The sequence below is a fragment of the Streptomyces sp. NPDC058469 genome (assembly GCF_042721125.1).
In the GTDB taxonomy this organism is placed as follows: Bacteria; Actinomycetota; Actinomycetes; order Streptomycetales; family Streptomycetaceae; genus Streptomyces.
This window is the reverse complement of sequence record NZ_JBHXME010000030.1, coordinates 1-56,167: the sequence shown is the minus strand read 5'-3', so window position 1 is coordinate 56,167 and position 56,167 is coordinate 1. Positions and strand designations below refer to the sequence as shown.

Genomic DNA, 56,167 nt, shown 5'->3' with positions numbered 1-56,167 from the left:
GATCATTTTTCGTCATAATTGGTCAGCTTTGACGGCCTGAAATGGGTCTAGACCGTAAAGATCCCGTCCAGTATCTCTTGTGTGATCATGGGCGCCGCCTGCGCCCGGACATACCAGAGGAGTCCCGTGAGGACCAGTCGCACAGGCCATTTCCGAATAAGACCCAACGGCGGATCCCTGTCAATCTCACCTCGGCAGGTGGCAATGGCAACGGCACTGACGCTGTTGCTTATCACTGAAGCGGCCGTAACGCTCTCGACCACTGGACAAGCCTTCGCCGTCTCCGCTCACAAGGCGCGCACCACCTCGGTGGCGAAACCCCGCCCCGCCTCCACCGGGCCGCTCTCGGCTCCCGACGCGGCATCGGCATTCGCGACAGCCCGACTGCGTAAACGCAAGGTCGAGATTCTCGACCAACTCACGGACAAGACCACAACTTGGGCAAACCCGAACGGCTCGCTGACCACTCGGTCATATGCGGCGCCGGTCCGCTTCAAGCGAGCCGGGAAATGGGTTGATGTCGATACAACCCTGCATATGAATGCCGATGGCGCTGTGGCGCCCAAGGCCCAGCCGAATGGTTTGGTTCTCGCGCCCGGTGGCAAGAATGCCGTGCTGGCCGGCATGGGATCGGGCAAACATCGGGTAGCGGTCGGCTGGAAGGGCACGCTTCCCAAGCCGTCCCTCAAGGGCACCACCGCCACCTACGCGAACGTCACGCCAGGCGCGGATGTGACCGTACAGGCGACGCGGACCGGCTTCGAGGAGAACGTGATCCTCAAGTCGCGCCCCACGGCCGGTTACACGGTGACCATTCCCGTCTCCGCTAAGGGGCTGACGGCCAAGCAGCGCAAGAACGGCTCGATCACGTTCACCGATGCCCACCACAAGGTCGTCGGCACCATACCGGCGCCGATGATGTGGGACGCGCAGGTCGACGCCAAGTCCCTGGAGCACCCGCACCGCGCCCGGCTGAAGATGACGATGTCCCAGTCCGGTGACACGGTGAATCTCACCCTGGCCCCGGACGCGAAGTTCCTGGCCGACCCCAACACGCAGTACCCGGTCACGGTGGACCCCTCCACGAGTCTTTCTCCCCTGCTGGACACGTGGGTGGAGAACACCGACACGGCCCCGGAGTACACGTCCACCGACCTGAAGCTGGGCACCTACGACAGCGGCACCGACGTAGCCCGCTCGTTCCTGGAGTTCCCGGTCCTCCCGCTCGACAACACGCAGATCCTGTCCTCGTCGCTGAACCTGTACGAGTACTGGGCCGGTGGCTGCGTTCAGTCGCCCTGGGAACTGTGGGAGTCCGGAGAGTCCTCCACGGACACGGTCTGGTCGAACCAGCCGGTCTGGAAGTCGAAATACGCCACAACCTCCCAGACCAAGGGCTACTCGAGCGACTGCACCACCTCCAGCGCGGAGGGCTGGGTCTCCATCGACCCCTCGACCTTCCTCCAGTACGCCGGTGACAACGGCTACGACGTCGCCTACATGGGCTTGAGGGCGTCCGACGAGACGGACAGCAACAGCTGGAAGCGTTTCTACTCCGCCAACGCCTCGGCCAACGTGCCCTACCTGTCGGTGACCTACAACTCGTACCCGATGCCGTCCGCCCCCACAGTGGCGCCCGGTGTCTCCTCGGTCTCCGGCTCCACCACGACTCTCCTCACCAACACGACCACTCCGCAGCTCCAGTCGACCGTCACCGACGCCGACGGCGGCAACGTCATGGCGCAGTGGAACGTCTACGACACCACCAGTGGCGCCAACACCAAGGTCATCTCCAATCTCAACGGCAGCTGGACCGCCTCCGGAGGTATCTCCAGCGCGTCCGTCGCGGCCGGAACACTGGTGAACGGTCACACCTACACCGCGTGGCCCTACGGGTACGACGGCTCCCTGTGGTCGCGTCAGACCGTCCCGAACGGACTGGTCTTCACGATCGACACCACCAAGCCCGGCGCGCCGACGGTCGCCTCCACGGACTACCCCTCCGGCGGCTGGGGCAAGGGCGCCGGACAGAGCGGCGCGTTCACCATCACCCCGCCCTCCGGCGGCACGGACACCTCCGGTGTCGTCTGGCAGCTCGACTCCGGGGCCCAGAACTCCGTGGCGACCACCGGTAGCGCCGTGAGCGTCAGCGTCACCCCGTCCGCGGACGGCCCGCACACCCTGACCGTCTCCACCCGCGACAATGCCGGCAACCTGTCCGCATCGACGGTCTACAGCTTCAACGCGGGTAACGGCGCCGTCACTTCGCCCACCGACGGCACCAGGACCGCGCGGCGCGTCACACTGACCGCCGCCGCGGCGTCATCGACGTGGCAGTCGGTGAAGTTCCAGTACCGGCGATCCGCCACGGACAGCTGGACGACCATCCCGGTCGGCGACGTGACGTCCGGCGGCAACGCCGTGAGCAGTTGGCCGGTGGCCGTCACGAGCGGCGCCAACTCCCCGCTCGTCTGGGACGTTTCCAGCACCTTGGGCGATGACGGCTCGGTCCAGGTCCGTGCCGAGTTCACGGACACTTCTTCGGCGAGCCACGACACCTCCGCCGTCACCGCCACCCTGGACCGCGCGGCCACCCAGACCGCCAGCGCCTCGGTCGGTCCGGGCACGCTCAATCTGTCGACCGGCAACTACACCCTGTCCGGCCCGGAGACCTCCTTCTTCGGAATGTCGGTCGCCCAGACACTCGATTCCCGCAGCCCCCTGGGGACCCCGCCGGCCGGTCAGACCGCGCCCTTCGGGCCCGGCTGGCAACTGGCGGGCGCTTCCGCGACGGCGATGACGGACTACACCGAGATCCGCCCGGTGACCTCCACCGCCGTGCAACTCGTCGGCTCGGCCGGCTCCCAGGTCTCGTTCACCAAGACCAGCAGCGGGTCCTGGACTCCGGAGCCCGGCGCTGAGGCGTACACGCTCAGCTACAGCAGCTCCGCGGACACCTACACGCTGACCGACACCTCGGGAACGACGACGGTCTTCGCCAAGTCCTCCACCACGGCGGGTGTGTGGGCTGTCGCTTCGTCGAGCCCGGCGGGCAGCGGTACCTCGGTGCGCTACCGCTTCGACTCCGTGACCAGCGGCACCACCACCTCGATGCGCCTGGCCCGGATGGCCGCGCCCACGTCCGCGATCTCCGACACCAACGCGTCCTGCCTCACCCCGACGACGCCGGCGGTGGGCTGCCGGGTCCTGCAACTGAGCTATGCCTCCGCGACCACCGCGACGGGCACGACCAGCGGTACGTTCGGCGACTACGCCGGCCAGGTCAGCATGATCGTCATGTGGGCCACCGACCCGGCCACGGGTACGGAGACGTCCAAGGTCGTCGCCCAGTACGCGTACGACTCCACCGGCGCCCTCCGCCAGGAGTGGAGCCCGCAGATCACGCCCAACCTCGTGACCGCGTACACCTACACCGCGGCCGGCCGAGTGGCTACACTCACGCCTCCGAGCCAGCTCCCCTGGACGTTCACCTACGGCACGGCGGGCACCAACGGCGACACCAACGCGGGACGCCTGCTGAGCGTCTCCCGCCCGACCCTCACCCAGGGCTCCGCGTCGTGGACCAACGGCACGGCAACCACCACCGTCGTCTACGACGTGCCGCTCACCACCGCGGCGGGCGGCCCCTACGCGATGAGCGCTTCGGACGTGGCCGCCTTGGCTCAGTCCGATGCGCCGACCGACGCCACGGCCGTCTTCCCCGCCGATCAGGTTCCCACCTCCAACACCGGATCTGGGAACCTCACCTCCAGCTCCTACACTCGCGCCGAGATCCACTACCTCGATGTCAACGGGCGCGAGTCAAACACGGCCTCCCCCGGTGGGCACGTCACCACCACCGACTATGACGCTGTCGGGCACCCCGTTCGCCAGCTCAGCGCCGCCAACCGCGAACTCGCCCTGGCCGCGAGCACCAACACCGAGCTCAACGTGCTCGGACTGGCGGCGATGACCACCACGCAGCGTGCCAACCTGCTGTCCTCGGTGAACGTCCTCGACAGCAGCGGCCAGCTCCTGACCGACACGTACGGCCCGCTGCACCAGGTCACTCTGGAGCACGCGTTGGCCGCCTCAGGTACCAGCGCCGCCCGTGCGGCCGGCTCCGTCGTCGCCGCCCGGACACACACCCACAACACCTATGACGAAGGACGTCCCACCGACGGCTCCGCGAATGCGTCCGCTCTCGTGACCACGGCCGTCACCGGCAGCACCATCGCGGGCTACGCCACGGACGCGGACACGCGCACCACCAAGACCACCTACGACTGGACGCTGGGACAGGCGACCAAGACCACGGTCGACCCGGCAGGCCTGGCGATCAGCACCACAACGGGGTACAACGCCGCCGGCAGGGTGACCTCCAACTCCCAGCCGTCCTCCACCGGCTCCGACGCCGGTGCCACCACGACCACCTACTACACCGCTACCGGAAGCAGTCCCTGCGGGGGCCACCCCGAGTGGGCCGACCTGGTCTGCCAGACCGCTCCGGTCGGCGCCATCACCGGTGGTGGCTCCAACCCGAGCCAGCGGGCCACCACGACGACCACGTACAACCTGTACGGCTCGCCGAGCACGGTGACCCAGACCGCCAACGGCGTCACCCGCATCAACACCGTCACCTACGACGCGGCAGACCGCAAGATCACGCTCGCGGTCTCCGGCGGTGTCGGCCAGGCTGTGCAGACGACGACCACGACATACAACGCGAGCAACGGCCTGCAGGCCAAGGTCTCCACGCCGGACGGCGCCTCGGCCACCATGAGTTACGACCAACTCGGCCGTGCGATGTCCTCGACCGACGCGGACTCGAACACCGCCACCGTCCAGTACGACGCCCTGGACCGACCCACGCAGACCAGCGACTCGGCGCCGTCGACCACGACCTACACCTACGACACCAGTAAAGACCCGCGCGGTGTGCCGACGACGCAGACCGACTCCAAGGCCGGGGTCTTCAGCGCCACTTATGACGCCGATGGCAACGTGAGTACGGAGTCCCTGCCGGGATCGATCACGCTCAAGATCACCACGGACGAGACCGGACAGGCCACCTCCCGGGTCTACACCGACGCGAACGGGAACGTGCTGCTCTCCGACCAGGCGGGGTACTCCGGAACCGGGCTTGAGGTCAGCCGGGCCCAGTCCACCACCGGAGGTCTTGGCGTCAACAACACGTACGCCTACGACGCCGCGGAGCGCCTCTCGGACGTCAGCCAGACCGTCCTCACCACCAGCGCCACCACCGGCGCGACCAGTACCTGCACCACGCGGCACTACGCCTTCGACAAGGACTCCAACCGCACGGGGCTGACCACGGCCGTCGGCGCCGCCAAGGCGGCCTGCCCCACCAGCGGCGGAACCACGGTCAGTCACAGTTACGACAGTGCCGACCGTGTGGTCGACAGCGGCTACACCTACGACGCCCTCGGCCGCACGACCGCTGAGCCGAGTGGGACGACGACCGCGTACTACGCCAACGACCTGGCCTACCAGCAGACCTCCGGCACCAGCCGCGTCACCTGGCAGTTGGACCCCCTGGGCCGCAACCGGTCCTACACGGCGGAAACCAACACATCCGGAAGCTGGACCCAGACCGCGGCCCGCACCAACCACTACGACGGCACCTCGGACTCGCCCTCCTGGACCAGCGAGAGCACGAGCGCGTACACGCGCAACATCAACGACATCGCCGGAGACCTCAGCGCCGTCTACTCCTCGGCGAACGGCGACATCCTGCTGCAACTCACCAATCTGCACGGTGACGTCAACATCGTGCTGCCCATCAACGACAACGCCACCCCGGTCCTGGTGATGGCGGCCGACGAGTACGGCAATCCGCTCACCGGTACCAGCACCTCGCGCTACGGCTGGCTGGGTGGCAAGCAGCGCTCCGGCGAGACGCCCTCGGGCGACATCCTCATGGGCGCCCGCCTGTACAACCCGTCACTCGGCCGCTTCCTCCAGACCGACCCGGTCTTCCAGGGATCTGCCACCGCCTACGACTATGTCAACCAGAATCCCACCACGGGCTTCGACCTGGACGGCACCTCGGGCAACCGCAACGGCATCTACTGTTCCCGGTCCGGCCGTTGGAAGACGTGCGACCTGTACCTCAGCGAGTACCGGACCCGGATGCTCATCGACACCATGTGGGACGGTGTCGGAGCGGCCGGCGTGTGCGCGGCAGCGGGTGCGGCGAGCTTCGTCACCGTCATCGGCGGTTACGCCGGAGCGGTCTGCGCCGTCATCGGCGCAATCCTGGCGATGAGCGCGTACGCACTCAGCCATATCGATGACGCCGGGCACAACCGCGGTATCTACATCGAGATGTGGTTCTACCACTTCCAGTGGTGGTGGTTCGGATGGCACTACAGGTGGGTCCCATCCGGGGGATACGTCTGGCATCAGTGATCGTCCGGTCCTGCGGGGCGGGGGTGTGTCCCCCGCCCCGCAGGGCTCCGTTCCGGCGTTAATGATGAGGAGTGCAGATGGACAGTGCGACGACGCTCGTGCTGTGGATCGCTTTGGCCATGCTGGTCGCCGTGGGGGTGGCCGGCGGGGTCGGTCTGGTACGGGACCGGGGCCGGGAGGCGCCGCCCGCTGCTGCGGGCCTGCGCAATCCCCGTTTGGTGCAGATGGTGGTGGGCCTGTGGGGACTGCTGACGATCCTGCCCAGGCTGCTCGGTGTCGCCTCCGCGGTCGGGCTGCTGCTGACTGTCGTGGGCCTGGTGCCGCTGGTCACCGTGCTCGTGCTGGAGGTCAGGGCGCGGCGGCAGCATCGTTGACGAAGACCCAGGTCGACATCCCCCGCACGGGTTGTCGTGCGGCAGGTTCGTACTGACCCTGCCGCACACCCCGAACACCGCTCGGTCTCTAGGAACGGTTGCAGTCGTAGAGCGTGAAGCTGCCGCCCGTGCGGCGACCGTAGTCGGCGGGTGGGATGCGGGTGCAGTGGGACTTCACCCAGGTGGTGGTGGCGGTGGTGGGGCGCTGGGTGGTGAGCAGTGCGTAGCGCAGCTGGTGGGCGGTGACGAGGCTGCCGAGCTGCTGGGTGGTGGGGAAGGGGGTGTTGCCGGTGAAGCCGCCCATGACGAGGACGGGTTCGGACTTCGCGCGCAGCAGGGGCTCGGCCGCGTAGGCGGTCTGGGTGGCGAGCAGGTACTTCTCGCCGTTGCGGTGCGTGGTGAGGTAGTCGAGCAGGGCGGTGTCGCGGGCGCTGGGCCGGTCGATGCCTATCCGCAGCGGAGCGTGGTGTGCACGGACGCTGTCGTAGTACGCGTTGCCGACCGGACCGGCTATCGGCGCGGTGGCGGCGCCCGCGTACAGCGGGTTGAGGGTGGAGACGGCCCAGCCGGCCGGTACGACCAGGGTGGCCGCGATCCCGGCGGCGAGGGCGCCGTGGACCATCCGCGGGGAGGTGCGCGGCCCGCGGCTCCACAGGCCCACCACCCCGCACAGCGCGAGCATCACAGCGATCGGCAGCAGCCAGGAGACGAAGCGGGTCGGCCAGTCGAGCACCAGCGCCCACACCACCGTCAGCACGATCGCCGCCGGCAGCGCCATGTGCCGCCGGCCGCCCGACTTGTCCTCCGGCCCTTGCTCCGGCCCTTGCTCCGATTCGTACGGCGACGCGTACGGCGACCAGCGCTCCGGCTCGTGTTCCGGCTCGGGTTCCGGCTTTTGCTCCGGTTCGTGTTCCGGCTCGTACGCCGACTGGTACTCCGATCGGAAGAGCGCGAGTCCGCCGCCGGCCAGCGCGGCGAGCGCCGGGGCGATGACGGCCATGTAGTAGGCGTGGTTGCCGTTGGAGGCGCTGAACACCAGGGCGTGCACGGCCAGCCAGCCGCCCCACATCAGAAATCCCGCGCGCGGCATGTCGGTTCGCGGTTGCCCGGTGCGCCAGACGACGCCCAGGACCGCGGCGAGCACGGCGAGAGGCAGGAACCAGGCGACCTGCGGACCGACCGTGTTGTTGATCAGCATGTTCCAGCCGGTGTTGCCGGTGGTGCGGCTGTTGGCAGTGCCGGCGACGGCGCCGAACGCGGTGGCATCGCTGCTGAAGCGGCTCAGGCCGTTGTAGCCGAAGACCAGGGCGAACGGATCGTTGCCGGACGTTCCGTCGAGGTACGGGCGGTCGGCGGCCGGTGTCGCCCAGGCGATCAGCACCCAGAAGCAGGAGACCGCCAGCGCGACCGCACCGCCCAGCAGAAAGCGCAGAGCCCGCTTCAACGGCGCGCCGGGCGCGACGATTTGGTATACGACGGCGAAGACCGGCAGCACCAGCCACGCCTGCAGCATCTTCGCCTGGAAGGCGAGCCCGACCCAGATCCCGCAGGTGATCAGCGGCAGCAGCCGCTCGGTGCGCACCGCCTTCTGCAGCGCTCCGGCGGCCGCCACCAGGAGCAGAGTGAGCGCGGTGTCCGGGATGGTGGCCCGGTTGAGGACCACGGTGACCGGGGTGAGGGTGAGCGTCAGTGCGGCGACCAGCGCGGCGAACGGCCCGGCCCAGGCCCGTACGATCCGGTGCAACAGCCATACCGTCAGCACGCCCTCGACGACCTGTGGAAGGGCGGCCGCCCACGTGTGCGGGCCGAAGAGCCAGACGGAGACGGCGTCGGGCCAGAAGGCGCCGGGGAGCTTGTCGATGCTGATCGAACCGTGGGTGTCGAGCCCGCCGAAGAAGAAGGCACGCCAGCCGCCGGCCATCGAACGTATCGCCGCGCCGTAGAAGGGGTGGAGCGCGGCGTGCCCGATGCCCCAGGAGTACAGCACCGTGGCGACGGCCAGCACCGCGGCGAGCGCCGGGCGCTCCCAGCGCGAGGCGTCTTCCGGCGGGCCGGATCGGCCGTTCGCCGCCCGGCGGCCTCGGTGCGCTCCGGTGGGCCGGGCGGCGGAGATGGCGGTCATAGCAGTGGTCCTCGGATCAGCAGGTCAGGTGGGGCTGCGGCGCACTGGCGGCGGGATCACAGGCGGCGGGCCGACCGGAAGCCGCGGGCGTAGAAGTCGGTGCCGTCCAGCAGCGCGTGGCCCGACAGGTCGCCCATGGTCGGGCCGTTGGCGGCGGAACGGCTGGAGTAGAAGCGGTGGCGCCCCTTGTCGTCGAGGCCCATGTAGATGCCGACGTGGTCGATGAAGTCCGGCCGGTCCTTGATGATGGCGAAGAAGACCAGATCGCCGGGTTGCAGGGTGCCCAGGTCGGTGGCCTGCTTCGTGCCGGTGTGGGGGATCACCACGCGGCCGGGACCGTAGGCGGCGATGGCGAAGGCGCGGCGCGGCAGACCGATGCCCTTGGTGTTGGTGTTGTGCACGGAGAAGCCCATGCGGTAGCCCCACACCAGACGCTGGAAGCCGGAGCAGTCGACGCAGCCGTAGCGGGCCTGCTCCGGCTGCACGCGCGTGCCGTCCGGGAAGTCCCAGGGAACGCCCAGATAGTCGTAGAAGTCGGACTTCTCGTCGTAGTAGGCGAAGTCCAGTGGGTTGGCGACCTTGGCGTTGCGCGGGCCGAAGTGCGCGGTGCCCGCGTAGCGCACGTCGTCGGCGTTGTGCTTGTCGGCCGCCCCGGCGCTGCTGTACTGGAAGGCCACCGCGAAGACGTCCGGGCCGGTGTCGCCGAGCGTCTTGCCGAACCAGCCCGTGAACCAGGCGGACTTCTCCATGCCCTGCTGCCATGTGTGCGGCAGCAGCCGCACCCAGGCGTCCGTGGTCACCTTGGCCTCGGTGGTCCGCCGCTCGCTGAAGGTGCGGGCGGGCCCGGTGAGTACGGCCGTACGGGCTCCGTCGGTGAACGTGGCGAGCGTGCCGCCGTCGGAGCTGCGGACCACAGTGCGGGCGGGGGCGGACAGCCGCTCGAAGGTGTGCTTCCCGGTGCTTGAGCCGGTACCCGTGCCGTCGGCGGCAGCACCGTCGTCGTCGCTGTGCCCCCGGTGGTCCCAGGCGTATCCGCCCGCCACCCCGGCTGCCGCCACGCCCGCGATCGTCCCGAGCAGGGCGCGGCGAGTCGGACGGCTGCGTCTGCCGGCGGGTTGGGAGTGCATTGCCGTTCCTCCTGGAAGTAGGGCGGTGGGTGGGTCAGCCGGTGGGCAGGGCGCCGATCAGGAGACCGGAGACCAGCACCACATACGTGGCCAGCGTCACCGCTGTGGTCGAGATGAGAGTGGCCGCCATCGGCTGACGGACCATCTGGTAGGACACCAGACCGGGGACGATGAAGCCAAGGGTCTGAGATGTGTACAGCAGCGGGAACTCGTGACTGAGGGCGAGCATCACGGTGGTCTGTATCAGCACCGCGCTCAGCACCACGGCGGCGAACAGTCGCTTGCCGTAGAGGATCACCGTGCGCTGCAGCAGTTTCGTCGCGAAGTACGTCAGTGCCGCTACGACGACCATCAGCCCGGCCAGCTGCACGTCGGTGAGGAGCGTGAGGGCGATCCAGCCCGGGGTGATCATCCCACCGGGGGAGAGGTTGGTGGTCAGATAGCAGACGAGCGAGAAGACCAGCCCGAGGGCGATCCCGAGCGCGGCGGTCTGTGCGGTGAGGTTGGCGGGGATCACGGGTTCCTCGGGGACTGGGACTGATCGTAGGAGTAGCGCGGGTCGTCTGTGGCGCTCTGGCTGTCGGGCCGGCTCTGGCGGGCGGCGAACTGGCGGGCGAGTTCGCGCTGATTCGGGATGTGGATGCTCTGGGTCGTCTCCAGCGGTGCCACCCAGCTGTACGGCTCCGGCTCGGGCGGCCGGGCCATCGCGACCTGCGGCCGGACCAGCACGATCTGCATGGTCTCCTGGTCCAGGCCGTCGCCGTGGGGAATGGCGTCGAGCGGCTCCTCGGAGTCATCCAGCGGCAGCCCGGCGAGGCATTCCAGGAACAGCTCGCCCTGGCCGTGGATGTTGCCGATCGCCACCAACGAGGAGGACGGGCCGAGTTCCGCGAGGATCGCCTCGGTCACCCCCTCGGGGTCCCGGCGGTCGCCGCCGAGATCCACCACCCGCCCGGTGAAACCGGCCGGGATCGCGTCGCGGGCGCTCTTGGTCGGGTGGCCGATCAGGAACACCGTCTCGGCGGAGAGGTCGGGCACGATCGCGCCCATCTGGCCATTGCGCTCCACCCGGTCCGGGCGGCAGTTGATGACGACGCTGACCGGCCGTCGGATCGCACCCAGATCCTCCAGCTGCCGGACGTTCATCAGCGTCGACTCGGGGTCGTTGGCCGCGAAGACGTTGGCGAACCGCAGCTGCTTGCCCTCGGGGGTGACATAGCGTTCCACCGACAGCACGCCCGGGTCGGGCGGCGCGTCCCACATGCCCTGCATCGCGGTCTGCCGCTCCACGCCGAGCAGTTCGGCGACGGCGAGCGCGATCGCCACGTTCTCCTTGAAGGTGAACCAGCTGAAGCCGCGCAGCTCGGCGTCGGTCACCGACTCCGGATCGACCGCGATCAGACGGCAGTTCCGCTTGTCGGCCTCCTCCTGGAGGATGTGCAGCCGGTCCTTCTCCGCCGTCACGCACACCCCGTCCACCGGCATCGAGCGGGAGAGCGAGCGGGCGACATCGTCCAGCGTCGGCCCCATCTCCTCCAGGTGGTCCTCGCGGACATTGCACAGCACGCCGATCGTGGAACGGATCAGCTTCTCCTGGTTGATCTCCTGCAGCGCGGGCATCACCGCCATGCACTCGATCACCAGCGCGTCCGGCCGGTAGGTCGCCGCCCGCCGCACGATGCCGATCTGCTCGACGATGTTGGCCAGCCCGAACTTGCGGTACACAGGCTCCTCGGTGGCATCCGGATGGATGAACCTGGCCGCGGTGCCGGTGGTCTTGGCCACCGTGACCAGGCCGCCGCCGCGCAGCGCGCCCGCGCACAGCCGGGTGATCGAGCTCTTGCCGCGGATGCCGTTGACCAGCACCCGCGTCGGTATCTGTTCCAGCGAGGCGAAGTGCCGCCGCTGTTCCACGATTCCAGCGATCCACAGCCCGGCGCAGCACAGCAGGACTATGACGTAGAGGAAGAGCACGTCGATTCCGTCCTTACTACCGCTGGAGGGTGGTCTGACGCAGGGACGGGGAGGGCCCGGCTGCGTGGCTGGATCTGTCCGCCCGGTCGCGTTCCGCCAGGGCCTGGCGCATCAGTTCCAGGCTGCGGGTGACCGAGCCGATCTCGTCGTGGTTGACCGGGTGCAGCACGGTGCGGCGGTCTCCGCCGGCGAGCCGCTCGACGAGTACCGCGACCGAGCGGAGCGGCCGGATCACCACGACGTACAGCCAGCCCATGCAGGCCGAGCCCAGGGTGAGGCTCAGGATCCCCGCGAGCATGGTGCGCTGCTCGGCCTGCACCGCGGGAATCTGGAGCGCGGCTGCGGGTTCCGCGGTCACCACGTGCCAGCCGAGGCGGGCAGTCGGGCCGCTCTGTGCCAGCGGCGCGGCAGCGTCGACCGATGGGCCGGAGGACGTGTGGAGCACCCGTGAGATCGCGGTGCCCGCGGTCCCCGGGGCGCCCTGGGTGGCGCGGGCGAGACGGCTCAGGCCGGAGTCGGGCAGTGACTGGAAGGCGCGGTAGCCCACACTCGCCGCCAGCACCTTGTCGTTGTCGTCCGTCACCCAGACGCTGCCCAGCTTCGGCCTGGTCAGGATGGAGTTGAGTGCCTTCACGTCGATCTCGCCGAACAGGACCACCCCGGCGGCCGGGGCCTTGCCTTTGGCGGTCGGTACCTGGGCGTAGGCGGCGATCGCCGGGATCCGGCCCGAGGTGTTGACGGTGGTGATCCCGCCGCCGTCGGGTACGTGGACGAGGGTGCGCAGCGGTGTGTCGCCCGCGCGCAGCGTGATGCCGCCCGAGCGGTCCAGGAGATACAGCGAGCGGAACTGCTTGTGGTCGGCGAGGGTGTGCCGCAGAACCTTGGCCTGGGCGGCCCGGCTCGTGCCCGGCAGGCTCGCAGTCGCGTTGCTCAGGTCGGTGTACAGCTGGTCGAGGGACTGCCGGACCCGGTTCGACGCGATCTCGGTACGCGTCTGCTGTACGGCAAGGACCGGAGCCGGAACCGCGGTCGCGGTGTCCGCCCGGTTCAGCACGAAGATCATCGGTACTGTCCAGCAGGCCACCACCAGCACACCGACCACGGCCAGCGCGCGGTAGCCCGGTCCGCGCCGGCCCGGGATCTCCTGCGGGCCGCTCTCGCCGAGCAGTTGTCGGCGCAGCGACTCCAATGCCCGCCCGATCCGGGCCAGTTCCCCGAAGCCGTGCACCGGCACCGGCCGGGACAGCTCCTCCCACGCGGTCGGCCCGTCCTCGGTCGCGCCGCGGGCCAGGCGGCCGGCGGACAGGTACAACCGCAGCAGTGGCCGCTGCAGGAAGAAGTGCAGAGCCAGCCCGAGCAGCAGCGCGAGCACGGCCAGTGCCCCCGCGGCCTGGAGCGCGAAGCCCGAATAGTCGACGGCGGTGGTCGTGGCGGGCACCGCGTGGTGAGTGAGCACCACAAGACCGAGGTCGTCGGTGTCGCCCGGACCGGTCGTCGAAGCGACCTGGGCCCAGCCGGCCACCGTGCGCCGACTGCCCGTGGCGGCGCCCAGCAGGCTTCCCGAGGCGTCGGTGTCACGCGCCGACTCCTTCGCCGCGCTCGTCGCCGCCGAGGGCAGACCGCTGTCGGCCGCGGCAGGTGACGCCGTGCCGTGGGACGCGGTGGCGAGCGCGGTGCCGCCCGCGTCGAGCAATTGGGCGGTGCGTCCGTCGCCGTACACCGCGGGGCCGGGGAGCGCCTCGGAGACCACCAGCAGCCACCGCCGTTGGCTCAGGACCTGGTTCTGGTCCTGGTTGGCGTCATCCTGCTGCGCGGGCAGCGTGAGCCTGGCGAAGTACAGCAGTTGCCGTGTGCCGCCCGACGTCACCAGCCGGGGCGGGATCGCCCCGTGCCCGGACGCCGTCTTGACGACGTTCACTCCGGCCAGCTGCACGGTCCTTCCGCCGGCCGCCAGCAGTTTGCCGGTGCGCGCGTCGAGCAGCACACCGCCGAGGATCGCCTTCCTGGCGGAGGCCAGACCTTTGAACGCGGTCACGGGGGTCGATGTGCTCGTCGCCGGGTAGGCGTTGGCCGTACGGCGTACCGTGCGCGCCTCGGCGTCGATCGTGGTGCGCATCGACAGTGCGGTGTCCGCGGCGATCTGCTGCTCCCCGTCCGACACGGCCTGCGGCACCCGCCCGGCATGGATGTCGTTGAGGCTGATCATGGTCAGGGCGGCGACCACCAGCAGAAGCGCGATGAGTGAGGCGATCGGCGGGCGCACCCCGCCCAGTATCGGCATATCGGCGCGGCGGCGGATGCGGTGTCGGCGCGGCGCCCGGGGGGCGGAGGGCAGGGCAGGGATCCTTCCACAACTGGCACCAGGCGCCCGAGTGTTCGACCAATCGAACGCTCTAGCCTTGCGCCGTCACATTACCATCACACAATCGCTCCAGTGTCGTACGTGTGAACGGGCCAATGGTGGCGGCCGGCGGATGCTGGCCACCACACCCGACACGTCGAAGGGCGGACCCTCGAACAGGACCCGCCCTTCGGATGTCCGATCAGTCGTCAGGTCAGGGGACGAACGAGATCTCCGGGTACTTGCTGCTGGACCCGTCGAGCAGGGTGCTGTGCTTCTTGAGCAGCTCTTGGTCGAAGAAGGCCGCGAGATAGACACGTTGGACCGCGATCGCGCGGGTCGGGTCGATCGTGCCGTACTGCTGCTGGAGCTGCGCCTTGGAGAGCCCGAGCAGGTTCGCCTCCTGGGCCACCATCCACTCGTTGTCGCTGAAGGACAGGTGCGCCGCGCCCTTGAGCTTGATGTCGACCTTGTATCCTTTCAGGTGCGACCACATCGTGCGCCACGACGCGTCGTTGTTGCGGTTGTGGCTGCCGGAGCTGAAGAGCATGAAGGGGCGCTTCAGGTCCTTGCTCGGCGCCGTCCCGAAGAATTGGCCGTCCAGGTTGGCACCGGCGTCGATACGGCTGTCGAGCTGCATGGCGGTGGGGACCGCCGCGCCGCCCAGCGACCAGCCGAACATCCCGATGCGGGACATGTCGACCGACTTCGTCAGCCCCTTGGGGAGCGTGGCCTTGCCGGCGTCCGGGTTGCCGCCCGTGCTGAGCGTCTTGAGCTGGTTGATGGCGAACTTGATGTCGGCCGCGCGCACCTTGAGCGTGTCGGAGGAGTGGGTGCCCGCCGGCATCTTGTTGACCTCAAGCCGGTTGCCGGGGAACTGCACCTCGTTGGCGTCGTGGGTGTGGTCGACGGTGACGACGAGGTAGCCGCGGCTGGCGAGATCCTGGACGAGGGCGGTGCCCATCGCGCGGTCCGAGTGCAGCCCGGTCGAGTACAGCAGGACGGGCAGCTTACCGAGCGCGGTGTTCACCGGGGCGAGAACATGACCCGCCGTGGTCGGCAGGGTCACCAGCTGCGGCGACAGCCTGCGGGTGGCGAGGAAGTGGGCGCCGGATATCGACGGCATCCACGGCGCCTGATAGTGCCCGGACGTGGCGGTGGCCGGATACCAGAGCGAGACCATGAGCTCGCGGGACTTGCTGCCGGACACGTACGGGTCCGTACGGGACTTGTCGACGAGGTGCAGGCCGACCATGCCCACGCTGTACTTCCCGCTCGGTGCGGGAATCTTGAGCTGCAGAGCGGACGCGGCCTTGCGGTCGGCCGCGAGCGTCTGAGGGCGTACGACCTTGTTGCGGCCCAGCGGCGCCTCGTCGTTCTCGGGCGCCCACTGCGGGGTCTGGTCGGACGAGGACGCGGTGGCCGCGGGCTTGTCCGGCGTCTTCCCGGTGGCCATCGCCGACGTCAGCCCCAAACCCAGCGCGACGGCCAGCGCACCCGCCGAACCGGCCGATATGGCGATCAGTCTTCGACGGTGGCGCAGGCGGCGGTGATTCATGAAACCCCCTTGTTGGTCAGGCTTGTTGGTCAGCGGTCACAGAACGGGCGATCGACTGCCGCACACCGTACCGTGACAGCGACCGACGGACCCGCGCGCCCCGGCTTGACTTCGTAGTGACCCCGCGCGGCGGACGCTGTGCTCTCGGACCGTACGGCGGCACAACTGGACCGGCCCCCAAGTAGCCACCACGGCCGCCAAGTTGACGGGCAAGGTGCGGCCGACCACCGGGCTGACGCGGACCGAGAGCAGCGCCGTGTCGGGCCTGCACGGCACCCCTTGCCCGGCTTGCGGCGCTCGGTGAGGCCTACAGCGCCGCCGACACCGAGGTCACCGTGAACAAGACCCGGATACGCGGAGGCACGACGACCGTCCAGGTCACCGAGACCACCACCTTGACGTATGACAAGATCCGCGGCGACGAGCCCGCCACGACCGGCTTCAAGGCGCACCACCGGCTGACCTTCACCGTCCAGCCGGACGGCACCTGGAAGCTGACCGCGCTGCGCTCCTCGGACAGGGCCCCCAGGAGATCGACGAGCCCGTCACCACGGCGACTTTGAAGCGCACCTCTACCGCGATCATCGACGCGCCCCGTGCCGACATCAGCTGTCCGGCGCCCGCGAACCCGAAGAAGCCAACGGGCGGGACGAACTGTCTGTGAGGACTACGGCGCCTAGTACTGCGGCACTTCGGGGCAGTCCGACTCATGGGTCGGGGTCAATGAGTGGTCGCGGTTCACGCAGACCGCGTAGCGGATGACCCTGCTGGCGAACGCCTGCCAGACGGACTTCGACAAGGACAGGTCCAAGGATCACTCCACGATGGCCACCTACCGGAGGTCCAGCGGCGTCCCGTACCTCACCTACCACGACACCGAAAGCTGCCGGCGGTCACTGTCGAATCTGATCGCCGTGTATCCCAACTCGGCGCACTACGCCTACCGGACCTGAGGTCCGCGGGTAAGGATGCTCCGTCGGCCGGGGGCGGTCGAGGTGCGCCATGCCCGCTCCACCTCGGTCGGCGGCATGGGCGGCGGGTCCACGGACAGGGTGCCGGAGGCGGCCTCGTCGGCGAGGGGCGGCGGTTGGCGAGGATGCCAGCCGCGCTGACGGAATCCCGGCCGCTGCTTATGAGGGTCAGGTTCGCTGACATCCGTGCGGCGCACCGGGCCGGTGCGCCGGCCCACCGCCGTGGTGCGGGTTCAGGGCGCGTGGGGATCCTTGGCGATCCGGTCGAGCCACTCCCGCAGCAGGCTCAGCTCGCCGTCGGTGAGGACGTCGGTCCGCTGGAGTACGGCGCGCAGGGCGACGGCGGCGGGGACCGGGCCGGGGGAGTCGCTCACCGGGGCGTCGGTGGTGATCGCGGCGATGACGGACTCCCGTGCCAGCGTGGACAGTTCGAGGTCGCGGCGGTCCTCGGGCAGGGCGATGAGACTGATCGCCGTACCGCTGCCGGCCGCGTGCACGAGCTGGGCGGCACGTTCCTCACCGACGCGGAGCCGGCCCGCCTCGGCGATGCGGTGGATGTGCCCGGCGAGGATCTCGGCGCCCGCGACGGCGGCCTTCGGCGGGGTCGCGCCGGGGCGGGGCTCGGCGTACATGAGCAGATACAGCGCCGGGTTCGCGAGACCGAAACCGATGTGCAGGTCCCAGCCGGCGCGCAGGTCCGCGACCGGGTCGGCGGTGGGCGCCAGGTCGGTCTTGCTGTCGAGATAGGCCGCGAAGCCCTCCGTGGCGACCGCGTCGAGCAGGCCCTGCTTGTCGCCGAAGAGCCGGTAGATGGTCGGCGCCTGGACACCGGCCGCACTGCCCACGGCCCGCGTCGACACGGCCTCGCGACCGCCCTCGGTGAGGAGCTTGGCGGTGGCGGCGAGGATGCGGTCTCGGGGGCTGCGGTCGTCGTCGGCGTGCATGGGTGGAACGCTAACAGAATATCGTTAGCGCTCGTTCGGTAGCGATGCTAATGTCGATCTGGTTAGCGATGGAAGCGTTGTGGGTGTTGCGGAGGTCGTCGTGATTGTTGTGACCGGAGCCAATGGGCAACTCGGCAGGGGAGCAGTGGAGCGGCTGCTCGTCCGGGTCCCCGCCGAGCGGATCGCCGTGAGCGTCCGCGACCCGGAGCAGGCCAAGGGGCTGGCGGAGCGGGGCGTCCGGGTCCGCCGGGGCGACTTCGACGACCCCGCGAGCCTGACCGACGCCTTCGAGGGGGCCGAGCAGATCCTCCTGGTGTCCGCCGCGAGCACGGGCGAGACGGCGCTGCGGCAGCACCGCGCGGCGATAGCGGCGGCCCGTGAGTCCGGCGCCCACCGCATCCTCTACACCAGCCACATGGGCGCGAACCCGGCCTCGCCCTTCGCCCCGATGCCCGACCACGCGGAGACGGAGGCCGCGCTGCGCACGTCGGGCGTGCCGTTCACGTCCCTGCGCAACGGCTTCTACGCCGCTACGACCGTGATGCTCCTCGGCGCCGCCCTCAAGACCGGCGAACTGTCCGCCCCGCAGGACGGCCCGGTCTCCTGGACGGCCCACGCCGACCTGGCCGAGGCGGCGGCGCTGGCGCTGGCGGAGGAGGGCCGGTTCGACGGAGTGACCCCGCCGCTCACCGGCACGGAGGCGCTCGACCTCGCGGATGTGGCCGCACTGGCCTCGTCGATCACCGGCCGCACGATCAAGCGCGTGACGGTGACCGACGACGAGTACCGGGCGGACCTGGTCTCCCACGGCGTACCGGAAGAACAGGCGGACATGCTCGTGGGCCTCTTCCAGGCAAGCAGGAAGGGCGAGTTCGCGGAGGTCGGCCCGGCGCTGGGCGAGCTGATCGGGAGGCCGCCGACACCGCTGCGGGACGTGCTGCGGGAGGCCTTGGTGTCGTAGGAGACCGGTGTTCGCAGGAGAGGAGCCTCAGTTGTGTCCGGGGGTCCCGCGCTCCTCGCGGATCTGGCCGACGACCCGCGCCACGGACTGCCGTACGGCCTCCGTCTCCGTCAGGAAGTGCCAGTAGTCGGGGTGACGGCCCTCCAGCGTGGCGATCGCGCGGTCGAGGCGGGCGACGGCGTCGTCGAGCGGACGGGCGTGGCGCGGTTCGGGCGTGCTGCGGCCGGACATCGCCAGCCGCTGGGCGTCGCGGATCGCGAAGCGGGTGCGGTCGATCTCCTGCTGGGGGTCCTTCTGCACGGCGTTCAGCCGGCGCAACCGGTCACCGGCGGCCGACACGGCCTCGTCGGTGGTGTTCAGCAGCGCCCGTACGGTCGACAGCAGTGACGTGGCGTCCGGCCAGCGCTGCGCGTCCCGGGCGGCCTGCGCCTCCTTCAGCTTCAGCTCGGCCTGCCGTACGTTCTCGCCGGCCTGCTGCGGCACCTGCTGGAGGTCCTGCCAGCAGGCGGCGGAGAAGCGCCGCCGCAACTCGCTGAGCACCGGGTCGACCTGACCGGCGCGGGTGGTCAGCGCCTGGGCGCGGGTGCGCAGCGACACGAGCCGGTGGTCGATCTCGGCGGCCCGCTCGGGCAGCCCGTCGGCCTCGGCCCTGATGGCCTCCGCCTCCCGGGCGACCCGCGTCGCCCGCTCCAGCGTCTGCGGTACGCCGTGCTGCCCGGCGCCCTGGTTCAGCTTCGTCAGCTCCGGCCCGAGCGCGGCGAGCCGGGCGGCGAGATCGTCGGCCCGCAGCCCCGACGCCCGTACGGCGTCCAGGGCGTTGGAGGCGGCGAGCAGCGCCTGCCGGGCCCGCTCGACGGCGGGCGCCAGCAGGGCAAGCTGCGTCTCGGCCTTGCCGAGCAGCGGCCCGAGTCCGCTCTCGAACCGGTCCAGCTCCTGCTTGACCTGGCCCAACTGGTCCTTGGCGGCGGTCAGTTCGGTGCGGGCGCGGTTCGCTGCGGCGGCCTCCAGGTCGTCGCGGTCGAGGTCGTGCGCGTCGACGGCGTTGATGTACCCCCCGCTGGCCTCGTCGATGCGGCGGCCCAGCGCTTCGAAATCGGTGACCGCGCGGCGGGCGGCCGGCGAGTCGTCGACCGCGGTGATGGTGTCTATCGAGATCCGCAGATCCCGCTGGGCGGTGTCCAGCTCGTAGAACGCGGCGGCCGCGGCGTCCTTCGCCGCCTGCGCCTCGGCCCGCTGACTCTCCGCCCGCCCGCCGAACCAGCGCCGGGTGCCGCCGCCGGCGAAGGTGGCGGGGAGGGTGAGCGCGAGCGCGGCGAAGAGCGGCAGGCCGATCAGGGTGAGGGTGTCGAGGGCGGCGCGGGTGGCTGTGCTGCGGTGCGGGTCACGTGCGGGGACGCTCTGGTGCCGGTCACGGAGGGTGGCGTCGAGATGTGGGGCACGGTCGGCGGCGGAACCGTGCCGGGGCCCCGGCTGGGGCCGGAGCCGTGTGAGCGGCGAATACGGCTGCGCTGGTGTCGCCGTCACATCCCTCTCCCGTGTCTTCCATCCTGACCGTTGTCATTCTCCCACCGGTAGAGGACGAACACACGGGCCGGTCAGTTCGCGTTCCGCACCGTGACTTTCCCGTCGCCCGTGTGGGCGGTCACCACATGAGAACTCGACGAGTCCCGGGGCGCGGACACATCCACCGATCCGTCCCCGGTCTTGGTGGTCACGCGGTACTTGGCGGCGCCCGTGGGCAACGCGATCGTCACGGACCCGTCGCCGCTGCTGGACTCCACCAGGTCGGGTACGGCGCCGAGTTCGAGGTGCACCGATCCGTCACCGGTGGTCGTCCGCACCTGCCGGGACGACACCTCCGCGTGCAGGGACCCGTCCCCGCTGTGCAGCACCAGCGGCCCGGTGGAGTCGGTCACATGGACGGACCCGTCGTGCGTGCGCACGCTCAGGGCGTCCGCGAACCCCCGTGCCCGCACACTCCCGTCCCCGTCCTCCACCTTCACGGCGACCCCGCGCGGCACCTCGATCCGGTGCTTGGCCGAACAGTCGGCGATCACCCCGGAACACTTCGTCCGCAGCACCAGCCGGTCGCCCTTCATCGCCCAGGTCACCTTGGGATCCGACCCGATGGCCACGCTCCCTTGCCACCACCGGGTGACCTCGATCTTCCCGGCCGGGTTCGAGTCCCCGGCGACGACCTCCAGCGCCGAGTCGTCGGAGTCGATGGTGAGGGTACGGCCGGCCAGCGCGAAGGTGCGGTGATCGGGGTGCTTGTCGTCCCCGGCGGACGCGGTACCGCAGGCGGTGGCGCCGAGGAGGAGCAGGGCGAGGGTGGTGGTGGCGGTGAGGGTACGGGTGGTGCGGGTATGGGTGCGGACAGCGGTGCGGGTCACGGTGATTTCCCCCTGGGACGGACGCGGAGTCCCGGTGACTCCTACGGCTCCCCTCGACCGTAGGGAGCGGCGCTCCGCCGGGGCATCCGGCGCGCTCCCGGACTCGGGGTGGGGTAAACCCCCGGGAGTGCCCTGACCTCCCCCGGAGCTTCTTCCCTCCCGATACGGGTTTGCAGGACACGCCCCCCGGCAATGTAGGCTGTCGACTCGTCCTGGGCGCGTAGCTCAGGGGTAGAGCGTCGCCCTTACAAGGCGAATGTCGGCGGTTCGAAACCGTCCGCGCCCACCAGGATCGAGTAGTAGGTCAGAGGCCTTCCGGGGAGATCTCCGGGAGGCCTCTTTCTGCAGTCGAAGTCCACTCGGAATCCACATCCCCACTGAGGATGCGCCGCACAGCGGGTTGCAGCCCACTGTCTCCAGGACTGACGAGGATGCCGGGGATTCCGAGTGCCTGGGCGCCGGCGACATCGGCCACCGGGTTGTCGCCGACCATCCAGACCCGCTCGGGACGCCCTGCCAGGTCCAACGCCGCCTCGAAGATCCGGGGGTGCGGCTTCTCCCAGCCGACCAGCGAGGAGTTGACGACGGCCGCGAAGTACCCGCCGAGCCCGAGCTCGCGAAGCAGACCATCCAGTTCCGGCACGTGATTGCTCACGATGACGTGGCGCCAGCCGGCGGCGGAGAGTTCTTCCAGCGCGGCGAGGCTGTCGGGGAAGACGGCCCAACGGCTCGCATCGATGTAGTGAGCCCGCACGCCGCTTGCGGCGCGGGCAGCCAGCAGGGCATCGACACCCGCGCCGACATACGCCTTCACGAAGAGCGGCTGAAGGGCGTCCCACCAGGCGTCAGGGGTGCCCAGGCCAGGATGCCCGCTCTCCGGCCGATGCCAGGGAAAGCCGGCACGCAGCCCGGGCGCCACATCGGCACCGACCACACCATGCCCGGGCGCGACCTCACCCAGCGCCTCCACCAGACACCCGCGCCATCTGCCGTCCCTGAACGCCAAGGTCCCATCGAAGTCCCACAGCACGACGCTCCCGGTCATGCACGGCATCCTACGGAGCGCGCCGCACGGTGCGGATGGCTAGCCCTTCTTGCCGTTGAGGAGGTCGGCGTAACTGCGGGCCTGGTCCGCGGCGTTGTGGTGCCAGGCGGACTGGGTGTGGTGTTCGTCCGCCAAGGACGGTTCGGCGGTGGCGAGTTCGTCGTAGAGGGTGGCTATCTCGTCGTGGACCGCGGCGATGGCCAGCCGGTTGGCGCGTACCGCGTCCGCGTGGCCGCGGTGGGTGTCGATCAGGAGTGGGTCGTCTCCGGCGGGTGCGGAGGTCGGGCCGTGGGCGTGCAAGTCGCTGTACTCGTCGTTGAGTCGGGTGGCCCGCGCGTCCAGGTCCGTACGGCGGATGTGGAGGGCGGAGCCGCGGGCGCGCAGGCTGGCCTCGTAGGCGTGGGAGCCGGGGAAGCGGATCGCGTCCAGGCCCGAGGTGACCGCGTGCGGTCGGTCGGGGCGCAGCCTGGCGTAGCGGGCGTCCGCCTCGGCCGCCACCTCCAGCGTCTTCAGTTCCGGCGGCAGGGCGCTGCGCCCGATGGCCGCCCAGCCGTGGACGTCGCTGTACCACTTCTCGTGGGCGGACTGCCGGGTGATGCCGGCGGCGTCACCGATCTGGTTCCACGTGGTGCCGCGTTCGCGCTCCGCGACCACCGCCTCCCGCACCACGTCCTCCGTACGACGCTGAAGCCTCAGGGCGGTACGGAGCAGGTCGCCCGGTGCGGGGTCGGGCTCGACCGGTACGGCGTCCAGGACCGCGTCGGCCATCTGACGGAGCGTCAGGGCCAGGGCCACGCGTGACTCGTCGCGGGGTGACAGCCTGTGGAGCTCGGGTGAGGCCGGTACGGAGGACGCGTCTTCGGCATCGGTCATGGCGTCAGGCTATCCCTGACATTCCCCTTTCGGGGTGGGGAGTTGGCGTCGTCACGGCTGTCGCGGCGGAGTCGGCAGGCCTGCCTGGATCGTGTCCAAGAGGCGGTCCAGTGCTGCCAGTTGTGCGGGTTCCATCGGGCCGAAGACCTTCCGTAGTGCCTCCTCTCCGGCCGCTGTCCCCGCCGTCAGTGCCGTGGTGCCTTTTGGTGTGAGGCGAACCAGCTTCGATCGGCCGTCGTCGGGGTCCGGCGTCCGTTCGATCAGTCCCTCGCGTTCCAGCGCCTCGATGCTCTGGGTGACCGACCGGGGGGCCTGGCCCAAGTCCTGCGCCAGTATCGACTGGCGTACGGCGCCCCGGAGTTCGAGGACCTGGAGGACCTTCGTACGGGCGAGGGAGAGGCCGGCGGCCGTCATGGTGTCGTCGACCGTCTTGCGCAGGTGGTGTCCGAGTGACAGGTAGCGCAGTCCGACCTCGGTGGGGGCGGGGGGCGGGGTGTGGTCGCTCGGTGTCATTGTTCCTCGGTCCTCGTTCCTTCGGGCTTCATTGGTGAGGTACCTCATCGAGTGTTACGTTGTTCGTGGACTTGATGAGGTACCTCAATAATACGACCAGGAGGTGAATCGCATGGTTGACCAGCCGCCCGTGATCGTCATGACCGGTGCGACGAACGGTATGGGTCGGCTCGCCGCGTTCGAGCTGGCTCGGCGCGGTGTCCGCCTCGGTGTCGTCGCCCGCAGTCGGGCGAAGGCGGATGCGTTGCGGGAGGAGATCGAGCGGCTTGCGCCGGGCGCCTCTGTGGATGTCTTTCTGGCAGATCTGTCGTTGCTCGCCGAGGTGCGGCGGGTGGGTGAGGAGATCGTCGCCCGGTATCCGCGGATCGACGTACTGATCAACAACGCGGGCCTGCACGCCTTCTCCCAGCGGGTCACCTCCGAGGGCCACGCCGAGATGACCGCCGTGAACTACCTCGCGCCCTGGGTCCTCACCGACACCCTGCGCGAACGGCTCGCGGCGTCCGCGCCCGCCCGGATCGTCACGGTCGCCTCCCGGGCCTCGCTGCGGGCCGGTACCGTCGATCCGCAGGCCGATCTGACCGATACGGCGGAGTTCACGCGCCGCGGTTCGAGCCTGCTCTACGGCCGCTCCAAGCTGATGGACATCATGTTCACGCAGGAACTCGGGCGTCAGTTGAAGGGCGCGGGTGTCGCTGTCACCTGTTGCTGCCCCGGGTTCAACACCACCGGCCTGGGGCGCGAACTGCCCCTCGCCGGAGCCCTGGAGAAGGTTCTCACCTCGCTGAACATCGGCAATCCCCAGCACGGTGCCGACATCATCGTGAAACTCGCGACCGACCCGGATCCCGCGTTCGCCGAGAGTGCCGGTGGTTACTTCGCCGCCAAGGGCGCGAAGGCTCTGCGGTGCCCTGAGGCGGGGCGCGGCGAAGCCGTTCAGGGGGCGCTGTGGAAGGCCACGGCCGAACTCGTACGGGGTGTCCGTCGTCCGCGCGGCGTCTGAACGGCGGCTTCGTGCGGAGGTGTCGCGGTTTCCGGGGGTGATGGGCAGGATGGGCGCATGAGTGATCCTGGCACGACCGCCTCGGGCTCCGTGTTGTCCCTCTGGTCGAAGGACTCGGTGTTGTCGATCGGCTCGGTGGGGTCGGTGTTGTCCATCGGGTCCGTCGGGTCGAGCCTGTCCGTCGGGTCGATCGGGAGCGCGCTGTCGGTCGGGTCGATCGGCTCGGCCCTGTCGTTGGTCTCGGCCGGGTCGTGGCTGAGTACGGGGTCCGTGCTGTCCGCGCAGTCGCGGTGGTCGGTGCTGTCGTGGCGGTCGACGCGTGGCTTCCGGGCGGTCGGCGCCAGTAGCGGTGCCGGTCCCGGTGCCCGTGCCGGCGGGGTCGCGGTCGTGGGAGCTGCGAGTGCTGTGGGGGTTGTGGCGGCCTTGGTGTTGGCCCAACGGGTCTTGCGGAAGCCGTAGTTGAGGGCCAGGGCGTTCCGGGCGGGGTCAGGACCAGAACGCGTTTGACCTGTCGATGTCCTCGACGCACTCGTCCAGGTCCGTGATCTTGTCGCCGAGGATGCGGAAGACGATGCCTCCGGGCTCGTCGATGTGCTTGCCCGCGTGTTCGGCCGTGACGTGGTGGAGTGCGACCGCGTGGCCTCGGCCGTCTACGAGGATCGTGCGGAGTTGGATGCGCAGGGTGCCGTTCGTCCGCGTGAAGAGCTGGCCGTACATGTCGATGATCGCGTCCTGGCCCTTGAAGTCGCCGGACAACGGGTGGGTGCCGGGGACGTGGTGCGTGGCGTCCGAGGACATCAGGGCGCGCAGGGTGTCCATGTCACCGCGGACGAAGGCGTCGTAGCCCTTGCGGACGAGGAGTGCGTGCGGATGGTCGGCCATGGTTGATCGCCGCCTCTCGGTTGCCTCGCTCGCCGCGGCTGCTTCGGCGATTTGAGGCTTGTCTCAGCCATTGTCCTCCTTGTCGTCCGCCGGTGCCCGTGGCGTCTCGTGGGCGTGCTTCAGCTTCATCCGCGTCTCCACGCGCTCCGTCGCCGCGACCTCCGTCCAGAAACGGTGGCCGCTGACGAAGACCGCGAGTTCGTGCTCCCGCTGTCGGAGCTTCTCCACCTCGGCCTGTTCGTCGGGCGTCCAGCCGGGGGAGGCGGGGCGCTCCACCTTGCGCCAGCCGCCCGTGTCGCTGAACCCGTCCAGGGGCTCGACCGACCAGGGCAGCCGCTTCAGCAGGCCCGACAGCTCGGCCCGGACCTGATGCAGCTCCTCCTGACCGGCGAGGAGGTCACTCGGGAAGTCATAGGTCGTAGCCACGCGGTAATGCTACGCCTGTTCGAATTTGGGTCGCGAGTTTCTTCCGGGACTTCACACGATCGGGTTGGGGATGTCGTTGCTACGGTCGCCGGATGGGGAGCTGGGACGAGGGCGGTGTACGCGCTCGGATACGGGAGCTGGCGGCACGGGACCCGGAGCGGTCGCGCTTCGGGGCGGATACGCACCGGTACGAGCTGTCGCCTGCGCTGCCGGAGGTGGAGGTGGGGGCATTCGAGGAAGCCCATGGCGTCGATCTGCCGACGGAGTACCGGTCCTTCGTCACGGAGGTGGGTGACGGACCCGCCGGCCCCGGTCACGGGCTGATGCCGTTGACCGTCCCCCGCCGCCCGGAGACCGGCGAGGAGTGGGCCGTGGACGACGAGTGGGAAGAAGACCGGCTGCCGGGCCGGCTCGCCGAGCCGTTCCCCCTCGCCGAACCCCTGCCCGGCCGTATCGGCGCATCGGCCGGTGAGCTGACCCGGGGCACGCTCATGCTGGCCGAGGAGGGCTGCGGCAGCTACGTGAGGCTGATCCTGAACGGCCCGCGAAAGGGCGAGGTCTGGCAGATCGACCCGGACTGGGGCGGCTTCGTCCTGGTGAGCCCGGACTTTCGCACCTGGTACACCGAGTGGCTGCGGCGCTCTTCCTGACGAGTTCGGCGCCTTGGGTGCGCAGGCGGGCGATGACGCCCTTGATGTCGTCCCCGGCGAACAGCGTGCGGTGCATGGCTCGGTCGGCATGTACCGCTTGATGGGCGGGAGTTGACGAAGTCGAATGTCAGTGGGGCCGCCTACTGTGCTCGGCATGGACGTGGAACTCGTGAGGCTTCAGCCCTGGGCCGATGGTGACTTCTGGTTGTTGGAGCGGCTCAACAGCCCTGAGATGACCGCGCACTTGGGGGGTCCCGAGGGCGAGGCGCAGCTTGAGGCTCGGCATCGGCGGTATGTCGGGTTGGGGCGGGGGTGCATGTACCGGGTCGAGTCGGCGGGGAGTGGGGAGACCGTCGGCTCGATCGGGTTCTGGGAGCGGGAGTGGCGGGGCGAGACGGTGTGGGAGACCGGGTGGGGGGTGTTGCCCGAGTTCCAGGGGCGTGGGCTGGCTGCCCGGGCGGCCCGCGCCATTGTGGACGTGGCGCGAGCCGCCGGGGGGAACCGGTATCTGCACGCCTTTCCGAGCGTCGACCATCACGCGTCGAACTCGGTGTGCCGCAAAGCCGGGTTCACCCTGCTCGGTGAGGTGGAGTTCGAGTACCCGAAGGGGAGTTGGATCACCTCCAACGACTGGCGGGTCGACCTCCAAGGGTGATCTGCCTGTCGGAGGGTGACCTGCTTGTCAGTTGGCGCTCTGCGCCCCCAACTCCCTTACCAGCCTTGCCGTCACCGGCACCGTGATGCCCTGTCGCTCGGCCGCCCGCAGCAACGCCCCGCCGATCGCGTCCAGTTCGAGCGGGCGGCCCGCCTCCGCGTCACGCTGCATCGACGACTTCGTCTGCGGAGGGAACGTGTCGTAGCGGGCCAGTGCTCCCGCCGCGTCCGACGGGCCGCCGTACGAACGGCTCACCGCCGCCGTTTCCTCCAGCAGGGCCGTCAACTCCTCGCGGTGGCGCGTGCGTACGTCGCCGAGGGGGAGGCCGTAGCGGGTGGTGAGGAGGGCGAGGGGGGCCAGGAACGTCATCTTGGCCCAGAGTGCCGCCGTTTCGTCGGGCAGGACCTGGGTCTTGGGGCCGGCCGCGCCCAGTGCCGCCGCCAGTGCGTCCAGGCGCTCGCGGGGGACAGTGTCGCCCGTCAGATCGATCTCCGCGAACGGGCTGCCGTGCTCAATCACCCCTGGCGCGGTGCGAGTTGACTCCACCCGGATGATCGCGGGGGCGACCCGGGTGGGGGTGTAGCGGGCGCGCAGGTGCGTCGGGTGTTCCACGCCGTTCAGGAAGGGGACGAGGAGGCCGTCTCCCAGCGTCTTCGCCGGGACTCGGGTGAGCGCCGCGTCCAGGGCCGTCGCCTTGACCGTGATCAGGCAGGCGTCGACCGGTTCGCGCAGTTCCGTGTCCGCCTCCACCGTCGACGTGAAGTCGCCGAAGCGGGCGCTGCGGACCCGGATGCCGTTCGTGCGGAGGGTGGCGGCCGTCTCTTCTCCGGCCACGCAGATCACCCGGTGGCCGGCCCGGGACAGCAGCGCCGCCAGCAGGCCGCCCACGCCGCCGGGGCCCAGTACCGCCACGGTGAGTTCGTTGTTCGCCATGGTGTCGCGTCCTCTCGTCGGTCGGCCCCGTGAACGGTGGCCGCCTCGGAAGGGATCATCGCAGGTGTGTTCGGGAGAGGACCGGCGGTATCGCTTCCGAAGCGGGAGACTGGACGTATGTGCCGCAGTATCAAGACGCTTCGACCGCCCGCCCTGCCCGACGAGGCCACGGAGGAGGAGATCCGCGCCGCCGCGTTGCAGTACGTGCGCAAGGTCTCCGGGTTCCGGGCGCCCGCCGCCCACAATCGCGAGGTCTTCGACCACGCGGTGGATGTGATCGCCGACGCCACGGCTGAGTTGCTGGCGGGGCTGCAGGTACGGGGCGCTCCGCGGGAAGGCCGGTGATCAAAGCGCGGGTCGGTGGGGGCTGGTCGCGTAGTTCCCCGCGCTCCTAAAAACGAACGCGCGTCCCTGATCCGTAGCGAAGCCGTGCGTCTGAGAAACGAACGCGTGCCTTCGATCCGTTCCGTGATGAATCTGCGGGCCGGTGGGGGCTGGTCGCGCAGTTCCCCGCGCCCCCAAAAAAACGAACGCGCGCCCCTGATCCAAAGCCAACGCGCGCCCCTGATCCAAAGCGAACGCGCGCCCCTGATCCGAAGCGAACGCGTGCCCCTAAGGAACGAAGCCGCGCCCCCGATCCGTGGCGAACCGCGCTCTAAGGGGCGCTAACCTCCGCCGTCACGCGCGGCTGCCTCCGCATCACATATGCCGCCCCCGCTCCCGCCCCGAACAACGCCACCAGCGACACCCCCGTCGCCAGCCATGTCGCCCCCAGCCACTGCGCGCCGTAGTACCCCAGCGCCACGCTGTACCCCGCCCAGGACAGGCCCGCCAGGGCCGACCAGGGGAGGAAGTCGCGGGCGCGGCGGTGGGCGGCGCCCGCGCCGAGGGAGACGACCGAGCGGCCGGCCGGGGCGAAGCGGGCCAGGATGACCAGGGCTCCGCCGCCGCGGGCCAGGGCCAGGCCGAGACGTTCCTGCGCGGTGGTGAGGCGGCGGGAGCGGGAGATGGCGCGGTCCAGGCGTTCGCCGCCGCGCCAGGCCAGCCGGTACGCGACCAGGTCGCCCAGTACGGACGCGGTCGCGGCGGACGCGATCAGCGCCAGGATGCTGGGGACCTCGTGCGGGACGGGCACGGCGTCGGCCGCCGCGCCGGTGCCCGCTGCCGCCGCCGTAGCGGCCGCGATGACCAGGACACCGCTCGGCAGAACCGGCAGGAACACATCAAGGAGGACGGACAAGGCGACCATGGCGTAGATCCATGGGCTGCCGGTCAGCGACCCCACACTCTCGAACAACGCTTCTCCCCGTGAACTCCCCCGTGGGCCGCGGCAGGGCGGCCAGTGACAGCCATACAGCGTACGCCTGGGTGGCGACAGGAGATTCACGGGGGGCGCGTGTGATCCGCACAGCGTGTTCACCCGGCTGCCCCGCCCCGAGGGGCGGGGCGGGCTCGCATCCCGTAGCAACGTAAAGGGGCTCCAAGTACACCTGAACGTGAGGAACGGTACACATCATGGTGGCAGGCATGTGCGCGGGCGCCGTCGTCGCGGCCCTACTGGCGAGCGGTACGGGCGGTGCGGGAGCCGCCGGCGCCCCGGACGGTTACTGGATGCGGACGGACGCGCGGTTCGCGCCGGTCGGCGCCCTCGTGCCGTCGGCGGCGGTGACGTACGACAACAAGCTGGTCCCGGCCGCCGCGTGGATCCAGGTGAGTCAGCACACGGCGGTCAGTGGCGCCACGACCGTGAAGCTCCGGGTCGACGGGATGGTGCCGGGGCACGCGTACGCCGTCCATGTGCACCAGAAGCCGTGCGGCGCCGACCCGGCCGCCGCGGGCGGGCACTTCCAGCACAAGCCGTCCACGGACCCGGCCGCCACCAACGCCGACAACGAGGTCTGGCTCGACTTCACGGCCGACGAGCACGGCGCTGCCGAGTCGAGCGCCCGGCACGACTGGGACTTCCGGCAGGGCCAGGCGTCCTCCGTCGTGATCCACGACATGCCGGGCAGCAAGGTCCGCGCCGCCTGCTTCACCGTGCCGTTCGGCTGGGCTCCCTGACCTGCGGATACGTCCAGGGGTGGGCGCTGGTTGGCGTCTGCCCGCTGGACGTCGGCTCCGCCGTCACCACGCGGAGGACGGCTCGTGCCACCGCGTCCGCGTCCGACAGCGTGACCGAGTCCACGCCTGGACGGGCGCCGGCCGCGGTCACCCAGTGCACGCCCTCCGTGGGCACCCCGAACGCGAACCGCCGTGCGTGGACGCCTCCTTGACGGTCGATCAGACGGTACGGGCGCGGTGTCACATCCAGCCCGCCCGTCTCGTAACCGTCCACCGTGTGCGGCCGGCACCGGCCCGTCCTCAGCAGTCGGCCGAGCAGTTCGTCGGCGGTGCGGCGCAGGTCCGGTTCGGGCAGTCGGGCCTCGACGAGGGTGGTCACCCGCACCGTCGAGCCCGGTATCTCCGGGGAGCGCGCCACCCAGGCGCCGTCCGCCTCCCGCACCTCAAGGCGCGGCCCGAGCACCTCCACCACGCCCGCCTCCACCAGCGCGGCCAGTTCCTCGATACGGCGGCGGGGCGGGCCGATGGACAGGAACGCGTTGAGCGGGGTGTACCAGCGGTCCAGGTGGTCACGGCGGGAGGTGCCCGCGAGACCGCCGTGGTCGACGACCAGCCGGAGTTCGTTGCGCAGATCGCGCAGCACGTCCAGGGCCGCCTTGAGCGGGCCGTCCACATTGCCGAGCGCCGCGTGTTCGGCGTCCTCGCGCAGATACGACAGCAGCCAGTCCCGCCAGGCCGCCGGGTGCGCGAGATCGCGTTCCGTATACGGGCGGGACAGCCGGTCCCAGCTCCAGCGGTTTGCGACCGGGACTCCGAACTCGTCGAGTATCAGGGCCTCTTGGGGGTCGCGGTGCGGGACGGCGAGGAAGCGTTCGGCGAATTCCGTGACGCCCGTGGATTCCGCGAACTCCGGTTGCCGGGAGGGCCGTAGCAGAGTCGTGTAGTAGACCGTCTCGACCTCTTTGGCCACCAACGGCCATATCTCCGTGAGGAATTCGGGCGGCTCGGCCGAGTCGGCGCGTTTGCGGAAGGCGGATATCGCCTCGGGGGTGAGGACGAGGGGGGTGTGGCGGCCGTAGGGGCCCTTCGCGTTGTCGCCTCGGGCCTGGTATGGGATGCCTCGGCGTGAACCGGCGTACAGGCGGGGCTCGTTGCCGGAGGGGAGGTAGCGCAGGCCGCCGTTCTCCGTGCGGACGAAACGGCCGCCCCTGCCCGTCGTCAACAGGGCTGTGTGGTCGAAGAAGTTGAGGCCAAGGCCGCGCAACAGGACTGGTTCGCCCGGCCGTACGACGGACAGGTCGACGTCGGCCGGGTTGGCGGGCGGGATGTGGCGCAGGCCGTGGTGGCGGGCGTGGGAGGAGAGGCGGCGCTGGGTGCTGTCCGGGGCCGTCGGGAGGTGACCCTGTGCCAGGACCACGGCCGAAAGGGCGGACAGGGTACGGCCGTTGTCCAGGGTGAGGCACTGGTGGCCGTCCGCCGTGTCGTCGAGGCGTACGGCGCGTGCCGTGTGCGGTTCCACGTGGACGGACTCGGGCGCCTCGCGGACGGTGCGGGCGAACACCCACTCCAGATAGCGGCCGTAGTGCGCGCGGGTGGGGTAGTCGTCCGGGCCCAGTTCGGCGGGCGCCCACTCGTGCAGGCTCGGGCCGGGGCGGACCGGGCCCGAGCAGTCGACGCTGGCGTCGGTGAAAAGGGTCACCTGGGAGGCCACGGTGTTCATCAGCAGCTCGGGCGACTGCGCGGAGCGCCAGACGCGGCCGGGGCCCGGGGGCGCCGGGTCGACGACGTGGACGGTGAGCCGGGCGCCGGGCGGGAGGAGTTCCGGCGCGGAGGCGCAGAGGCGTTCCAGCACGCTGGTACCGCGCGGACCGGCGCCGACCACGGCGACCGAGACGGACGCCGGTTCGCCGTCGGACGCGTTCACTGCAGACACAGGGGTGACTCCCGGGCGTGTGGGGGCGCAATGGAGCAGACCGCCCACTGGGAAAGCGGACGGCCCGCCTCATCATGCCCCGAGCGAGGTCACGAGGGTGTCAGTGGGGACTCCTCCACGGTCTTCAGCGTCCCGTCCGCCCGTGCCTGCTCCAGCCGCAGCCGGGCCGAACGGCCGTGCAGCGTCAGGGTCATGAGCTGGTTGCCGAACCAAGGGCCGCCCGTCTTGCGCCACTTGACCGAGGGGCGCGGGCAACGGCCGTGCCGGGCGAGGCGGCGGCCCAGGCCGCGGGCGACGGCGCTCCAGCCGAAGCGGAAGCCGAGGCGTATGTACAGGGGGATGGAGTTGTGGACGGGGGAGCAGGTGAGCTGGAGGACCCGGGAATTCAGGGGACCTGTCGGCTCCGAACTCGCGGGCCTCGCAGGCCACTTGGGCTCCGCCACGTACGCGTGGTGTACATCTCCCGACAGTACGAGCACCGACGCCGGTGCCCCGTCCCCCGAGCCCACCTCGGCGATCAGGTCCGCCAGTTCCTCGAAGGACTCCGGGAACGCCGCCCAGTGTTCCAGGTCGGCCGCGCGGCGCAGCTTCTCGCCGAAGTCGGCCCAGCGGGCGCCCCGTTCGCCGCGGCACAGGGACGCGTCCCAGGACTCGGCGTCGTGGACGAGGTGGGGCAGCAGCCAGGGGAGTGAGGTGCCGATGAGGAGGTGGTCGTAGGAACCGGGGTCCTGCAGTGCCTCGGTGCGCAGCCACTGGGCCTCGCCGGGGTCGAGCATCGCGCGGTGCTGCTCGTCGAGGACGCGGGCCGCCCTGCTGTCCACCATCAGCAGGCGGACGCGGCCGAAGTCACGCCGGTAGCTCCAGCGGACGGTGGCCGGGTCGGTGTCGGCGCGGCAGGCGAAGGCGCGGAGTTCGTCGGTGCCGTCGGGGGTGTCCTGGACCGCCAAGTAGAGGGGGTCGGCGGCGAGTTCGGCGGGGGAGAGGTTCCCCAGGTGCTGGTGGACCCAGTACGACATCAGGCCGCTGAGCACCCGCTCGCGCCACCACGGGGTGGCCCGCATGTCCGCCAGCCAGGCGGCGCTGGTGTTCCAGTCGTCGATGACGTCATGGTCGTCGAAGATCATGCACGACGGCACGGTGGAGAGCAGCCAGCGGATCTCCGGGTCGAGCCATGACTCGTAGTAGAGGCGCGTGTACTCCTCGTAGTCCGCGACCCCGCTGCCGGGCGGTTCGCTCGGATCGCGGCGCGCGGACAGCCAGCGGCGGGTCGCGTCGGAGACCTCGTCGGCGTACACCTGGTCGCCCAACAGGACGAGTACGTCCGGCCGTTCGGCCTTCGGGTCGCGGGCGATGCGCGAGGCCAGCGTGTCCAGGGCGTCCGGGCCCACCGGGTCGTGGGCGTCGGCGGCCGGTGCGGCCCAGCGGCAGGAGCCGAACGCGACGCGGACGGTCCCGTCGGCGTCCGGCGTGTGGATCACCGAGGGCGGGAACGACGAGTCCGGCAGCGGCCACACGCGCGTGCCGTCCAGGAACACGTCGTACGGCGTCGAGGTCCCTGGTGTGAGGCCCTCCACCGGCACCAACGCGTAGTGGTGGCCCGCCACTTGGAAGGTCCGGGTGGTGCCCCGGGCGCCGTCCGCGCAGCGCACCTCGGCGGTGCACGGACGGCTCGCCTCGACCCAGACGGTCGCGGACGAGCCGTCGGCGTAGCGAAGCAGTGGTCCAAGGCACAGTCCGGCCAAGGTTGATCACCTTCCTCCGTCGCCCCGTACGGTACGGAACGACGGAGGTCAGCGACTAGGTTCCGCGGATGACCAGTTGGTTCCGGAGCTCAGCAGCCGCTGAGGACCGAGGTCAGCTTGGCCTTCTCGGCGGTGTCGACCGAGAGGTCGTAGTAGTACTTCACCTGGACCCAGGCACGCACGTAGGTGCAGGCGTACGAGGTGATCGGGGGCATCCACTCGGCCGGGTCCTGGTCGCTCTTGGACTGGTTGACGTTGTCCGTGACGGCGATCAGCTGCGGCCGGGTGACGTCGTTGGCGAAGGCCTGGCGCTGGGCGGTGGTCCAGTTGCGGGCGCCGGAGTCCCATGCCTCGGCGAGCGGGACGAGGTGGTCGATGTCCAGGTCGGAGGCGGCGGTCCAGGTGGCGCCGTCGTAGACCGAGTACCAGCTGCCGCTGGTCGCGACGCAGGCGGCGGTGGTGACGACGTTCGTACCGTCCCGCTTGAGGACGTACTCACGGGTGTTGCAGGTGCCGCTGATCGTGATCCAGGTGGGGAACAGGTCACGGTCGTAGCCCGTCCGGACCTCGGTCGCCACGGTGAGCGAGGCGAGGTAGGTGCGGGCGGTGGCCGCGCTGACCGGGGTGGGAAGCGCGGCGGAGGCGGCCGGGCCGTTGAAGAGCCCGGCGAAGGCTATGAGCCCGGTAAGTGCCGCGAGTATGCTGAGCCGTCGACGCGCGTAGAACTTCGGCATACGAACTCCCTTGTGGTGTGGGGGTGTTGGAGTGCGAGCGAGGAAATGCTCGCGGTGCCGTGTTGCGGGAAGGTGTGCGTCCGGTAAGAAGTTAGTGACGTGCTCATGACACAACAAGGGGTACGGCGAGACTTTCCTCACGGGCGGGGTGGCTAGGTCCTCGCGTACAGTGGATGGCGCAGAAGGGGAGTAGCTCTTCGCCGGACCGTCGACATACTGCTCAGCTCGTCTGAGCCGGCGCCCGGAGGCAGATCCATCGCGTTGACGCGGAGGGATCGGCCAGCGAGACCTTCGGTAAGCAGTGCACTAGTCGTTTTTCGCGTGCGCTGCCGTGCCGAGGTGTCCGCGGACAGCAATCACACTCTCGGTGGGGCAGCCCCGACCGATTGAGGAATCTTGATCAGCATCAGTGTGACGGCGCTCGTCTTCGGCGTCGTCTTTCTCGCCGAACTCCCCGACAAGACCGCGCTCGCCGGCCTCGTTCTCGGCACCCGTTACCGCGCCTCGTACGTCTTCGCCGGCGTGGCCGCCGCGTTCCTTCTCCACGTCGTGCTCGCGGTGGCGGCGGGCAGCGTACTGACCCTGCTTCCGCAGCAGTTGGTGGCCGCGGTGACCGGTGTGCTCTTCCTGGGCGGGGCCGCGGTGCTCCTCTTCAAGAAGGGTGACGACGAGGAGGAGGTCCGCAAGCCGAAGGACCAGTCCTTCTGGCGGGTGTCCGGCGCCGGTTTCATGCTCATCCTGGTCGCCGAGTTCGGTGACCTGACCCAGATCATGACGGCCAACCTCGCGGCTCGCTACGACGACCCGTTCTCCGTCGGTCTTGGCGCGGTGCTCGCGCTGTGGGCGGTGGCCGGGCTGGGCATCGTGGGCGGCAAGGCGCTGATGAAGCGGGTGCCGCTGAAGCTGATCACGCAGATCGCGGCGATGCTGATGCTGGCGCTGGGGGCGTGGAGCCTGTGGGAGGCCGTGAGCGCGTGATCGCGTCACGGACGGTGAGCGGCGCCCTGTCGAGCTGAACGGTGAGTGAACTGTTTCCGGAGACTTCCCGAGACGGTGGCGCGATCCGGCTCTTGTTTTGTACCGTAGAGAAACAAAGTGGCTCCCGTCCGTTTTCCCTGACCGGCGGACGGGGCCACCTTGTCCCTCCGGGGGGCAGCCAGGTACCACCCCTCTCCCGTGCTTTGGAGCTTGCCGATGACGGCCACCACCGTGCTCACCGCCCGCGCCCTCCTGCTGGACATGGACGGCACCCTCGTCGACTCGCACGCCGTCGTCGAGCGGATCTGGCGGCGCTGGTCCGAGCGGCACGGGCTGAACGCGGACGAGGTCATGAAGGTCGTGCACGGCAGGCAGGGGTACGCGTCGATGGCGCTGCTGCTGCCAGGCCGGCCCATGGAGCAGAACCACGCCGAGAACGCCCGCATGCTCGCCGAGGAGACCGCCGACGTCGAGGGCGTCGTCCCGATCCCGGGCGCGCCGGAGTTCCTGGCGTCCCTGCGGGGCCTGCCGCACGCGCTCGTCACGTCGGCGGACGTCGCGCTGTCCACGGCGCGGATGGGCGCGGCCGGTCTCGAACTTCCCGAGGTCCGCATCACCGCCGAGTCCGTCGGCGCGAGCAAGCCCGACCCCGAGGGTTTCCTGAAGGGCGCCGCCGAACTGGGCATCGCCCCCGCGGACTGCGTCGTCTTCGAGGACTCCGGGGCGGGTATCGCCGCGGGGCGCGCGGCGGGGATGCGCGTGGTGGGGGTCGGGCCGCAGGCCGGGTTCCACCGGGCGGACGTGGTGGTGCGGGATCTGCGCGAGGTGCGGGTGGAGGATTTGGGGGGCGGGGGGATTCGGCTGCACGTGGGGTAGGGGGTGCGGGTTGGGGTGGGATCAGTGGGGCGGGGGTGAGTGGCGCGTCGGTTGTGCCTCCTTGGGTTGTCGCGGGTGCCGCGCCGTGGGGGCTGGTCGCGCGGTTCCCCGCGCCTCCTCGGAGTGTTGGCCCCCGTGTGTTGGCCTTCGGCCGTGGGCTGCTGCGGTGGCGGTCGGCCGGCCCGGCTGGTGTCGAGCGGCGTGCCGGACCAGGCGCCCTTCAGCCCCGGCGCCTCTCACAACCCTGCAGTCTTCAGGCGCGGCGCGCTCCGCAACCCTGGCAGTCTTCAGCTCCGCCCACCCATGACCCCGGCGCTCGTCCCAATCTCGGCGCCCTCCGTCAACCCCGGCGCCTCTAGGCTCCCCGGCCGGCGCAGCGTCACGGCTCCGTGGTCTCCGACTCCAGCCGCGCCCGCGTAGCCGCCCCGTACACCCCCAGTGCGTCGGACGTGATGCCGCGCGCCAACTGGTAGGTGCGTACCGAGGTCTGTACCTGCTTGTCGAAGATGCCGTTGTCGGGGCCGGTGTAGAGCCTCAACTGGGCCAGGCGGAGCTGGAGTTCGGTGACCTCGGGGCCTTCGTCGCCGCGTTGCAGGACCGTGGTGGGGGTGCTGCCGCCCTGGCGGTCCGTGGCGGAGGCGGTCGAGGCGGTGGCGGTGGCCGTCGGGGTGGGGCCGGCGTTTGCGGACCTGGACGCCGTGGCGGACGGGGTCGACGACGCCGTCGGTGACGGGGTCTCGCTGAGCGACGGGGTCGGGGACGCCGACGTCGGCTGTGCGGACGTGGAGCCGCTCGTGGACGGTGTTGCCGGTGCCGCGCTCTTTGATCCCGTCGGGACGCTCGCCCGTACGCCCTGGGGGGCCGCCGTGTCCCGTGACGGTGTCTCGTACGAGAACATGCCGCTCGCGAATCCCGCCAGCGCGGCGACCGCCACGACGGCCCCCGCGACGGCGAGGAGGACGGTACGGCGGTGGTGGCGCGGGGAGTCCTCGTCGTCCGTGAGCGGGTCCGGGGTGTCCCCGCGCCCCTCGCCGCCCCCGCCGCCAGCGAACAGGCTCAGGTCCGTCGCGTTCGGGGCGGTGTCCGCCGGTGCCCGCAGGGTGGGGAGGACCGACGTCTCCTCCTGAGGGGTCGGCGGCTGCGTCACCGCGCGCAGCAGCATCGTCTCCTCGACCGCCGGCAGCCGCTGTGTCTCACCCTCGGGTGGCACCGGCGCTGTCGGGGGTGTCTGCTCCTGCGGGTTCCCGTCCAGTTCCACATACGGCCTGATCCGCAGCGGGTCGAAGTCCTCCGCCGCTGCCGCCTCCGCCGTACGCGCGTCGCGCAGCGCGTCGGACGCCCGTTGGGTGCAGGCGCAGGACGGGGAGCCGTCGGCTGCCCGGGGTGCCCCGCACTGCGGGCATATGTGGCCCTTCGCCTCGTTCACGTGTTCGTCCCTCCCCGTCGAACTCCAGAGGTTATGCGGATCTCCTTCACGCCGTCTCCTCCGACCCCCGGAATGCGGGCTTCCACTCGGACTCAACAGGCCGTAACGGGCCATACCGATCACCATGGATGTGTAACGAGAGCCTCGGGAGGTCTTCATGGCCGGCGATGCGCACGGTATGACGGGGAATGTGCACGACGCGCAGCCACCGGAGAGGCCCCCGCAGCGGGGCAGTTCCGCCCAGGAACACGTGTCGGGCAACGTCCTCGTCTCGATCGGGGCGCTGCTCCTCGGGCTGCTGCTCGCCGCCCTCGACCAGACCATCGTGTCGACCGCGCTGCCGACGATCGTCAGCGATCTCGGCGGCCTCGAACACCTCTCGTGGGTGGTCACGGCGTATCTGCTGGCCTCGACCGCCGCGACCCCGCTGTGGGGCAAGCTGGGCGACCAGTACGGCCGGAAAAGGCTGTTCCAGATCGCGATCGTGATCTTTCTGATCGGGTCGGCGCTCTGCGGCGCGGCACAGAACATGCCCCAGCTGATCGGCTTCCGGGCGCTCCAGGGTCTCGGTGGCGGCGGGCTCATCGTGCTGTCGATGGCGATCGTCGGTGACGTCGTCTCACCGCGCGAACGCGGGCGCTACCAGGGGCTGTTCGGCGCCGTATTCGGCGCGACCAGTGTCCTCGGGCCGCTCCTCGGCGGGCTGTTCACCGAGCATCTGAGCTGGCGCTGGGTCTTCTACATCAACCTCCCCGTCGGCGTCGTCGCCCTCGCCGTCATCGCGACCGCCCTGCACATCCCGCGCAAGTCGACCCGGCACGTCATCGACTACCTCGGCACCTTCCTCATCGCCGCGGTCGCGACCTGCCTGGTCCTCGTCGCCTCGCTCGGCGGCACGACCTGGGGCTGGGGTTCGCCGCAGATCATCGGGCTCGCGGTGCTCGGCGTGGTCCTGATCGCGGCGTTCGTCGCCGTCGAGCGCCGGGCCGCCGAACCCGTGCTCCCGCTCAAGCTGTTCCGCGTCCGCACCTTCTCGCTCGCCGCCGTCATCAGCTTCATCGTCGGCTTCGCGATGTTCGGCGCGATGACCTATCTGCCGACCTTCCTCCAGGTCGTGCAGGGCATCTCGCCGACCATGTCCGGCGTCCACATGCTGCCGATGGTGTTCGGCATGCTGCTGTCGTCCACCGCCTCCGGCCAGATCGTCAGCCGCACCGGCCGCTGGAAGGTCTTCCCCATCGCGGGCACCGGCATCACCGCCCTCGGCCTGCTCCTCCTCCACCGCCTCGACGAGAACAGCCCCACCGCCGAGATGAGCGCGTACTTCTTCGTCTTCGGGCTCGGACTCGGCCTCGTCATGCAGGTGTTGGTGCTCATCGTGCAGAACGCCGTCTCCTACCAGGACCTCGGCGTCGCCACCTCCGGCGCGACCTTCTTCCGGTCCATCGGCGCCTCGTTCGGCGTCGCCATCTTCGGCACGATCTTCGCCGGCCGGCTCGGCGACAAGCTCGCGGACGCTCTTCGGGGTACCTCGCTGCCGGCGGGCGTCACACCGGACGGTCTTGAGTCCGATCCGCGTAGCATCTCCCAACTGCCGTCCGGGGTACGGCCGGAGGCCCTGCACGCGTACGCCTCCTCCATCACCGACGTCTTCCTCTACGCCGCTCCCGTCGCCCTCGTCGGCTTCGTCCTGGCGTGGTTCCTCAAGGAGGACAAGCTGCGCGGCTCGGTCACGGCCCCCGACGTCACCGAGACCCTCGCCAGCAACCCCGTCCAACGGTCCTCCTACGACGAGGTCTGCCGCGCGCTGTCCGTGCTCGGCACCCGGGAGGGCCGCCGCGAGATCTATCGGACCATTACGGCAAAGGCGGGCTACGACCTTCAGCCCGCGGCGAGTTGGCTGCTGCTGCGCATCAAGCGGGACGGCTGGGCGGAACCGGGTGTGCTCGCCGAGCGCAGCACTGTGCCGCTGCCGGTGATCCTCGCCGCGGTCCGCCAGGTGGAGGAACGGCGGTTGGCCGTACGCGAGGGCCTCGACCTCCAACTGACCGACCAGGGGCGGGAAGTGGCCGAGAAACTGGCCCAGGCTCGCGAGGAGTCCCTTGCGGAGGCCCTGGGCGACTGGTGGGGGCCGGATCGGCCTACGGATCTTATTCAGCTGGTGAAGGAACTCAACGGCGAGCTGTGCGGGTCGGACAGTGAGCAGCCTCATAACGGGGCGGCTGCGAAGCTCAGTTGAGGTTCTTGCGGAACCAGTGCTCGGCGTACTGGTCCTCGTTGTGACGCTCGGTCTCCTCGTAGCCGAGCCGGGCGTACAGGGCGCGGGCCTCCACCAGGTCGTCGCGGGTGTCGAGGATCATCACCTTGGCGCCCAGCTCGCGGGCGGCGTCCTCGGCGGCCGTCACCAGCCTCGGGGCGCCGCCCCGGCCGCGCATCCCCTCGTGGACGAAGACCCTTGTCAGCTCGGCGGTCGTCGCGTCCAGCAGGCGTACGCCCGCGCTGCCGGCCGGCTCGCCCTCGTACCGGGCGATCAGCAACAGGCCGCTGGGCAGGGCGAGTTCGGCGCCGGTGTGGGCGGCGATCTCGCGTTCCAGTTCGGCGGGGTCCGTGCGGTGGTGCTCGTGCAGCAGGTACCAGCGGTCGCTGACCTCGGTGTAGTACGCCCGCCAGAGCGCGGCGGCGACTGGGGAGTCGTGGGGTTCCGGGGCGATCGTCCAGGTCATGCCGCCATTGTCAGGAGCCGGTGGGGATGCGGCGCAACCGAATATGGGTCACCTCGGGGGAGGAGTCCAGGACCTGGGTCTTCCGCCACTCGATGTGCGTGTCGCCGACGTTGTCGAACAGCCGCCGCCCGCCGCACGCGAGGACCGGTACGACGTGCAGGAGGAGTTCGTCCAACCACCCGGCGCCGATGAACTGTTGGACCAGATCGGCGCCCCCGGCCAGGGAGACGTCCTTGCCGCCGGCCGCCTCGCGGGCCAACTCCAGTGCGCGGCCGGGGCCTTCGGTGACGAAGTGGTAGGTCGTGCCGCCCGCCTTGACCACCGACTCACGTGCGTGGTGGGTGACGACGAACACCGGGGCGTGGAACGGCGGTTCGTCGCCCCACGGAGTCTCCCCGCTGACGAACATGCCGTGCCCCATGACCACCGCGCCCGGCCGCTCGAACCACTCGGCGATCAGCGCGTCGTCCGGGCCCTCCGTGCCGCCCTCCATCCCCTGCATCCGGCGAAAGCTCCGCAGCCCGAACACCCACGCGTGCAACCGCTCCCCGCCGATCCCGAGCGGATGCTCCCGCCCCGACTCCGGGCCCGCGACGTACCCGTCCAGCGACATGGCCAGCCGTGCGATGACCTCACCCATGACAACCTCCTCGATCGGTCCTTACCCGTGCGTCGAACGGGACGGGGCGGAATCGACACACCGGCACCATGAATTCCGCCGAGGTGTGGGCGTCGTTTGAAGGGGGCCTTTACGGCAACCCGGTAGAGGAACCGACCGACTACGAGAGCCGGTTGGCCAAGAACCCGGAAGGCACTCATGTCCACAGGCGTGATCATCGTTTTGATCGTGATCGTGGTCGGCGTGGTCGCTGCCGCGGCCGCCCTGGCGCTGCGTGCCCGAGGCGCGACCGGCGGCTCGGGCCTGAAGCGCCGCTTCGGGCCGGAGTACGACCGGACCGTGGCCCGGCACGACGGCGACGCGAAGGCCGCCGAGCGGGAGCTCGGCGAGCGCGTCCAGGAGCACGGTTCGCTGCACGAGCAGCCGCTGGAGCCCGCGGCCCGTGAGCAGTACCAGGCCCGTTGGTCGGCCGCCCAGGAGCTCTTCGTCGACTCGCCCCGCGAGGCCATGTCCGACGTCGACCAACTGCTCGGCGAGGTCGCCGGCGCCCGGGGCTTCCCCGACGTCCAGGAGTACGAGAAGCAGTTCGACGCGCTGTCCGTGCACCACGCGGACCACGTCCACGGCTACCGGCGCGTGCACCGCGTCGTCACCACGCGCACGAACGGCACACCGGAGAGCCAGGCCGGTACCGAGGAGATGCGTGAGGCCATGCTCGAAGCCCGCGCCCTCTTCGACGACCTGATGAGCGACGACAACCGCAACGGCAGCGGCCACGGACGCAGCGGCCGCCATGCGTTCGGCGCATTCAACAAGCAGGCACTGAAGGGGAGTTGAGCTATATGTCCGATGCGATACGGCCGACCGGCGACAACACGGACGCGGAGCGCGCCGACCGCAAGGAAACCGACATCGGCGCCGGCAAGTCCGCCGACAGGACCGCCGAACAACGGGATGCCGAGAAGGCGTCACGCGAGTCCGGGTCCGGGTCCGGCAACAAGCCGTTCGACAGCAGGACGGCGGACAGCAAGACGGCCGAGAGCAGGACCACCGACGCCAAGTCCACCGACAGCAGGACCACCGACGACAAGTCGGCGCTGCGGGGGTCCGAGAAGGCCACACCGCTCGGGTCCGACAGGACGCCGACGGCATCGACGCGCGAAGCCGACAGGGCCATCCCGAGCCCGCGCACCGGCGACGCGGCGACGACCTCGCCGCGCGAGTCCACGACCGGCACCGAGCGCTCTGAGCGCACCGACCGCACCGAGCAGTCGGCCCGCCCCGTGCACGCCCCCGAGCCCGCCCCCGGCGTCGGCTCCGGCAACGGACGGCGTGCCCCGCAGGACGCCGAGAACGGCAGCCTGCTGCCGCACGAAGAGAGCGACAAGTTCAGCCTGCGGCTGCAGCACGCGGTCACCGGGTTCGTCGACGAGCCCCGGTCCGCCGTGGAGGAGGCCGACCACGTACTGGAAGAGGTCGCCACCCGCTTCACGGAGGCCGTCACCAAGCGCCGCGCCACCCTGCACGGCTCCTGGGAGTCCAAGGGTGCGGACAGCTCGGAAGACACCGAGCAACTCCGCCTGGCGCTGCGGGACTACCGCGAACTGACGGAGCGGCTTCTCCACATGTGATCGCTACCCATGTGATCCGCCGACGCCGTCGGCTCCATCCGTTCCGTCAACCGCCCTGCGCTCCCGCCACTCCCGTGCGACCTCTTCGACGTCGTACGGCTTCATTCCCAGCGGGGGGCCGGGCGGCGGCTTGAACATCATCTCGCGGATCTTCACGTTGACATCGGTGACGATCTTCCGTGCGATCCGCTCCGAAGGGGCCGAGTACGCCGCAGCGAGGGCGTCCTCGGCCTCTTTGCGCAGGGCCAGCGTCGGCGGCAGCACGGAGATGCCCTCGCGGGCCATCTTCTGCTTGATCCACCACAGTTCGTCGTACGTCGTGTCGGAACCGGACGGCAACGGCTTCCCCGCGCCCGGGAGTTGGGCGAACTCTCCGTCCCGCTCGGCGTCCCGGATCTGCTTGTCGACCCAGGACTCGAAGGACACACCCGGTGGCTTTCGCTCGGTCATGACTTCAATTGTGCCGGACGCGGTGGCGCCGGGCGATTTATCATGCGCCCGCTGCTGTAAGGACACTTCAAGGGGAGCGCACGTGCTCGAACTCACCATGGCCTCGGTCTCCGGGACGGACGAGGGCGCTACCGCCGGCATGTTGATGGCCGACGCGCCCAGTGACCCGGGCGCGGTGCTGCGGGTGGGCCGGGACGAGACGGTGTGCCGGCTGGTGACACCGGACGACTGGCTGTTCATCTCGCGGGTCCATCTGGAGTTCCTGTGCGGACCCGAGGGCATCTGGCAGGTGAGCTGGCTGCGCGGCTCCCAGCCCGACCCGTCCTCCGAAGTACGCCTGATCGTCGGCGAGTACGCCCAGACCGTCGGCTACGGCGGCAGCGTGGCGTTGCCGCGCGGCGGGAGCGGCGAGATCGTCATCCAGGACCGCACCGGGCCGCGCAGCGTCAACGTCGGCTTCTATCACGAGAGTTGAGACGCCCGGGAGAGCGGAGGAGTCAGTCGAGCACCCGCGCCAGCGCGAACCCGTCGTAGCCCTTCTTGCCCACCGTCTGGATCGCCGTACCGGACAGGCGCGCGTGCGAGCCGATCAACTCGATCGCGGTGCGCGTGCCTTGGACGTCCGGTGCCGTGTTGTCCGGGTCGGCGACCCGGCCGCCGCGGACCACGTTGTCGACGATGATCAGGCTGCCGGGGCGGGTGAGCTTGAGGACCCACTCCACGTAGTGCGGGTTGTTGTCCTTGTCGGCGTCGATGAAGACCAGGTCGAAGGGGGCCGGGTCCTCGTCGGCGAGTTCGGCCAGTGATTCCAGGGCCGGGCCCACCCGTACCTCGACGACCTTGTCGAGGCCCGCGCGGGCGAGGTTGCGGGTGGCGACCTCGGCGTGCTTCGGGCTGTACTCCAGGGAGATCAGCCGGCCGTCGGCGGGAAGCGCGCGGGCCAGCCAGATCGTGCTGTAGCCGCCGAGCGTGCCGATCTCCAGGATGCGGGAGGCGCCCTGGATCTGGGCCAGGAGGTGCAGCAGCTTGCCCTCGGCGGCGGTCACGGCGATCTGCGGGAGTCCGGCGGCCTCGCTGTCGCTCAGGGCCGCCTCCAACACCCCGTCCTCCGGGGCGAGATGGCTGATGAAGTAGTCGTCGACGTCGTCCCACACCTGCGACTCGCTCATGTGCTCGTGCCTTTCGTGTATCCAGCTGTGCGTGCAGTGACAGGTGCCGACTACCCGTGCCGGCTACCCGAGTCAACTATCCGGCGCGCGCGTCGGGGGCGGCAGAACGAACCCGTTCGTGTGCAACCAGTCACCGAGCGCGGCCGTCGCCCGGTGCGACACCGGCATGATCCACGCGGCCCGCCGCGCGTCCCCGGAGACAGTGAGCCGCGTCACGATCTGCTCCTGGCGCCCGCCCCGGCGCACCACGGACGCCTCACGGCCGTCACACGCGCGCGTGCCCGCCCCCGCGGTTAAACGCGGGTGAACCGATCGTGCCCACAAGCCGGCGGGCCCGATGTGAGCGCGCAGTTATTTGCCGTGCCCGGGCAACCGGGGGCCGACTATCGTCGTCCGGACAAAAGGAGAGCGGCCGTCAGGTGAAGGGGGGGTTGCCTGCGTCTCTCCCGCAGGGGGTGCGAACCTCATAGGGTTCCCAGAGGGAACAACCACGCACGTGACGCGTGGGACGACGGGGCGGGAGGCCTACGAGGCGTGGCGAACGTGGAGCACAGCGGGCGACCGGCGGGAGCCGCGGGAGCATTCGGGTCGAGTGCCGCCCAGACGGCCAGGGCACGGCTGCGCGTGGCGCGCCTGGGCCTGTGGCTGGTCGCCGCGGTCCTCGCCGTACGGCAGGTGGCCGTGGTCCTCAGCACCCCGCAGGGGGAACGGCTGACCGACCTGGAGACCTGGGTCGGACCGCAGGGCGTGCTGCATGTGAAGGGCTCGCTGTACGACTCGACGCAGTTCACCGGCACGCCCTTCGGCGGGCTCGTCCTCAAACCGCTCACCAGGGCGGCCGAACAGGCCCTCGGCTGGGGCTGGACCTTCGGCACGCTGCTGCTCGTCGTCGCGCTCGGCCTGGTCGTCGCGCGCGCCCTGCCGCAGCCCGTCACCCGCCGCAGCTCGCTGCTCGCCGCGCCCGTCGCGATCAGCCTGCTGATGCTGTCGCTGCCGGTGCGCAACACGCTCTGGCTCGGCCAGACCAGCATCATCCCGGTTCTGCTCGTGCTGCTCGGCTGCTTCACGGTGCGCGGCGAGCGGGCCAGTGGCGTGCTGATCGGCCTCGCCGCCGCGCTCCAGCCGACCGTGCTGCTCTTCGCGCCGCTGCTGTGGTTCACCGGCCGGCGCCGGGCCGCCGTCGCCTCCGTGCTCACGTTCGCCGCGAGCGTGGCGATCACGTGGGCGGCGATGCCGCACGACTCGTACACCTACTGGGTGCACCACATGGCCGGTGCCGGTCTCGGCGGCGCGGCGGACGGCCTCGGCAACCAGTCCCTGCACGGCGCACTGCTGCGGCTCGACCTCACCGGCCCGCTGGAGATCGGCGTGTTCCTCGCGCTGGGCGCGGCCGTCACGTACCTGGGCCTGCGCCGGGCCGTGCGGTACGCGCGCGACGGGCAGTTGCTGCTCGCGGTCGCGGTCACCGGCTGCGCGGCGATCGCCGTGTCGCCGACGACCTGGCAGCACCAGCTGCTGTGGGTACTGCTCGCGGTGGTCGGCCGGGTCGGCAAGCGGGCCTCGGACCGGTACGTGTGGCCGGTCGCGGTGGTCCTCGTCGTCACGCTGCCCGCGAAGATGATGCTGCCGAACATGGCGTCCCTCTACCCGCTGCGTGACAACGTCGTCCTGCTCGCGGCCCTCGCCGCCGCGACCGCGGTCCCGTTCCTGTCCCGCACCTCGGAGTACTACCGCCGCCCGATCCCCACGGAGTACGCCGAGCCGGTCCCGACCCGCTGGAAGCACGTCCCGCTGCTCCCGTTCCTGCGCCGCGTCCTGACCCGCCCGAACCTCCTCCTCGAACTCCTCCTGATCCGCGTCACCTACGCCGCCTACCAGAAGGTCCGCCTCGCGGCGACGGGCGGCACCAACGCGGGCGGCCGGGCCACGGCGGAACACCACGGCCACGAGATCCTCTCGATCGAGCGCTTCCTGCACATCGACATCGAGCACGCGGTCAACCACTGGGTGGTGAAGGTCGAGTTCCTGAGGGACTTCTTCAACTTCTACTACGAGTCCTTCCACTTCGTGGTCCCGCTGACCGTCATGGCCGTCCTCTACTGGCGCCGCCCGGTCGACTACCGCTGGGCCCGCTCCGCCCTCGGCTTCGCCACCCTCCTCGCCCTGGTCGGCTTCTGGCTCTACCCCCTGGCCCCGCCCCGCCTGCTCCCCGGCCTCGGCATCATCGACACGGTCCACGGCGTCCAGGACTTCTCCAAGCCGGACTACGGCACCCTCACCGCCCTCACCAACCAGTACGCGGCGATGCCGTCCCTGCACTTCGGCTGGTCCCTGTGGTGCGGCGTCGTCATCTTCGCCCTCGCCCCCAAGTGGTGGATGAAGGCCCTGGGCCTCCTGCACCCCTTCTTCACCGTCTCGGCGATCGTCGCGACCGGCAACCACTGGGTCCTGGACGCGGCCGGCGGCGCGGCGGTCGTCGCCGCGGGCTTCGGCCTGGCGTACGTCTTCCAGGGCCCGCGGGCACGTTCCCTGCGGCCCGAACCCCTTGAGATCAACACCGAGTTGGAGCCGGCGACGAGCGACCGTATTCGGAGCTGATGCGGTACTCGCCCGCCGCGGGCACCGTCAGGCGGGTGAAGTCGTCGGCCTTGGCGAGGCAGGCGCCGTCGGCGCGGAGCCAGGGGGAGTAGGCGACGCGGACGGTGACCGGCCCCGGCCGGGAGACGTGCACGACGAGATCGGCGCTGGTCGTCCGCACGACCCTTCCCGGCGCGGAGACCAGGGGTACGGCGTCGCGGACCCGGTAGACGCGCCAGTGGGCGTCGTGCCACACCGGCTGGAGCCAGTCGGGGCGGCGGTAGCGGACGAGGGCCGCCTCCTGTTTCGCGTAGCCGTCCGGGGTGGCCTCGGGGAGGACGACGAAGCCTACGGCCCAGTGGTCGAGCCAGGCCCGGTAGGTGGACGCCGAGAAGGTGCCGTCGTAGAAGAGGCGGGCGCGTTCCATGTCGAGCTGGCGGTTCCAGCCGCGGGCGAGGTTGATGTGCGGCGCGAGTTCGGAGGCCTCGCGGTGGTCCCGGGCCGGGACGGCCTCGACGCGGGTCCGACCGGAACCGAGACCTTCCAGTTTGTGCACGACGGGCTGCGTGTCGGTGGCCCAGGCCGGGACGACGGTCGAGACCTGCAGATCGTCGACGGTCTTCTTGCCGACCCAGGAGATGGAGAACACGAGGGCGAGGATGAGCAGATTGCGCCCAAGGCGGGACTGGTGAACCCCGTTCAGGAGGCGCGCCCGATAGGGGCGCGGGGCTGTATCAATATGCGGCTCCGCCGCGGGGCGCGACCAGCCCCCACGCGCCCGCAGCGAAGAAACCACCTCTCCAGTGGTACGCATACGAGGCGCACCCAAAAGCACCGCCAGCAAAACCGCCGGCGCGAACAACTCCGCGAACCGCTCCACATTCGTACCCACCGGCGACGGAACGAGATACGTCACCACAGTCCCGGCCGCATACACCGCCCCGCTCCACCGAGCGACCCGCCAAGCCCGCGGAGCGAGTGTCGCCACCGCAAGCCCCAACACCACCGGCGGCCAGATCCGACCAGGCGGCATCAACTGCTCGCCGGTGAACGGAAAGAAGACGGTCGTGACGCCGACAACAAGCACGGGCGGCACCATCAACCCACCCGCCCGCCACCAGTCCCGCACAACAAGTAACGCGGCCCCTACGACGGCCAGGAACAGCCCCGCGACAGGGCTGGCCATGGTGGCAAGGGCGGCGTAAACCGCCGTAAGGACAAGCCGCCGCTCCCGTGTGAGCTGCCCGCAGGCGGCCAGCGCGAGGGCGATGCCGAGCGCGAAGGTCGTGCGGCCCGAGGCGACGTTGCACCACAGGGCGAGCGAGCAGAGCAGGGCGGGGCCGAGAGGCCGGCGGACACCGGCACGGGTGACGAGGACCGCCGCCAGCCAGGAGGCCGCGAGCCCCGAGACGACGGTCACCGTGCGGACGCCCACCGCGGCCATCAAGTACGGCGATATCAGGCTGTAGTTGGCGGTGTGCATCCCGCCGTACCAGAACAGGTTGTACGCCGAACTCCCGTGCCGCGAAGCGAACTCGGCCCACGCGTCCTGGGCGGCGAGATCGCCTCCGCCGGTGGCCAGGAACGCCCACCAGACCGCATACAACGGGAGCGTGGGGAGGGTCGCCAGGAGGGGGACGCGGTAGCGGGCGCGGAAGTTGCGGAGGAGTTGGTTCCGCTGCGGGGCCGTGTTCACCGGCCGGACCAGGGTGTGGTGTTCGGCGGGGAGCATGTGAACGGAGACGCGAAACGTGCGGGAAACGTTCATCGGGGGCGGCACAGAGTCACCCGGATAGGCTCAACTCCTTGATCGGATCGGTCACTTGTTCCAGGGGGAGAGTGTGGGGATTTCTGTGCGCGGTTTCGCACCGCGCGGGGCGATGGGAGCGGCGTTCGCGGCCGTGCTGGTCGGCGGGGGAGCGGTTGCCTGCGGCGAAGGCTCCGGGAGCGACTCCGGGATCGAGGACTCCGCCGAGCTGACGCCGACGGCGGCCATGGAGAAGGTGGCGGAGAACTCCGAGGACATCACGTCTCTCCGGTACCGGGTCACCGGGACCACGTCGGAGAGGGGCCGCTTGGTGGCCGAGGCGTCCATGAAGACCGAACCGACCGCCATGACCATGAAGTTCACCCTGCCCGACAAGGCCGCGGACGCCGGCGTGATGGAGATCCGGTTCGTCGACAAGGCGATCTACGTCGGCGGGAGCGCGGTCGACTCCGAGAAGCTCGGCGGCAAGAGCTGGCTCCGGGCCGGCGCGGCCGTATGGGGGCGGGGCGCCGCCGACAACAACACCTACAACGTGCTGCCCAGCCAACTGGAGGTCAGCCCGGTCGTGCAGTCCAGGATCCTGACCGGGTCCAAGGACGTGCGGAGGATCGGCGCCGAGACGGTCGACGGCACCAAGACCCTGCACTACCGGGGAACCGTCACCAGTAGGGGTCTGCGCGCGGTCCAGAGTGCCGCCGAGGGCGACGACACCTGGGACGCCCGGACCGAAACCGTGGACCAGTTCGTGGCGTTGGGCGTCGACGGCGCGCTCACCGTGGACCTGTGGGTCGACGGCGACGACCACGCCGAGCGGTTCCGTATGCGAGGCAGGACCTATCCCACGCGGGCCGCCACGGACGGCGGTTCACTCGACCTGACCGTCACCTTCCTCGACGTCAACGGGCCCGTGACCGTCGAGACCCCGCCCGCCGGGGACACCAGCGTGCCCAGCCCCGACGCGCAGGAAGGCTGAGCGGTCCGAACTCCTCGGCTCACCGACGGAGTTGAGGAGCACTCGCACCGCGCCGCCTTCACCCCCTCCGTCAACTGGACCGCTACGACGGCTGGTTGAAGTAGTAGTCATGGTCGAGGTCCGCGAGCAGGCCGATCCGGGTCGGTGTCCAGCCCAGCCGTTCCCGGGTCAGCGTGCTCGTTCCCACCAGGTCGGACGAGACGAAGTGGCCCAGCCAGCCGAAGTGGGTTCCGGCCTCGGCCACCGGCACGCTCGTCACCGGGATGTCCAGCCGCCTGCCGATGACCTCGGCGATCTCCCGTACGGGTATGCCCTCGTCGTCGACGGCGTGCAGGACCGAGCCCGCCGGGGCGCTCTCCAGGGCCAGCCGGTAGAGGACCGCCGCGTCGTCGCGGTGGACGGCGGCCCAGCGGTTGGTGCCGTCGCCGGGGTAGGCCGAGACGCCCTTGGCGCGGGCGATGTCGATGAGGGCGGGGACGAAGGCGTGATCGCCCTCGCCGTGCACCTGCGGAAGCCGGATGGCCGACGCGCGGACGCCCCGCGCCGCCGACGCCAGGGCCGTCACCTCGGCCGGAAGGCGGTTCAGTTCGGGGTGTGCGGAGGGGTCGGGTACGTCGTCCTCGGTCGGGCCGTGGCTCATCACGGAGCTGATGACGAAGGGGCGGTCCGAGCCGGCGAGGGTCTCGGCCAGGGCCTTGACCGCGCTCAGGTCCGTCGCCACGGACGCGGCGTAGTTCGAGAAGTCGTGGATGAAACCGGTGTGGATCACGCCGTCGGACGCCGACGCGCCCGCGCGCAGCGCGTCCAGGTCCTCCAGCGAACCCCGGTGCACCTCGGCCCCGGCCTTCGCGAGGCCGGCCGCCGATGCGTCGGAACGGGCCAGGCCCAGCACTTGGTGTCCCGAGTCGAGCAGTTCGCGGACCACGGCACTGCCCACGAAGCCGGTCGCTCCGGTGACGAAAACACGCATGACGAAATCACCCAGATCACAGTCGGGTCGGAAGAATCGGTGTGCCTCCAGCCTGCGCCCGCCGCACCCCGCCCGTCCAAGACCGGTTCCGGAAGACGTGATTCATTTCCGGTATCAGTACAGCTCGTACGGTCGTACAGTCGAAGGGTGAGTGAATCCGCCGCCCATACGCCCGCCGTCCATACACCTGCCGCCCATGCGTCCGAAGCCCTCGCGTCCGTCGCCCTCTCGCCCGCGGACCTGGACCTGCGCCTGGTGCGCTGTTTCACCGTCGTCGCCGAGGAACTGCACTTCGGCCGGGCGGCGGTCCTTCTGCATCTCGCGCAGCCGTCCCTCAGTCGTCATGTCCGGCGGCTCGAAGGGGAGTTGGGGGTGCGGCTCTTCGACCGGACCACGCAGGGAACGCGGTTGACCGAGGCCGGGGAGGCGTTTCTGCCGCGGGCCGAGGCGCTGTTGCGGTCGGCGGCGGAGGCGGCGGCCGTGGTACGGGCGGTGGGGCGGCCGAGTCGTGTCGTCATCGGGTTCATGACCGGGGTCATCGTCACGCCGGCGGTGCGCGCCCTGCGCGGGCGCTTCCCGGACGCCGACGTGCACAGTCGCTTTCTGGGCTGGGGCGAGCTGCCGTCCGCGCTGCTGGAGCACCGGGTGGACGCGGTGGTGGGCCGACTCCCGTTCCCCACCGAGGGGTTGTGCGTGACGGTCCTCTACGAGGAGCCCCGGGTGCTGCTGATGCCGGCCGCCCATCGGCTGGCCGGCAAGGAGTACGTCACCCTCGACGACATCGCGGACGAGCCCGTACCGCGGTTCCCCGACCCGGAGTTCAGCGCGTTCTGGCGTGTCGACCCCCGTCCGGACGGCCGGCCGGCGCCGGACGGCCCGCTCATCAGGGAACTGGAGGACAAGCTCGAACTCGTCGCCTCGGGCGAGGTGGTGGCCCTCGCTCCGGCGGGCGCCGTCAGCAAGGGCCTGCGGCCCGACGTGACCGCGGTCCCGCTGGAGGGCGTGGACCCCATCCCGGTCGTCGTGGCCACCCGCGCAGGCGAGGAGAACCGCCCCCTGCTCGCGGCCTTCCGCGCCTGCGCAGAGGACCAACTGACCCCTGCCGACTAGTCCGTTCAGAGGCGCTGGATGATCGTGCCGGTCGCCAGTGCCCCACCCGCGCACATCGTGATCAGCGCGAACTCCTTGTCGGAGCGCTCCAGTTCGTGAAGAGCCGTGGTGATCAGCCGGGCGCCCGTCGCCCCGACCGGATGGCCGAGGGCGATCGCACCGCCGTTCACGTTGACCTTCTCCAGGTCCTGGCCGAAGACCTGCGCCCAGCTCAACACCACGGACGCGAAGGCCTCGTTGATCTCGACGATGTCGATGTCCTTGAGCGTCATGCCCGCCTTGCCGAGCACGGCGCGCGTCGCGTCGATCGGGCCGTCGAGGTGGAAGTGCGGGTCCGATCCGACCAGCGCCTGAGCCACTATCCGCGCCCGGGGCCGCAGCTTCAGCGCCCGCGCCATCCGCTTCGACGCCCACATGATCGCCGAGGCGCCGTCGCTGATCTGCGAGGAGTTGCCCGCCGTGTGCACGGCGGTCGGCATCACCGGCTTCAGCCGCGCCAGCGCCTCCATCGACGTGTCGCGCAGGCCCTCGTCCCGGTCGACGAGCCGCCACATGCCGTGTCCCGCGCGCTGTTCGTCCTCCGTCGTCGGCACCTGGACGGCGAACGTCTCCTTCTTGAAGCGTTCCTCGGACCAGGCGATCGCCGCCCTCTCCTGCGAGATGAGGCCGAGCGAGTCGACGTTCTCGCGGGTCAACTGCCGGTTGCGGGCGATGCGTTCGGCGGCCTCGAACTGGTTGGGCAGGTCCACGTTCCACTCGTCCGGGAACGGCTTCCCGGGTCCGTGCTTCGACCCCGACCCCAGCGGCACCCGTGACATCGCCTCGACGCCACAGCTGATCCCGACGTCGATGACACCCGCCGCGATCATGTTGGCGGTCATGTGCGAGGCCTGCTGCGAGGAGCCGCACTGACAGTCGACGGTCGTCGCCGCCGTCTCGTACGGCAGGCCCATGGCCAGCCAGGCTGTGCGCGCGGGGTTCATGGACTGTTCGCCGGCATGGGTCACCGTGCCGCCGACGACCTGCTCGACGCAGTCGGCGTGAATGCCGGTGCGGCCGAGGAGTTCACGGTAGGTCTCGCCCAGGAGATAGGCGGGATGGAGGTTGGCGAGCGCTCCGCCGCGCTTGCCGATGGGGGTGCGTACGGCTTCCACGATGACGGGTTCCGCGACCATGGGACACGTCCTCTCCTCGTACACCGCGCGGCGCGGGCGTCCCGGCCACCCGCCACGCAGAACTAGTACGCGTTCTAGTTCTGTGTGCAGTCTGCTGACAGGCCGTCCACAACCGCAAGGGTCGTGCAGGGAATTCGGGTTGCCGCGCCTCTTGCGACTTGTAGAACCCGTTATTACCTTCACGGGCATTCCCATGTTCCTGATGGACCGTCAGAAATCTTCGGACATCTTCGGACACCTCGGAACCAGACCGTCAGAACCAGGCTGGAGTACCCATGCCCTGTCCAGCTCTCCCCGACGGGTTCGACTTCACCGACCCGGACCTGCTCCACCACCGCGTCCCGCTACCGGAGTTCGCCGAACTGCGCGCGGCCGAGCCGGTGCGCTGGATACCGCAGCCCCTCAACATCGCGGGGTTCCAGGACGAGGGCTACTGGGCCGTGACCCGGCACGCCGACGTCCGGTACGTCTCCACCCACCCGGAGCTCTTCTCCTCGACCCTCAACACGGCGATCATCCGCTTCGGCGAGCACATGCAGCGCGACGCGATCGACGCCCAGCGGCTGATCCTGCTCAACATGGACCCGCCCGAACACACCCGCGTCCGCCAGATCGTCCAACGCGGCTTCACCCCACGGGCGATCCGCGCGCTGGAGGAACGCCTGCGCGACCGGGCCCACTCGATCGTGGCGGGCGCCCGCGCCCACACCGGCCCCTTCGACTTCGTCACCGAGGTCGCCTGCGAACTGCCCCTCCAGGCCATCGCCGAACTCATCGGCATCCCGCAGGACGACCGCACCAAGATCTTCGAGTGGTCCAACAAGATGATCGCGTACGACGATCCCGAGTACGCCATCACGGAGCAGGTCGGCGCCGAGTCCGCCGCCGAACTCATCACCTACGCCATGGGAATGGCCGCCGAGCGCAAGCAGTGCCCGGCCCACGACATCGTCAGCACGCTGGTCGCCGCCGAGGACGAGGGCAACCTGAACTCCGACGAGTTCGGCTTCTTCGTGCTGATGCTGTCGGTCGCCGGCAACGAGACGACCCGCAACGCCATCACCCACGGCATGCACGCGTTCCTCACCCACCCCGACCAGTGGGAGCTGTACAAGCGGGAGCGCCCGTCGACCGCCGCCGAGGAGATCGTCCGCTGGGCGACCCCGGTCAACGCCTTCCAGCGCACGGCGACTCAAGACACCGAGCTGGGCGGCAAGTTGATCAAAAAGGGCGACCGGGTCGGCATCTTCTACGCCTCCGCCAACCACGACCCCGAAGTCTTCGAGAACCCGGACGAGTTCGACGTCATGCGCGACCCGAACCCGCATCTGGGCTTCGGCGGCGGGGGCCCGCACTACTGCCTCGGCAAGTCCCTCGCGGTCCTCGAAATCGACCTGATCTTCAACGCGATAGCGGACGCGATGCCGAACCTGACGCTGACGGGCGACCCGCGCCGCCTGCGCTCCGCGTGGATCAACGGAGTCAAAGAGCTTCAGGTGACCGCCGGTTGAGGTGACCCCGGTCGACCCGGTCGAGGTGAACGCACAGCTCGGGCCGGCGGCATCCCGGCGCCGCCGGCCCGTCTCGCGCGCGTTCCTCGTGTTCGTGTGGCTTACTTCCGTACGGCGAACTTCATGAGCTCCTTCTCGTCCCCCTGCTTGATCTTCCCGGTCTCATTGATGACCTGGAGCTTCCAACTCGCGCCGTCCCGGACGGCCTTGGCGACCGCGCAACTGTTGTGGTCGCTGAGCAGGTTGGGCCAGATCTCGGCGACCTGCTGGGTGCTGCCGCCCGTCGCGTCGTACACCTTGAAGGCGATGTTCCGTGCCTTCTGGAAGGAACTGCCCTTCTTGTAGGCGGCGGCGACGAAGACGATCGACGTGATGTTGGCGGGTATCTTCGCGAGGTCCACGGTCACCGTCTCGTCGTCGCCCTCGCCCTTGCCGGTCTGGTTGTCGCCGCTGTGCACCAGCGAGCCGTTGCCCAGTGGGTCCGTGGAGTCGAGCCCCGCGAGCCGTACCGGGTCCTGGCCCTGCATCGCGATGGCGATGAGATCGAGGTCGGTACCGGCCTTCTGGCGCAGCTTCCCGATGATGCCGCCGCTGCTGCCGACGGTGGGGTCCCAGGACGCCCCGATCTCCAGATGGGTCACTCCGTCCAGATCCGCCGGACCGTCTTCCTTCGTGAGCGTGATCATGCGTGATCGATCCTCTTGATCGTGGGACTTGGACGCACGAATTCTGCCTTCTTGACCGGCCTTTGGGCTACTCCCGGCCAGAGGCCGTCACTGCGAACACGCCCGCGGCCAGCGCCGCGATCAACAGCGGGTAGCCGATGCCGTGGTGCAGGGTCAGCCAGGCGCCGAGGCAGGCACCGGCGAGCATCGCCACGATCGCGGCGGCGCGGCGGAGGGTGCCGGGGCCCGAGCCCTCGCCCGCGACCGAGTCGGCGACCAGGCCGGTCATGGTCATCGTCACGACCGTGGTGGTCGAGTAGTTGCTGACGCCGAGCTTGCGGACCGTGGCGTTGCGCAGGCCCATCGCGAACGCGGTGAGGGCGATCAGAGGGTACGTCGTGGCGTGCGCGTCCGGTGCCGCGAAGGCGATCACCGCCGACGCGCCCACCAGCAGCGCCTCCGCGCCGAGACTCACCCGGGCCCAGGTGCGGCGGGAGCCGGTGTCCATCCGGGCCGCGATCCTGCCACCGGCCACCGCGCCCACGAGGAAGGCGCCGAGGGAGGTGAGGGTGTGCGGTACCGAGAAGCCGGGCGCCCCGGCGGCGGCGAAGCCCAGCACCACCACGTTGCCGGTCATGTTCGCGGTGAAGACATGCCCGAGGGCGAGATAGCTCACCGCGTCGATCAGCCCGCTGACCACGGTCAGCCCCAGCAGCACGGCCACCAGCCGCACCCCGCGCGCTTCACGGTCGTAGGACTGGGGCGGTGTGTTCTGAGCCATGAACGCAATGTAGCGGCGGCCCCACCACCATCGTGGACTTCGCCATCCAGTCCGTCGGCGCCACGCTGCGCGAGGGGCTGGACGCGTGGCACGCCAAGTCCGAGGGCCAGTGCGCGAT

51 protein-coding genes and 1 tRNA gene are annotated in these 56,167 nt (G+C 70.2%); 22 read left to right on the top strand and 30 right to left on the bottom strand.

Annotated elements, in window-relative coordinates; translation table 11 throughout:
- Positions 1–624: 624 nt before the first annotated feature.
- Both ACFWP5_RS16510 and ACFWP5_RS16505 read left to right on the top strand, forming a co-directional pair.
- Entirely contained in the window at positions 625–6,432 is a 5,808-nt protein-coding gene (locus tag ACFWP5_RS16510) for an RHS repeat-associated core domain-containing protein (RefSeq protein WP_384156011.1), read from the top strand.
- Between the two features lie 77 nt (positions 6,433–6,509).
- Positions 6,510–6,806: a hypothetical protein gene (locus tag ACFWP5_RS16505; protein WP_384156008.1), complete on the top strand. Its 297-nt coding sequence runs from the start codon at positions 6,510–6,512 to the stop codon at positions 6,804–6,806.
- Between the two features lie 88 nt (positions 6,807–6,894).
- Here the strand turns inward: ACFWP5_RS16505 and ACFWP5_RS16500 are convergent, their stop codons facing one another.
- The 6 genes from ACFWP5_RS16500 to ACFWP5_RS16475 form a co-directional block, all read right to left on the bottom strand.
- Positions 6,895–8,928 carry an ArnT family glycosyltransferase gene (locus tag ACFWP5_RS16500; RefSeq protein ID WP_384156005.1) on the bottom strand — a complete coding sequence of 678 codons (2,034 nt, stop codon included), beginning with the start codon at positions 8,926–8,928 and terminating at the stop codon, positions 6,895–6,897.
- Positions 8,929–8,984: 56 nt separating this feature from the next.
- Positions 8,985–10,055, bottom strand: a complete 1,071-nt coding sequence (locus tag ACFWP5_RS16495; RefSeq protein WP_384156002.1) for an NlpC/P60 family protein — start codon at positions 10,053–10,055, stop codon at positions 8,985–8,987.
- Positions 10,056–10,089: 34 nt separating this feature from the next.
- Entirely contained in the window at positions 10,090–10,572 is a 483-nt protein-coding gene (locus ACFWP5_RS16490) for a poly-gamma-glutamate biosynthesis protein PgsC/CapC (protein WP_384155999.1), read from the bottom strand.
- Positions 10,569–12,029 carry a poly-gamma-glutamate synthase PgsB gene (pgsB, locus tag ACFWP5_RS16485; RefSeq protein WP_384155996.1) on the bottom strand — a complete coding sequence of 487 codons (1,461 nt, stop codon included), beginning with the start codon at positions 12,027–12,029 and terminating at the stop codon, positions 10,569–10,571. The genes ACFWP5_RS16490 and pgsB overlap by 4 nt, the downstream gene beginning before the upstream one ends.
- A gap of 16 nt (positions 12,030–12,045) precedes the next feature.
- Entirely contained in the window at positions 12,046–14,292 is a 2,247-nt protein-coding gene (locus tag ACFWP5_RS16480; RefSeq protein ID WP_384155993.1) for a HAMP domain-containing protein, read from the bottom strand.
- A gap of 292 nt (positions 14,293–14,584) precedes the next feature.
- The gene (locus ACFWP5_RS16475; RefSeq protein WP_384155990.1) at positions 14,585–15,928 is read right to left on the bottom strand and encodes an alpha/beta hydrolase family protein; all 1,344 of its coding nucleotides are present in this window, start codon (positions 15,926–15,928) and stop codon (positions 14,585–14,587) included.
- A gap of 335 nt (positions 15,929–16,263) precedes the next feature.
- Here ACFWP5_RS16475 and ACFWP5_RS16470 point away from each other — a divergent pair, with 335 nt between their 5' ends.
- Together ACFWP5_RS16470 and ACFWP5_RS16465 are read left to right on the top strand one after the other, a co-directional pair.
- A complete protein-coding gene (locus ACFWP5_RS16470; protein WP_384155988.1) occupies positions 16,264–16,491 on the top strand; it encodes a hypothetical protein in 228 nt (75 codons plus the stop codon).
- A 195-nt stretch (positions 16,492–16,686) separates the two neighbouring features.
- Positions 16,687–16,881, top strand: a complete 195-nt coding sequence (locus tag ACFWP5_RS16465; RefSeq protein WP_384155985.1) for a hypothetical protein — start codon at positions 16,687–16,689, stop codon at positions 16,879–16,881.
- 251 nt (positions 16,882–17,132) lie between these two features.
- On the opposite strand, the gene ACFWP5_RS16460 is transcribed toward ACFWP5_RS16465, so the two are convergent.
- Positions 17,133–17,843 (bottom strand): TetR/AcrR family transcriptional regulator, encoded by a 711-nt coding sequence (locus ACFWP5_RS16460; RefSeq protein ID WP_384155982.1) that lies wholly within the window; start codon positions 17,841–17,843, stop codon positions 17,133–17,135.
- A 100-nt stretch (positions 17,844–17,943) separates the two neighbouring features.
- On the opposite strand from ACFWP5_RS16460, the gene ACFWP5_RS16455 reads away from it, so the two are divergent.
- Positions 17,944–18,804 carry an SDR family oxidoreductase gene (locus tag ACFWP5_RS16455; RefSeq protein WP_384155979.1) on the top strand — a complete coding sequence of 287 codons (861 nt, stop codon included), beginning with the start codon at positions 17,944–17,946 and terminating at the stop codon, positions 18,802–18,804.
- A gap of 27 nt (positions 18,805–18,831) precedes the next feature.
- Here ACFWP5_RS16455 and ACFWP5_RS16450 read toward each other — a convergent pair whose 3' ends face one another.
- Both ACFWP5_RS16450 and ACFWP5_RS16445 read right to left on the bottom strand, forming a co-directional pair.
- Positions 18,832–20,328: a hypothetical protein gene (locus tag ACFWP5_RS16450; protein WP_384155976.1), complete on the bottom strand. Its 1,497-nt coding sequence runs from the start codon at positions 20,326–20,328 to the stop codon at positions 18,832–18,834.
- A gap of 71 nt (positions 20,329–20,399) precedes the next feature.
- A complete protein-coding gene (locus ACFWP5_RS16445; RefSeq protein ID WP_384155973.1) occupies positions 20,400–21,197 on the bottom strand; it encodes a DUF4097 family beta strand repeat-containing protein in 798 nt (265 codons plus the stop codon).
- Between the two features lie 214 nt (positions 21,198–21,411).
- Between ACFWP5_RS16445 and ACFWP5_RS16440 the strand changes: the two genes are divergently transcribed.
- Positions 21,412–21,486 (top strand) — tRNA-Val (locus ACFWP5_RS16440).
- A 15-nt stretch (positions 21,487–21,501) separates the two neighbouring features.
- Here the strand turns inward: ACFWP5_RS16440 and ACFWP5_RS16435 are convergent.
- From ACFWP5_RS16435 to ACFWP5_RS16425, 3 genes are read right to left on the bottom strand one after another with little or no spacing between them, the layout of a single operon-like run.
- A complete protein-coding gene (locus ACFWP5_RS16435) occupies positions 21,502–22,242 on the bottom strand; it encodes an HAD family hydrolase (protein WP_384155970.1) in 741 nt (246 codons plus the stop codon).
- A 39-nt stretch (positions 22,243–22,281) separates the two neighbouring features.
- Positions 22,282–23,115 carry a hypothetical protein gene (locus ACFWP5_RS16430; protein ID WP_384155967.1) on the bottom strand — a complete coding sequence of 278 codons (834 nt, stop codon included), beginning with the start codon at positions 23,113–23,115 and terminating at the stop codon, positions 22,282–22,284.
- A gap of 51 nt (positions 23,116–23,166) precedes the next feature.
- A complete protein-coding gene (locus ACFWP5_RS16425) occupies positions 23,167–23,628 on the bottom strand; it encodes a MarR family winged helix-turn-helix transcriptional regulator (RefSeq protein ID WP_384155964.1) in 462 nt (153 codons plus the stop codon).
- Positions 23,629–23,740: 112 nt separating this feature from the next.
- Between ACFWP5_RS16425 and ACFWP5_RS16420 the strand changes: the two genes are divergently transcribed.
- Together ACFWP5_RS16420 and ACFWP5_RS16415 are read left to right on the top strand one after the other, a co-directional pair.
- A complete protein-coding gene (locus ACFWP5_RS16420) occupies positions 23,741–24,631 on the top strand; it encodes an SDR family NAD(P)-dependent oxidoreductase (protein WP_384155961.1) in 891 nt (296 codons plus the stop codon).
- Positions 24,632–24,688: 57 nt separating this feature from the next.
- Entirely contained in the window at positions 24,689–25,090 is a 402-nt protein-coding gene (locus ACFWP5_RS16415) for a hypothetical protein (RefSeq protein ID WP_384155958.1), read from the top strand.
- 27 nt (positions 25,091–25,117) lie between these two features.
- On the opposite strand, the gene ACFWP5_RS16410 is transcribed toward ACFWP5_RS16415, so the two are convergent.
- On the bottom strand, positions 25,118–25,513 hold the full coding sequence (locus ACFWP5_RS16410; protein WP_384155955.1) for a nuclear transport factor 2 family protein: 396 nt from the start codon (positions 25,511–25,513) through the stop codon (positions 25,118–25,120).
- Positions 25,514–25,576: 63 nt separating this feature from the next.
- Positions 25,577–25,939, bottom strand: a complete 363-nt coding sequence (locus ACFWP5_RS16405; protein WP_384155952.1) for a hypothetical protein — start codon at positions 25,937–25,939, stop codon at positions 25,577–25,579.
- A 92-nt stretch (positions 25,940–26,031) separates the two neighbouring features.
- Here ACFWP5_RS16405 and ACFWP5_RS16400 point away from each other — a divergent pair, with 92 nt between their 5' ends.
- The gene (locus ACFWP5_RS16400; RefSeq protein WP_384155949.1) at positions 26,032–26,589 is read left to right on the top strand and encodes an SMI1/KNR4 family protein; all 558 of its coding nucleotides are present in this window, start codon (positions 26,032–26,034) and stop codon (positions 26,587–26,589) included.
- A 154-nt stretch (positions 26,590–26,743) separates the two neighbouring features.
- Positions 26,744–27,244, top strand: coding sequence for a GNAT family N-acetyltransferase (locus tag ACFWP5_RS16395; RefSeq protein ID WP_384155946.1), 501 nt, complete (start codon positions 26,744–26,746; stop codon positions 27,242–27,244).
- Positions 27,245–27,271: 27 nt separating this feature from the next.
- On the opposite strand, the gene ACFWP5_RS16390 is transcribed toward ACFWP5_RS16395, so the two are convergent.
- Complete coding sequence (locus ACFWP5_RS16390) at positions 27,272–28,177, bottom strand: ketopantoate reductase family protein (protein WP_384155943.1); 906 nt, start codon at positions 28,175–28,177, stop codon at positions 27,272–27,274.
- 117 nt (positions 28,178–28,294) lie between these two features.
- Here ACFWP5_RS16390 and ACFWP5_RS16385 point away from each other — a divergent pair, with 117 nt between their 5' ends.
- On the top strand, positions 28,295–28,522 hold the full coding sequence (locus tag ACFWP5_RS16385; protein WP_384155940.1) for a DUF2277 domain-containing protein: 228 nt from the start codon (positions 28,295–28,297) through the stop codon (positions 28,520–28,522).
- Positions 28,523–28,832: 310 nt separating this feature from the next.
- On the opposite strand, the gene ACFWP5_RS16380 is transcribed toward ACFWP5_RS16385, so the two are convergent.
- Positions 28,833–29,474 carry a DedA family protein gene (locus tag ACFWP5_RS16380; protein WP_384155937.1) on the bottom strand — a complete coding sequence of 214 codons (642 nt, stop codon included), beginning with the start codon at positions 29,472–29,474 and terminating at the stop codon, positions 28,833–28,835.
- A gap of 218 nt (positions 29,475–29,692) precedes the next feature.
- Here ACFWP5_RS16380 and ACFWP5_RS16375 point away from each other — a divergent pair, with 218 nt between their 5' ends.
- A complete protein-coding gene (locus tag ACFWP5_RS16375) occupies positions 29,693–30,238 on the top strand; it encodes a superoxide dismutase family protein (RefSeq protein ID WP_384155934.1) in 546 nt (181 codons plus the stop codon).
- Here ACFWP5_RS16375 and ACFWP5_RS16370 read toward each other — a convergent pair.
- From ACFWP5_RS16370 to ACFWP5_RS16360, 3 genes are all read right to left on the bottom strand, one after another.
- Entirely contained in the window at positions 30,210–32,171 is a 1,962-nt protein-coding gene (locus ACFWP5_RS16370) for an FAD/NAD(P)-binding protein (protein ID WP_384155931.1), read from the bottom strand. The genes ACFWP5_RS16375 and ACFWP5_RS16370 overlap by 29 nt on opposite strands.
- Before the next feature lie 89 nt (positions 32,172–32,260).
- A complete protein-coding gene (locus ACFWP5_RS16365; protein ID WP_384155928.1) occupies positions 32,261–33,913 on the bottom strand; it encodes an alkaline phosphatase D family protein in 1,653 nt (550 codons plus the stop codon).
- Positions 33,914–34,002: 89 nt separating this feature from the next.
- Entirely contained in the window at positions 34,003–34,647 is a 645-nt protein-coding gene (locus tag ACFWP5_RS16360) for an HNH endonuclease family protein (RefSeq protein ID WP_384155925.1), read from the bottom strand.
- Positions 34,648–35,043: 396 nt separating this feature from the next.
- Here ACFWP5_RS16360 and ACFWP5_RS16355 point away from each other — a divergent pair, with 396 nt between their 5' ends.
- The gene (locus ACFWP5_RS16355; RefSeq protein ID WP_384155923.1) at positions 35,044–35,625 is read left to right on the top strand and encodes a TMEM165/GDT1 family protein; all 582 of its coding nucleotides are present in this window, start codon (positions 35,044–35,046) and stop codon (positions 35,623–35,625) included.
- Positions 35,626–35,841: 216 nt separating this feature from the next.
- Entirely contained in the window at positions 35,842–36,501 is a 660-nt protein-coding gene (locus ACFWP5_RS16350) for an HAD-IA family hydrolase (RefSeq protein WP_384155920.1), read from the top strand.
- A 379-nt stretch (positions 36,502–36,880) separates the two neighbouring features.
- Here ACFWP5_RS16350 and ACFWP5_RS16345 read toward each other — a convergent pair whose 3' ends face one another.
- A complete protein-coding gene (locus ACFWP5_RS16345; protein ID WP_384155917.1) occupies positions 36,881–37,927 on the bottom strand; it encodes a peptidoglycan-binding protein in 1,047 nt (348 codons plus the stop codon).
- Positions 37,928–38,084: 157 nt separating this feature from the next.
- Here ACFWP5_RS16345 and ACFWP5_RS16340 point away from each other — a divergent pair, with 157 nt between their 5' ends.
- Entirely contained in the window at positions 38,085–40,166 is a 2,082-nt protein-coding gene (locus ACFWP5_RS16340) for a DHA2 family efflux MFS transporter permease subunit (protein WP_384155914.1), read from the top strand.
- Here the strand turns inward: ACFWP5_RS16340 and ACFWP5_RS16335 are convergent.
- Positions 40,159–40,650, bottom strand: coding sequence for a GNAT family N-acetyltransferase (locus ACFWP5_RS16335; protein WP_384155911.1), 492 nt, complete (start codon positions 40,648–40,650; stop codon positions 40,159–40,161). The genes ACFWP5_RS16340 and ACFWP5_RS16335 overlap by 8 nt on opposite strands.
- A 10-nt stretch (positions 40,651–40,660) precedes the next feature.
- A complete protein-coding gene (locus tag ACFWP5_RS16330; protein ID WP_384155908.1) occupies positions 40,661–41,290 on the bottom strand; it encodes a dihydrofolate reductase family protein in 630 nt (209 codons plus the stop codon).
- 177 nt (positions 41,291–41,467) lie between these two features.
- Between ACFWP5_RS16330 and ACFWP5_RS16325 the strand changes: the two genes are divergently transcribed.
- A complete protein-coding gene (locus tag ACFWP5_RS16325; protein WP_384155905.1) occupies positions 41,468–42,106 on the top strand; it encodes a hypothetical protein in 639 nt (212 codons plus the stop codon).
- 5 nt (positions 42,107–42,111) lie between these two features.
- Positions 42,112–42,900 (top strand): hypothetical protein, encoded by a 789-nt coding sequence (locus ACFWP5_RS16320; protein ID WP_384155902.1) that lies wholly within the window; start codon positions 42,112–42,114, stop codon positions 42,898–42,900.
- A 3-nt stretch (positions 42,901–42,903) separates the two neighbouring features.
- On the opposite strand, the gene ACFWP5_RS16315 is transcribed toward ACFWP5_RS16320, so the two are convergent.
- Positions 42,904–43,350, bottom strand: a complete 447-nt coding sequence (locus ACFWP5_RS16315) for a DUF1992 domain-containing protein (RefSeq protein ID WP_384155899.1) — start codon at positions 43,348–43,350, stop codon at positions 42,904–42,906.
- A gap of 82 nt (positions 43,351–43,432) precedes the next feature.
- Here ACFWP5_RS16315 and ACFWP5_RS16310 point away from each other — a divergent pair, with 82 nt between their 5' ends.
- A complete protein-coding gene (locus ACFWP5_RS16310; RefSeq protein WP_384155897.1) occupies positions 43,433–43,825 on the top strand; it encodes a hypothetical protein in 393 nt (130 codons plus the stop codon).
- Between the two features lie 22 nt (positions 43,826–43,847).
- Here ACFWP5_RS16310 and ACFWP5_RS16305 read toward each other — a convergent pair whose 3' ends face one another.
- Positions 43,848–44,519 (bottom strand): O-methyltransferase, encoded by a 672-nt coding sequence (locus ACFWP5_RS16305; RefSeq protein WP_384155895.1) that lies wholly within the window; start codon positions 44,517–44,519, stop codon positions 43,848–43,850.
- Positions 44,520–44,591: 72 nt separating this feature from the next.
- Positions 44,592–44,843: a DUF2330 domain-containing protein gene (locus tag ACFWP5_RS16300; RefSeq protein WP_384155893.1), complete on the bottom strand. Its 252-nt coding sequence runs from the start codon at positions 44,841–44,843 to the stop codon at positions 44,592–44,594.
- Between the two features lie 210 nt (positions 44,844–45,053).
- Between ACFWP5_RS16300 and ACFWP5_RS16295 the strand changes: the two genes are divergently transcribed.
- Positions 45,054–47,117, top strand: coding sequence for a bifunctional glycosyltransferase 87/phosphatase PAP2 family protein (locus ACFWP5_RS16295; RefSeq protein WP_384155891.1), 2,064 nt, complete (start codon positions 45,054–45,056; stop codon positions 47,115–47,117).
- Here the strand turns inward: ACFWP5_RS16295 and ACFWP5_RS16290 are convergent.
- The gene (locus ACFWP5_RS16290) at positions 47,071–48,828 is read right to left on the bottom strand and encodes a hypothetical protein (RefSeq protein ID WP_384155888.1); all 1,758 of its coding nucleotides are present in this window, start codon (positions 48,826–48,828) and stop codon (positions 47,071–47,073) included. The genes ACFWP5_RS16295 and ACFWP5_RS16290 overlap by 47 nt on opposite strands.
- Positions 48,829–48,937: 109 nt before the next feature.
- On the opposite strand from ACFWP5_RS16290, the gene ACFWP5_RS16285 reads away from it, so the two are divergent.
- A complete protein-coding gene (locus ACFWP5_RS16285) occupies positions 48,938–49,837 on the top strand; it encodes a hypothetical protein (protein WP_384155886.1) in 900 nt (299 codons plus the stop codon).
- A gap of 82 nt (positions 49,838–49,919) precedes the next feature.
- Here ACFWP5_RS16285 and ACFWP5_RS16280 read toward each other — a convergent pair whose 3' ends face one another.
- Entirely contained in the window at positions 49,920–50,807 is an 888-nt protein-coding gene (locus tag ACFWP5_RS16280; protein ID WP_384155884.1) for an SDR family oxidoreductase, read from the bottom strand.
- 252 nt (positions 50,808–51,059) lie between these two features.
- On the opposite strand from ACFWP5_RS16280, the gene ACFWP5_RS16275 reads away from it, so the two are divergent.
- The gene (locus tag ACFWP5_RS16275) at positions 51,060–51,917 is read left to right on the top strand and encodes a LysR family transcriptional regulator (RefSeq protein ID WP_384156044.1); all 858 of its coding nucleotides are present in this window, start codon (positions 51,060–51,062) and stop codon (positions 51,915–51,917) included.
- 5 nt (positions 51,918–51,922) lie between these two features.
- Here the strand turns inward: ACFWP5_RS16275 and ACFWP5_RS16270 are convergent, their stop codons facing one another.
- A complete protein-coding gene (locus ACFWP5_RS16270; protein ID WP_384155882.1) occupies positions 51,923–53,092 on the bottom strand; it encodes a steroid 3-ketoacyl-CoA thiolase in 1,170 nt (389 codons plus the stop codon).
- Positions 53,093–53,367: 275 nt separating this feature from the next.
- On the opposite strand from ACFWP5_RS16270, the gene ACFWP5_RS16265 reads away from it, so the two are divergent.
- Complete coding sequence (locus tag ACFWP5_RS16265) at positions 53,368–54,603, top strand: cytochrome P450 (RefSeq protein WP_384155880.1); 1,236 nt, start codon at positions 53,368–53,370, stop codon at positions 54,601–54,603.
- 101 nt (positions 54,604–54,704) lie between these two features.
- Here ACFWP5_RS16265 and ACFWP5_RS16260 read toward each other — a convergent pair whose 3' ends face one another.
- The gene (locus tag ACFWP5_RS16260; RefSeq protein WP_384155878.1) at positions 54,705–55,289 is read right to left on the bottom strand and encodes a TerD family protein; all 585 of its coding nucleotides are present in this window, start codon (positions 55,287–55,289) and stop codon (positions 54,705–54,707) included.
- A gap of 67 nt (positions 55,290–55,356) precedes the next feature.
- Positions 55,357–56,049: a YoaK family protein gene (locus ACFWP5_RS16255; protein WP_384155875.1), complete on the bottom strand. Its 693-nt coding sequence runs from the start codon at positions 56,047–56,049 to the stop codon at positions 55,357–55,359.
- Positions 56,050–56,167: the final 118 nt, after the last annotated feature.

What these genes read in the sequence shown, in the direction of transcription:
- ACFWP5_RS16510 (WP_384156011.1), top strand. Translation starts at nt 625, where the DNA reads ATGGGATCGGGCAAACATCGGGTAGCGGTCGGCTGGAAGGGCACGCTT.
- ACFWP5_RS16505 (WP_384156008.1), top strand. Translation starts at nt 6,510, where the DNA reads ATGGACAGTGCGACGACGCTCGTGCTGTGGATCGCTTTGGCCATGCTG.
- ACFWP5_RS16500 (WP_384156005.1), bottom strand. Translation starts at nt 8,928, where the DNA reads ATGACCGCCATCTCCGCCGCCCGGCCCACCGGAGCGCACCGAGGCCGC.
- ACFWP5_RS16495 (WP_384156002.1), bottom strand. Translation starts at nt 10,055, where the DNA reads ATGCACTCCCAACCCGCCGGCAGACGCAGCCGTCCGACTCGCCGCGCC.
- ACFWP5_RS16475 (WP_384155990.1), bottom strand. Translation starts at nt 15,928, where the DNA reads ATGAATCACCGCCGCCTGCGCCACCGTCGAAGACTGATCGCCATATCG.
- ACFWP5_RS16465 (WP_384155985.1), top strand. Translation starts at nt 16,687, where the DNA reads ATGACCCTGCTGGCGAACGCCTGCCAGACGGACTTCGACAAGGACAGG.
- ACFWP5_RS16460 (WP_384155982.1), bottom strand. Translation starts at nt 17,843, where the DNA reads ATGCACGCCGACGACGACCGCAGCCCCCGAGACCGCATCCTCGCCGCC.
- ACFWP5_RS16435 (WP_384155970.1), bottom strand. Translation starts at nt 22,242, where the DNA reads ATGACCGGGAGCGTCGTGCTGTGGGACTTCGATGGGACCTTGGCGTTC.
- ACFWP5_RS16430 (WP_384155967.1), bottom strand. Translation starts at nt 23,115, where the DNA reads ATGACCGATGCCGAAGACGCGTCCTCCGTACCGGCCTCACCCGAGCTC.
- ACFWP5_RS16425 (WP_384155964.1), bottom strand. Translation starts at nt 23,628, where the DNA reads ATGACACCGAGCGACCACACCCCGCCCCCCGCCCCCACCGAGGTCGGA.
- ACFWP5_RS16420 (WP_384155961.1), top strand. Translation starts at nt 23,741, where the DNA reads ATGGTTGACCAGCCGCCCGTGATCGTCATGACCGGTGCGACGAACGGT.
- ACFWP5_RS16415 (WP_384155958.1), top strand. Translation starts at nt 24,689, where the DNA reads ATGAGTGATCCTGGCACGACCGCCTCGGGCTCCGTGTTGTCCCTCTGG.
- ACFWP5_RS16410 (WP_384155955.1), bottom strand. Translation starts at nt 25,513, where the DNA reads ATGGCCGACCATCCGCACGCACTCCTCGTCCGCAAGGGCTACGACGCC.
- ACFWP5_RS16400 (WP_384155949.1), top strand. Translation starts at nt 26,032, where the DNA reads ATGGGGAGCTGGGACGAGGGCGGTGTACGCGCTCGGATACGGGAGCTG.
- ACFWP5_RS16395 (WP_384155946.1), top strand. Translation starts at nt 26,744, where the DNA reads ATGGACGTGGAACTCGTGAGGCTTCAGCCCTGGGCCGATGGTGACTTC.
- ACFWP5_RS16390 (WP_384155943.1), bottom strand. Translation starts at nt 28,177, where the DNA reads ATGGCGAACAACGAACTCACCGTGGCGGTACTGGGCCCCGGCGGCGTG.
- ACFWP5_RS16385 (WP_384155940.1), top strand. Translation starts at nt 28,295, where the DNA reads ATGTGCCGCAGTATCAAGACGCTTCGACCGCCCGCCCTGCCCGACGAG.
- ACFWP5_RS16375 (WP_384155934.1), top strand. Translation starts at nt 29,693, where the DNA reads ATGGTGGCAGGCATGTGCGCGGGCGCCGTCGTCGCGGCCCTACTGGCG.
- ACFWP5_RS16360 (WP_384155925.1), bottom strand. Translation starts at nt 34,647, where the DNA reads ATGCCGAAGTTCTACGCGCGTCGACGGCTCAGCATACTCGCGGCACTT.
- ACFWP5_RS16350 (WP_384155920.1), top strand. Translation starts at nt 35,842, where the DNA reads ATGACGGCCACCACCGTGCTCACCGCCCGCGCCCTCCTGCTGGACATG.
- ACFWP5_RS16340 (WP_384155914.1), top strand. Translation starts at nt 38,085, where the DNA reads ATGGCCGGCGATGCGCACGGTATGACGGGGAATGTGCACGACGCGCAG.
- ACFWP5_RS16335 (WP_384155911.1), bottom strand. Translation starts at nt 40,650, where the DNA reads ATGACCTGGACGATCGCCCCGGAACCCCACGACTCCCCAGTCGCCGCC.
- ACFWP5_RS16330 (WP_384155908.1), bottom strand. Translation starts at nt 41,290, where the DNA reads ATGGGTGAGGTCATCGCACGGCTGGCCATGTCGCTGGACGGGTACGTC.
- ACFWP5_RS16325 (WP_384155905.1), top strand. Translation starts at nt 41,468, where the DNA reads ATGTCCACAGGCGTGATCATCGTTTTGATCGTGATCGTGGTCGGCGTG.
- ACFWP5_RS16320 (WP_384155902.1), top strand. Translation starts at nt 42,112, where the DNA reads ATGTCCGATGCGATACGGCCGACCGGCGACAACACGGACGCGGAGCGC.
- ACFWP5_RS16315 (WP_384155899.1), bottom strand. Translation starts at nt 43,350, where the DNA reads ATGACCGAGCGAAAGCCACCGGGTGTGTCCTTCGAGTCCTGGGTCGAC.
- ACFWP5_RS16305 (WP_384155895.1), bottom strand. Translation starts at nt 44,519, where the DNA reads ATGAGCGAGTCGCAGGTGTGGGACGACGTCGACGACTACTTCATCAGC.
- ACFWP5_RS16290 (WP_384155888.1), bottom strand. Translation starts at nt 48,828, where the DNA reads ATGCTCCCCGCCGAACACCACACCCTGGTCCGGCCGGTGAACACGGCC.
- ACFWP5_RS16280 (WP_384155884.1), bottom strand. Translation starts at nt 50,807, where the DNA reads ATGCGTGTTTTCGTCACCGGAGCGACCGGCTTCGTGGGCAGTGCCGTG.
- ACFWP5_RS16270 (WP_384155882.1), bottom strand. Translation starts at nt 53,092, where the DNA reads ATGGTCGCGGAACCCGTCATCGTGGAAGCCGTACGCACCCCCATCGGC.
- ACFWP5_RS16265 (WP_384155880.1), top strand. Translation starts at nt 53,368, where the DNA reads ATGCCCTGTCCAGCTCTCCCCGACGGGTTCGACTTCACCGACCCGGAC.
- ACFWP5_RS16260 (WP_384155878.1), bottom strand. Translation starts at nt 55,289, where the DNA reads ATGATCACGCTCACGAAGGAAGACGGTCCGGCGGATCTGGACGGAGTG.
- ACFWP5_RS16255 (WP_384155875.1), bottom strand. Translation starts at nt 56,049, where the DNA reads ATGGCTCAGAACACACCGCCCCAGTCCTACGACCGTGAAGCGCGCGGG.